The 57,671-nt window shown below is 69.6% G+C and carries 44 protein-coding genes and 3 tRNA genes (1 of these 47 running past the window's edge); 39 read left to right on the top strand and 8 right to left on the bottom strand.

Translation table 11 applies throughout. The features are described from left to right. Together QWY76_RS16515 and QWY76_RS16510 are read right to left on the bottom strand one after the other, a co-directional pair. Window positions 1-22, bottom strand: the 5' end (the start) of a protein-coding gene (locus tag QWY76_RS16515; protein WP_290312423.1) for a DUF481 domain-containing protein. Its footprint begins 722 nt before the window's first position; only the first 22 of its 744 coding nucleotides appear in the window; it begins with the start codon at window positions 20-22; the stop codon falls past the left edge of the window. 86 nt (window positions 23-108) lie between these two features. After that, window positions 109-2,634 carry a penicillin-binding protein 1A gene (locus QWY76_RS16510; protein WP_290312422.1) on the bottom strand — a complete coding sequence of 842 codons (2,526 nt, stop codon included), beginning with the start codon at window positions 2,632-2,634 and terminating at the stop codon, window positions 109-111. Between the two features lie 256 nt (window positions 2,635-2,890). On the opposite strand from QWY76_RS16510, the gene pilM reads away from it, so the two are divergent. The 12 genes from pilM to eno all read left to right on the top strand — a co-directional run bounded on the left by pilM (window position 2,891) and on the right by eno (window position 19,885). Then, on the top strand, window positions 2,891-3,949 hold the full coding sequence (pilM, locus tag QWY76_RS16505) for a type IV pilus assembly protein PilM (protein WP_290312421.1): 1,059 nt from the start codon (window positions 2,891-2,893) through the stop codon (window positions 3,947-3,949). Then, complete coding sequence (locus tag QWY76_RS16500) at window positions 3,949-4,509, top strand: PilN domain-containing protein (protein ID WP_290312420.1); 561 nt, start codon at window positions 3,949-3,951, stop codon at window positions 4,507-4,509. The genes pilM and QWY76_RS16500 overlap by 1 nt, the downstream gene beginning before the upstream one ends. After that, window positions 4,506-5,135, top strand: coding sequence for a type IV pilus inner membrane component PilO (locus QWY76_RS16495; protein WP_290312419.1), 630 nt, complete (start codon window positions 4,506-4,508; stop codon window positions 5,133-5,135). The genes QWY76_RS16500 and QWY76_RS16495 overlap by 4 nt, the downstream gene beginning before the upstream one ends. Next, on the top strand, window positions 5,132-5,656 hold the full coding sequence (locus QWY76_RS16490; protein WP_290312418.1) for a pilus assembly protein PilP: 525 nt from the start codon (window positions 5,132-5,134) through the stop codon (window positions 5,654-5,656). The genes QWY76_RS16495 and QWY76_RS16490 overlap by 4 nt, the downstream gene beginning before the upstream one ends. Window positions 5,657-5,727: 71 nt before the next feature. Further along, complete coding sequence (locus tag QWY76_RS16485; protein WP_435388994.1) at window positions 5,728-7,773, top strand: type IV pilus secretin PilQ; 2,046 nt, start codon at window positions 5,728-5,730, stop codon at window positions 7,771-7,773. Continuing rightward, window positions 7,773-8,315 carry a shikimate kinase AroK gene (aroK, locus tag QWY76_RS16480; protein ID WP_290312417.1) on the top strand — a complete coding sequence of 181 codons (543 nt, stop codon included), beginning with the start codon at window positions 7,773-7,775 and terminating at the stop codon, window positions 8,313-8,315. The genes QWY76_RS16485 and aroK overlap by 1 nt, the downstream gene beginning before the upstream one ends. Before the next feature lie 5 nt (window positions 8,316-8,320). Further along, the gene (gene aroB, locus QWY76_RS16475) at window positions 8,321-9,427 is read left to right on the top strand and encodes a 3-dehydroquinate synthase (protein ID WP_290312415.1); all 1,107 of its coding nucleotides are present in this window, start codon (window positions 8,321-8,323) and stop codon (window positions 9,425-9,427) included. A gap of 435 nt (window positions 9,428-9,862) precedes the next feature. Further along, on the top strand, window positions 9,863-14,311 hold the full coding sequence (gltB, locus tag QWY76_RS16470) for a glutamate synthase large subunit (RefSeq protein WP_290312413.1): 4,449 nt from the start codon (window positions 9,863-9,865) through the stop codon (window positions 14,309-14,311). 24 nt (window positions 14,312-14,335) lie between these two features. Next, window positions 14,336-15,754 carry an FAD-dependent oxidoreductase gene (locus tag QWY76_RS16465; RefSeq protein ID WP_290312412.1) on the top strand — a complete coding sequence of 473 codons (1,419 nt, stop codon included), beginning with the start codon at window positions 14,336-14,338 and terminating at the stop codon, window positions 15,752-15,754. Between the two features lie 290 nt (window positions 15,755-16,044). Continuing rightward, window positions 16,045-17,700 (top strand): CTP synthase, encoded by a 1,656-nt coding sequence (gene pyrG / locus QWY76_RS16460; protein ID WP_290312411.1) that lies wholly within the window; start codon window positions 16,045-16,047, stop codon window positions 17,698-17,700. A gap of 5 nt (window positions 17,701-17,705) precedes the next feature. After that, on the top strand, window positions 17,706-18,557 hold the full coding sequence (gene kdsA, locus QWY76_RS16455) for a 3-deoxy-8-phosphooctulonate synthase (RefSeq protein ID WP_290312410.1): 852 nt from the start codon (window positions 17,706-17,708) through the stop codon (window positions 18,555-18,557). Between the two features lie 35 nt (window positions 18,558-18,592). Continuing rightward, window positions 18,593-19,885 (top strand): phosphopyruvate hydratase, encoded by a 1,293-nt coding sequence (gene eno / locus QWY76_RS16450; protein WP_290312408.1) that lies wholly within the window; start codon window positions 18,593-18,595, stop codon window positions 19,883-19,885. A gap of 484 nt (window positions 19,886-20,369) precedes the next feature. On the opposite strand, the gene fdxA is transcribed toward eno, so the two are convergent. Continuing rightward, entirely contained in the window at window positions 20,370-20,693 is a 324-nt protein-coding gene (gene fdxA, locus QWY76_RS16445) for a ferredoxin FdxA (RefSeq protein ID WP_290312407.1), read from the bottom strand. Window positions 20,694-20,849: 156 nt separating this feature from the next. After that, on the bottom strand, window positions 20,850-23,426 hold the full coding sequence (gene mutS / locus QWY76_RS16440; RefSeq protein ID WP_290312406.1) for a DNA mismatch repair protein MutS: 2,577 nt from the start codon (window positions 23,424-23,426) through the stop codon (window positions 20,850-20,852). Window positions 23,427-23,592: 166 nt separating this feature from the next. On the opposite strand from mutS, the gene QWY76_RS16435 reads away from it, so the two are divergent. The 10 genes from QWY76_RS16435 to QWY76_RS16390 all read left to right on the top strand — a co-directional run bounded on the left by QWY76_RS16435 (window position 23,593) and on the right by QWY76_RS16390 (window position 33,855). Then, window positions 23,593-26,490, top strand: coding sequence for an AsmA family protein (locus tag QWY76_RS16435; RefSeq protein WP_290312405.1), 2,898 nt, complete (start codon window positions 23,593-23,595; stop codon window positions 26,488-26,490). Between the two features lie 63 nt (window positions 26,491-26,553). Next, a complete protein-coding gene (locus QWY76_RS16430; protein ID WP_290312404.1) occupies window positions 26,554-27,087 on the top strand; it encodes a CinA family protein in 534 nt (177 codons plus the stop codon). 135 nt (window positions 27,088-27,222) lie between these two features. After that, the gene (gene recA / locus QWY76_RS16425) at window positions 27,223-28,284 is read left to right on the top strand and encodes a recombinase RecA (protein WP_290312403.1); all 1,062 of its coding nucleotides are present in this window, start codon (window positions 27,223-27,225) and stop codon (window positions 28,282-28,284) included. A 3-nt stretch (window positions 28,285-28,287) separates the two neighbouring features. Continuing rightward, window positions 28,288-28,758 (top strand): regulatory protein RecX, encoded by a 471-nt coding sequence (locus tag QWY76_RS16420; RefSeq protein ID WP_290312402.1) that lies wholly within the window; start codon window positions 28,288-28,290, stop codon window positions 28,756-28,758. Window positions 28,759-29,044: 286 nt separating this feature from the next. Beyond that, on the top strand, window positions 29,045-31,651 hold the full coding sequence (gene alaS, locus QWY76_RS16415; RefSeq protein WP_290312401.1) for an alanine--tRNA ligase: 2,607 nt from the start codon (window positions 29,045-29,047) through the stop codon (window positions 31,649-31,651). 107 nt (window positions 31,652-31,758) lie between these two features. After that, entirely contained in the window at window positions 31,759-33,009 is a 1,251-nt protein-coding gene (locus QWY76_RS16410; protein WP_290312400.1) for an aspartate kinase, read from the top strand. A 198-nt stretch (window positions 33,010-33,207) separates the two neighbouring features. Continuing rightward, window positions 33,208-33,411, top strand: coding sequence for a carbon storage regulator CsrA (gene csrA / locus QWY76_RS16405; RefSeq protein ID WP_263591187.1), 204 nt, complete (start codon window positions 33,208-33,210; stop codon window positions 33,409-33,411). A 90-nt stretch (window positions 33,412-33,501) separates the two neighbouring features. After that, a tRNA-Ser gene (locus tag QWY76_RS16400) sits at window positions 33,502-33,594 on the top strand. A 35-nt stretch (window positions 33,595-33,629) separates the two neighbouring features. Further along, a tRNA-Arg gene (locus QWY76_RS16395) sits at window positions 33,630-33,706 on the top strand. Between the two features lie 72 nt (window positions 33,707-33,778). Beyond that, a tRNA-Arg gene (locus QWY76_RS16390) sits at window positions 33,779-33,855 on the top strand. A 172-nt stretch (window positions 33,856-34,027) separates the two neighbouring features. Here QWY76_RS16390 and QWY76_RS16385 read toward each other — a convergent pair. Continuing rightward, window positions 34,028-34,987, bottom strand: coding sequence for a tRNA dihydrouridine synthase (locus QWY76_RS16385; protein WP_290312398.1), 960 nt, complete (start codon window positions 34,985-34,987; stop codon window positions 34,028-34,030). A gap of 173 nt (window positions 34,988-35,160) precedes the next feature. Here QWY76_RS16385 and QWY76_RS16380 point away from each other — a divergent pair, with 173 nt between their 5' ends. From QWY76_RS16380 to olsF, 4 genes are all read left to right on the top strand, one after another. Next, window positions 35,161-35,409 (top strand): OadG family protein, encoded by a 249-nt coding sequence (locus QWY76_RS16380; protein ID WP_290312397.1) that lies wholly within the window; start codon window positions 35,161-35,163, stop codon window positions 35,407-35,409. A gap of 54 nt (window positions 35,410-35,463) precedes the next feature. Next, window positions 35,464-37,272, top strand: coding sequence for a sodium-extruding oxaloacetate decarboxylase subunit alpha (gene oadA, locus QWY76_RS16375; RefSeq protein ID WP_290312395.1), 1,809 nt, complete (start codon window positions 35,464-35,466; stop codon window positions 37,270-37,272). A 10-nt stretch (window positions 37,273-37,282) separates the two neighbouring features. Continuing rightward, window positions 37,283-38,608, top strand: coding sequence for a sodium ion-translocating decarboxylase subunit beta (locus QWY76_RS16370; RefSeq protein ID WP_290312394.1), 1,326 nt, complete (start codon window positions 37,283-37,285; stop codon window positions 38,606-38,608). Window positions 38,609-38,741: 133 nt separating this feature from the next. Continuing rightward, window positions 38,742-40,556 (top strand): bifunctional ornithine lipid synthase OlsF, encoded by a 1,815-nt coding sequence (gene olsF, locus QWY76_RS16365; RefSeq protein WP_290312393.1) that lies wholly within the window; start codon window positions 38,742-38,744, stop codon window positions 40,554-40,556. Here the strand turns inward: olsF and QWY76_RS16360 are convergent. Then, window positions 40,533-41,159 (bottom strand): IMPACT family protein, encoded by a 627-nt coding sequence (locus QWY76_RS16360; RefSeq protein WP_290312392.1) that lies wholly within the window; start codon window positions 41,157-41,159, stop codon window positions 40,533-40,535. The two genes, olsF and QWY76_RS16360, sit on opposite strands and share 24 nt — an antisense overlap. After that, entirely contained in the window at window positions 41,159-41,629 is a 471-nt protein-coding gene (gene lexA, locus QWY76_RS16355) for a transcriptional repressor LexA (RefSeq protein ID WP_290312391.1), read from the bottom strand. The genes QWY76_RS16360 and lexA overlap by 1 nt, the downstream gene beginning before the upstream one ends. A gap of 205 nt (window positions 41,630-41,834) precedes the next feature. Between lexA and ccmA the strand changes: the two genes are divergently transcribed. The 13 genes from ccmA to QWY76_RS16290 all read left to right on the top strand — a co-directional run bounded on the left by ccmA (window position 41,835) and on the right by QWY76_RS16290 (window position 56,521). Beyond that, complete coding sequence (gene ccmA / locus QWY76_RS16350; RefSeq protein WP_290312390.1) at window positions 41,835-42,479, top strand: cytochrome c biogenesis heme-transporting ATPase CcmA; 645 nt, start codon at window positions 41,835-41,837, stop codon at window positions 42,477-42,479. A 61-nt stretch (window positions 42,480-42,540) separates the two neighbouring features. Then, window positions 42,541-43,209, top strand: a complete 669-nt coding sequence (gene ccmB, locus QWY76_RS16345; RefSeq protein ID WP_290312524.1) for a heme exporter protein CcmB — start codon at window positions 42,541-42,543, stop codon at window positions 43,207-43,209. Window positions 43,210-43,223: 14 nt separating this feature from the next. Next, on the top strand, window positions 43,224-43,964 hold the full coding sequence (locus tag QWY76_RS16340; RefSeq protein ID WP_290312389.1) for a heme ABC transporter permease: 741 nt from the start codon (window positions 43,224-43,226) through the stop codon (window positions 43,962-43,964). Further along, entirely contained in the window at window positions 43,964-44,188 is a 225-nt protein-coding gene (ccmD, locus tag QWY76_RS16335; protein ID WP_290312388.1) for a heme exporter protein CcmD, read from the top strand. Before QWY76_RS16340 ends, ccmD begins: the two co-directional genes overlap by 1 nt. Beyond that, the gene (ccmE, locus tag QWY76_RS16330) at window positions 44,178-44,684 is read left to right on the top strand and encodes a cytochrome c maturation protein CcmE (protein WP_290312387.1); all 507 of its coding nucleotides are present in this window, start codon (window positions 44,178-44,180) and stop codon (window positions 44,682-44,684) included. Before ccmD ends, ccmE begins: the two co-directional genes overlap by 11 nt. Window positions 44,685-44,696: 12 nt before the next feature. Then, window positions 44,697-46,700: a heme lyase CcmF/NrfE family subunit gene (locus QWY76_RS16325; RefSeq protein ID WP_290312386.1), complete on the top strand. Its 2,004-nt coding sequence runs from the start codon at window positions 44,697-44,699 to the stop codon at window positions 46,698-46,700. Further along, window positions 46,697-47,227, top strand: coding sequence for a DsbE family thiol:disulfide interchange protein (locus QWY76_RS16320; RefSeq protein WP_290312385.1), 531 nt, complete (start codon window positions 46,697-46,699; stop codon window positions 47,225-47,227). The genes QWY76_RS16325 and QWY76_RS16320 overlap by 4 nt, the downstream gene beginning before the upstream one ends. Continuing rightward, a complete protein-coding gene (locus QWY76_RS16315) occupies window positions 47,215-47,685 on the top strand; it encodes a cytochrome c-type biogenesis protein (RefSeq protein WP_290312384.1) in 471 nt (156 codons plus the stop codon). Before QWY76_RS16320 ends, QWY76_RS16315 begins: the two co-directional genes overlap by 13 nt. Next, window positions 47,682-48,926, top strand: coding sequence for a c-type cytochrome biogenesis protein CcmI (gene ccmI, locus QWY76_RS16310; RefSeq protein ID WP_290312383.1), 1,245 nt, complete (start codon window positions 47,682-47,684; stop codon window positions 48,924-48,926). Before QWY76_RS16315 ends, ccmI begins: the two co-directional genes overlap by 4 nt. After that, window positions 48,927-52,421 (top strand): chromosome segregation protein SMC, encoded by a 3,495-nt coding sequence (smc, locus tag QWY76_RS16305; protein ID WP_290312381.1) that lies wholly within the window; start codon window positions 48,927-48,929, stop codon window positions 52,419-52,421. It abuts the gene before it with no gap. A 224-nt stretch (window positions 52,422-52,645) separates the two neighbouring features. Beyond that, complete coding sequence (zipA, locus tag QWY76_RS16300; protein WP_290312380.1) at window positions 52,646-54,025, top strand: cell division protein ZipA; 1,380 nt, start codon at window positions 52,646-52,648, stop codon at window positions 54,023-54,025. A 185-nt stretch (window positions 54,026-54,210) separates the two neighbouring features. Continuing rightward, window positions 54,211-56,259, top strand: a complete 2,049-nt coding sequence (gene ligA, locus QWY76_RS16295) for an NAD-dependent DNA ligase LigA (RefSeq protein ID WP_290312379.1) — start codon at window positions 54,211-54,213, stop codon at window positions 56,257-56,259. Next, window positions 56,252-56,521, top strand: a complete 270-nt coding sequence (locus QWY76_RS16290) for a YheU family protein (RefSeq protein WP_290312378.1) — start codon at window positions 56,252-56,254, stop codon at window positions 56,519-56,521. The genes ligA and QWY76_RS16290 overlap by 8 nt, the downstream gene beginning before the upstream one ends. Here the strand turns inward: QWY76_RS16290 and mnmC1 are convergent. Further along, window positions 56,518-57,671: FAD-dependent 5-carboxymethylaminomethyl-2-thiouridine(34) oxidoreductase MnmC1 (mnmC1, locus tag QWY76_RS16285; RefSeq protein ID WP_290312377.1), on the bottom strand; the 1,154-nt coding region annotated here is incomplete at its 5' end. The genes QWY76_RS16290 and mnmC1 overlap by 4 nt on opposite strands.

Below are 57,671 nucleotides of genomic sequence, written 5' to 3'. Positions count from 1 at the left end.
CGGAAAGGCGCCTGAGACGCATGGCTGTGTCTCGCTTTCGTTCGGGATGTCGGCGAACCGGTTGGCGGACGAGGCGATCCATCATTGGCCTCGTCCGCCGGGGCCGGTTCAGAAGATGGCTTCGTAGGCGGCGGTCCCCTGGGAGCCGCTTTCCTGTTCCACCGCCTGGTCGACCCGCCGTGGCTGGAAGTCGGGGAGGTGGTCGGCGCGGAACAGCTCCTCGATGCCGCCGGGCTGGTCGTCATGCAGCAGGCGACCGGTGTCCGGATCGACCCGGCGGCTGACGACGTTCTCCGGGCGCTCGGGGAACGCCTCGGGGCGGCCCTCCAGCGCGCGGCCCATGAAGTCGACCCAGATCGGCAGGGCGGCCTGGGAGCCGTACTCGGCGGTGGAGGTGTTGTCGTCCATGCCGACCCAGACGGTGGTCGCCAGGTCGGTGTTGAAGCCGGCGAACCAGGCGTCGCGCTGGTCGTTGGTGGTGCCGGTCTTGCCGACGATGTCGGCGCGCTCCAGCGCCAGCGCACGGCGTGCGGTGCCGTGCTCGACCACATCGCGCAGCATGTCGCGCAGCAGGTAGACCGCGGCCGGCTCGGCCACTCGGGGGGCGACCCGGTAGGTCTCGCCGTCGCGGTCCACGCGGGTCTGGCCCTCGCGGCACTCCCGGCAGGCCACCATGGGGTCGGCCTCTTCCACCAGGGTCTGCTCCTCGCCGCGGGTCACCCGCTGGATCAGCCAGGGCTCGATGGCGAAGCCGCCGTTGGCCAGCACCGCATAACCGCGGGTCATTTCCAGCGGGGTCAGGCTGGTGCTGCCCAAGGCCAGTGCCAGGCCGTGGGGCAGGCGTTCCGGATGAAAGCCGAAGTTCTCGAGGAAGCCGATGGTGCGCTCCAGGCCCAGGGTCTGGAGCAGGCGAATGGTCACCAGGTTGCGCGACCGGGCCAGGCCGACGCGCAGACGGGTCGGACCGAGGAAGTCGCCGCTGGAGTTGTTGGGGCGCCACAGCTCGTTGCTGCCATCCTCCATCACCACCGGGGCGTCGTTGACCACGCTGGCCGGGTTGATTTCGCCGCTGTCCAGGCCGGCCAGGTAGATGAAGGGCTTGAAGATGGAGCCGGCCTGGCGGCGCGCCTGGGTCGCGCGGTTGAACTTGCTGGCGTCGAAGTCGAAGCCGGCCTGCAGGGCCAGCACGGCCCCGGTCTCGGGGTCCATCACCACCAGCGAGCCCTGGACCTGGGGTTGCTGCGAGAGGCGCCAGCTGCCGTCCTCGCGCTGCAGGATGCGCACCAGGTCGCCGGGGCTGGCGATCTCGGCGGCGGTGTCCGGTGCCGCTCCCCGGCTGCGCGCGCTGCGGTAGGGGCGAGCCCACTCCAGCCCCTCCCAGTCCAGGGTCCTGACCTCGCCGCCGCGGGACAGCACGCGCATCTCGCGCCCCTCGCTCTCCACCACGATGGCCGGCTCCAGGGGGCCGAGCACCGGGGTGCGTTCCAGTACCTGCAGCCAGTTGCTGACGTCGCCGTCGATGCCTTCGACCTCGCTCTGGCTGCGCTCGGCGGCGCGTCGTGCGGTGGCCATCACCTCGGGGGACTCGGCGAGCTCCTCCTCGAGTCCCTCGCGGTCGGTGCGTTCCTGGGCCTCGGCCAGACTGCGGGGAGTGTCGGTCTGTTCCGGTCCGCGCCAGCCGTGGCGGGCGTCATAGGCGATCAGGCCCTCGGCCAAGGCACGCCGTGCCTGCGGCTGCAGTTCGCTGTCCAGGGTGGTGTAGATGTGATAGCCGCCGGTGTAGGCGTCGTCGAAACGCTCGACGGCGAACTGGCGGGCCATCTCGGCCACGTAGTCGGCCTGGACCTCGGCCTGGGTGATGTGACGACGCGCGGTGATCGGGGCCTGGACCGCCTCGTCGTAGGCCGGCTGGTCGATGAAGCCGAGCTCGCGCATGCGGAACAGGATCCAGTTGCGGCGTATCAGCGCGCGCTCGGCGTTGGCCAGCGGGTTGAAGGCGGAGGGGGCCTTGGGCAGGCCGGCGATCATCGCCTGCTCGGCCAGGCTCAGCTCGTCCAGCGGACGGTCGTAGTAGACCTCGGCGGCGGCGGCGATGCCGTAGGCGCGATGACCCAGGAAGATCTTGTTGACGTAGAGCTCGAGGATCTCCTCCTTGCTGAGGATCTGTTCCATCTGCAGCGCCAGCAGGATCTCGCGGACCTTGCGGGTGTAGGTGCGGTCCAGCGTCAGCAGGTAGTTGCGCGCCACCTGCATGGTGATGGTCGAGCCGCCCGACTGGATGTCGCCGCCGCTGGCCGCCAGCTCCACGGCGGCACGGGCCAGGCCCTTGGGATCGACGCCATGGTGATCGAAATAGCCGGCGTCCTCGGCCGCGAGCAGGGCCTGCACCATCTCCTCGGGAATCTCGTCGAATTCGACCGGCAGGCGGCGCTCATCACCGAACTCGCCGATCAGCTTGCCGTCCTGGGTGAAGATGCGCAGCGGCGTCTGCAGCTCGAAGTCCTGCAGCTGGCGGACATCCGGCAATCCCGGGGCGAAATAGAGGGCGGCGCCGATCACGGCCAGCAGCGTGGCGGCGGAGAGCGATGCCAGCAGCCACAGGGCCGAGAGGGCCAGTTTTCTGATGAACGTCATGAAAAGGCGGTATCCATGCTGAGAACGGGAACGATGACGGGTCGAGGAGCGGGACTCGGGACGCGCCGGCCATTATAGGAACCCGGCTCGACGACCACCAGCGTTGACACTTGGCGACACTCGGGTCGTGTGAGATTTAGAAATTTCATGTAACCTCGGATTACAGGCCCTGGTCCGCTGGTACCTTCATCCAGGGGCAAAGTAGTACATTATAACGAGCGGCTCGCCGCCAGGTTCAGTCGGGGGCATTATCTAGATGCGAATCGGGGCATCCGGTAAAGGGCTGATCGGGGTCGATATCACCTCGGCCACCGTCAAGCTCATCGAACTCAAGCGCGTCGGGGCCGGTTATCAGGTCGAGAGTTATGCCGTCCGCCCGCTGCGGGAGGGGGCCGTCGTCGAGCGGCGGGTCCGCGACATGGGCGAGGTGGTCGATGCCCTCAAGCGTGCGGTGGAGCATGCCCGGCCCTCCAGCACCCGGGCGTCGGTGGCGGTGCCGGCCAGCGCCGCGATCACCAAGACCCTCACCTTACCCGCCTCCCTCGCCGATGACGAGATCGAGGCGCGGATCCAGCTCGACTCCGACAAGCATATTCCCTTCCCGTTCAGCGAGGTGGCCTTCGATTTCCAGCGCCTGGGGCTCAATTCCCGCTATGGCGACCAGCAGGACGTGCTGCTGGTCGCCTGTCGCAACCAGGACGTCGGTCAACTGACCGAGGCGTTGCGCCAGGCCGGCCTGACGCCGGCCGCCGTGGACGTGGAGACCTTCGCCATGGAGCGGGCCGTCACCGAGCTGGGCGCACAGCTGCCGCCGGCGGCTGGCCAGGAGGACTGTGTGGCCCTGGTGGATATCGGCGCCAACATGAATGCCTTCCATGTGCTGCGCAACGGGCGCATCACCTACAGCCGCGACACCGTCTTCGGTGGCCGGGCCCTCACCGAGGAGATCCGCGACCGCTACGGCCTGAGCCTGGAAGAGGCCGGGCTGGCCAAGAAGCGCGGCGGCCTGCCGGAGGACTACCAGCGCAGCGTCCTGGATCCCTTTCTCGATACCCTGGTACAACAGGTCGGTCGCTCGCTGCAGCTCTACTATACCGCCGGACGCAAGCACGAGGTGCGCCGCATGATCCTGGCAGGGGGGACCGGCGTGCTGCCCGGCCTGGCGGATCGCCTCGCCGAGGAGAGCGGCATGGAGGTGGTGATCGCCAACCCCTTCCGGCGCATGAAGGTGAATCCGCGGATCGACGTCCAGACCCTGGCCGGTGATGCCCCGGCCATGCTGACGGCCTGCGGCCTGGCGATGAGGGTGCGCTGATGACCATCGAGATCAACCTGCTGCCCTGGCGCGAGGAACGGCGCCAGACGCGCAGCAAGCGATTCTACATGGCGCTGCTGCTGGTCGGCCTGGCGGGGCTGGGGGGCGGCTACGGCATGACCTGGCACTACGAGCAGCAGCTGGCGGGCCAGCGGGAACGCCATGCGCTGATCAGTGAACGGACCGTGGCGCTGGATCGTGATATCCGCACGGTCAGCGAGTACGAGCAGCAGGTCGCCACCCTCAAGCGCCGCATCGAGGTCTTCCAGCGGCTCCAGGCCGAGCGGCCGCAGACCGTGCGTGTCTTCAATGCGCTGGCCGAGAGCCTCGCGCCGGGGGTCCACTACGCGAGCCTCGCCCGCCAGGGCGATTCGCTGCGGCTCAGCGGCCTGGCGGAGGACAACCGGCGGGTCTCCGACCAGCTGCGCGCGCTCGAGGCGTCGCCGGTCTTCGATGTGCCGGTGCTCTCCGAGGTGGAGTCCGTCGAGGACAAGCGACGTTTCAACCTGAGCGTCAACCAGCACATGCCGGGGGCGGCGGTGAAGGAGGTGGCGCAATGAACCTGTCCACGGAATTCCGGCGCCTGCGCGACCTCGACTGGGGCGAACTGGACATCAAGGAGTCCGGCGGCTGGCCCTTCCTGCTGCAGCTGATCAGCTGCGTGCTGGTGCTGGGCCTGACCTTCGCCGGCATGTACTGGTACCTGGCGGCGCCCAAGGCCGAAGAGCTCAAGCAGGCGCGGCAGCAGGAGCGGCAGCTGCTGCGGGACTTTCGCAGCAAGGCGGCCCAGGCGGCGAACCTGCCGCCCCTGCGCGAGCAGGTCGAGGAGCTCGATGGCCGCCTGGCGACCCTGGTGGCGATGCTGCCCGGCGGGCCGGAGATCCCGTCGCTGATCGATGCTATCAGCGAGACGGCCATCGACAACCAGCTGACCATCGACTTCATCCGGCTGCGCAGTCCGGTACGCCAGGCGTTCTATGTCGAGCGGCCCTTCGACATCCGCGTGCGCGGCGACTATCACCGCATCGGCTCCTTCATCGCGGGTGTCGCGGACCTGCCACGCCTCGTCACGCAGCACGACTTCCAGCTCGAGCCGACGGACAACAACCGGCTGGAGCTGTCGATGCTGGCCCGGACCTACAGCTATCAGCCGCCGGAGGCGTCGCCCGAGGAGGGGTCGCCATGAGCAACTGGTTGCGCAGGGGGGGCGTGCTGCCCCTGGCGGTCGTCCTGAGTGCCTGCAGCGATCCCGATCTCATCGGGCTCGAGCGCGAACTCGCCGCGCTGAGCGTTGCCCCGGGGGCGCTGACCCTCGAGCCGCTGCCGCCGCTGCCGGTCTATCGTTCGGTGGACTATCGCTTCGCCGACGCCCGTAGTCCCTTCCAGGCACGCCTGCCCGAGAGCCGCGAGCTGCCGGCCGCGGATGTCGACCTGGCGCCGGACTCGTCGCGTCCCCGAGACCCCCTCGAGGCCTACAGTCTCGACGACCTGGCCCTGGTGGGGACGCTGATGGTGGGCGGGCAGCCCTCCGCCCTGGTCCGGGCACCGAACGGCAACGTGCATCGCCTGAGGGTCGGGGATCACCTGGGCTCGGATTTCGGGCGCATCGTGGGGATCACTCAGGCCTCGGTGCAGTTGGTGGAGATCGTGCCCACCGGCCGGGGTGGATGGATCGAACGCAGCACGCTGCTGACGCTGGATGGCTAGATGCGCGCAGACAAAGACGCGCCGCCCCGACAGGGACGGATGAGCGGTACGCAGCAGGGGAGAAGGGAACCATGAAAGCGATGACACGCGCGCTCGCGGCGCTGGCCATGCTGGCGATCTCCGCCGCCGCCATGGCCGCATCCACGCTTACCAACCTGGATTTCCGTCAGGGGGCCGGCGGTGCCCTCGAAGTGGATCTCGACTTCAGCGGGCCGGTGCCCGAGGTGCGTGGCTACCGCCTCGACGATCCTCCTCGACTGACCATCGACCTGATGGAGACGTCCAGTGGCCTGGAACGTCGTCGCCAGGAGCTGGGGATCGGCGGCGTCGAACGGGTCACCGCCCTGGAGGCCGGCTCCCGGACCCGGCTGGTCTTCGATCTCGCCGGGCCGCTGCCCTACGATACCGCCCAGCTCGGCAACCGCCTGCGGCTGTCCATCGGCGGTGGCGTCGCCGCGGCGGCTCCGGCGAGTTCCTCTGCCACGGCGTCCGCGCCCCCCCCCGCGGTGGCCGGACCGAGCATCCAGGACATCGATTTCCGACGCGGCGACGAGGGCGCGGGGCGTCTGGTGGTCACCTTCGACCGGGCCGGCGTGGATGCCCGGGTCCGCGAGAGCGGCCGCTCCGGTATCATGGCGCGCCTGCCGGGCGTGAGCCTGCCGGCCTCCCTGAACCAGGTCTATGACGTCAGCGACTTCGGCACCCCCCTGAAGCGGATCACGCCTCGCGTCGGCCGCGATGGCGTCACCCTGGAGATCGAGGGCAGCGGTGACTTCGCCATGCTCTCCACCCAGACCGGGCGTCAACTGACCATCTCGGCCCAGCCGGTCACCCCGACGCAGCGCGAGCAGCAGGTGCGCGAGCAGTTCCCCTACACCGGCGAGCGCATCACCCTCAACTTCCAGGACATCGAAGTGCGCTCGGTGCTGGCGATCATCGCCGACTTCACCGGGCTCAATCTGGTCGCCAGCGACAGCGTCACCGGCCGGGTCACCCTCAACCTCGAGGATGTGCCCTGGGACCAGGCCCTCGATCTGGTGCTGAAGAGCCATGGCCTGGCCAGCCGCCAGGAGGGCAACGTCATCGTGGTGGCGCCGGCCGCGGAGCTGGCCCAGCTCGAGCGTCAGGAGCTGGAGGCCCAGGAGCAGCTCGAGACCCTGGCGCCGCTCGAGACCGAGTATATCCAGGTCAAGTACGCCAAGGCCGGCGACCTGGCGGCACTGCTGCGCAGCGATACCGGCTTCGGGCTGCTCACCGAGCGGGGGCGGGTCGCCGTGGACGTGCGCACCAACACCCTGCTGGTGCAGGACACCGCCGAGCAGATCGATGCCATCCTCCAGACCCTGGAGCAGTTGGACGTGGCGGTGCGCCAGGTGCAGATCGAGGCGCGGATCGTCATCGCCCGGGATAGCGCCACCCGCGAGCTGGGGGTGAACTGGGGGCTGTCTGCTGCGGACACCCCCGCCATTCATCAGGGAGGCAGTGACATCGACCTGGGCGGGGCGGCGACGGGCCGGGTGCCCGACGGCGGGCTGTCCGTGGATCTGGGCAGCAGCGTCAATCCGTCCACCGCCTTCAGCTTCGGTTACCTGTCCGGCGATGTGCTGCTCGACCTGGAGCTGCGGGCGCTGGAGAGCGAGGGCAAGAGCCAGACCATCTCCCAGCCGCGGGTGATCACCGCCAACCAGAGTACGGCGCTGATCAAGCAGGGCACCGAGATCCCCTACCAGGAGTCGACCTCCAGCGGCGCGACCAACATCGAGTTCAAGGAGGCCGTGCTGTCCCTGGAGGTGACGCCGCAGATCACCCCGGACAACCGCATCATCATGGACCTGGTGATCAACAACGACACGGTGGCCGATCAGACCTTCGGCGGGGCGCCCGCCATCGACACCAACGAGATCACCACCCAGGTGCTGGTGGACAACGGCGAAACCGTGGTGCTGGGCGGGATTCTCACCACCGAGCAGGTGCGCAGCCTGTTCAAGACGCCCTTCCTGGGCGACCTGCCGGTACTCGGAAATCTCTTCCGCTATACCGAGGACACCAACGATAAGGTAGAGTTGCTGGTATTCATCACGCCCCGAATACTGGATGACAACCTGGCGATTCGCTGATGCCGGCACTACCCAACCTGATATTGATCGGCCCCATGGGGGCCGGAAAGAGCACCATCGGCCGCCTCCTGGCGGCCGAGCTGTCACGTGAGTTCCTCGACAGCGACCACGAGATCCAGGCCCGCTGCGGCGCCGATATCCCGTGGATCTTCGACGTCGAGGGCGAGGCAGGCTTCCGCGATCGCGAGACGCAGATGATCCGCGAGCTGGCCGGGCTCGACAACGTGGTGATCGCCACCGGCGGCGGTGCCGTGCTGCGCGAGGAGAATCGGCGCGTGCTGCGCGACTGCGGTACCGTCGTCTACCTCTACACCACCGTGGAGCAGCAGTTGCGGCGCACCGCCAAGGATCGCAACCGCCCGCTGCTGCAGCGCGATGACCGCGAGCAGGTGCTGCGCGAGATGTTCGTCAAGCGCGACCCGCTGTATCGGGCCACGGCCGATATCATCGTGCGCACCGACCGCCGCGGCCCCCGGGCCGTGGTCAACGAGATCGTGCGCCGCGTGCAGCGGCTGATCGACCCCCTCCAGTGCAAGGCCTGAGACCCATGACACGACCGGACGATGCCCTGAGCACCCTGCGGGTGGCCCTGGGCGAGCGCAGCTATCCCATCCACATCGGCCCGGGGCTGCTCGGCGATCCCCGTTGGCTGACGCCCCACCTGGCCGGCCGGCAGGTGATGGTGGTGACCAACGAGACCGTGGCGCCCCTCTACCTGTCGCGCCTCCGGCAGGGGCTCGGCGACGGCCTCGAGGTGCGCGAACTGGTGCTGCCGGACGGCGAGGCCACCAAGACCCTGGCCAGCGTCGAGCGCATCTGGGATGCCCTGCTCGAGGCGGGCTTCAATCGCCGCTGCACCCTGGTGGCGCTGGGCGGCGGGGTGATCGGCGACATGGTCGGCTTCGCCGCGGCCTGCTACCAGCGCGGCGTGGCCTTCGTCCAGGTGCCGACCACCCTGCTGTCCCAGGTGGACTCCTCGGTGGGCGGCAAGACCGGGGTCAACCACCCGCGGGGCAAGAACATGATCGGCGCCTTCTGGCAGCCCCGGGCGGTGCTGATCGACACCGAGACCCTGACGACGCTGCCGTCCCGGGAGTTGTCCGCCGGCCTCGCCGAGGTGATCAAGTATGGCCTGATCCGCGACGCTGGCTTCCTGGGCTGGCTGGAGGCGCACATGGCGGAACTGCGCGGGCTCGAGGCCGCGGCGCTGACCCGGGCGATCGAGCGCAGCTGCAGCCTCAAGGCCGAGATCGTCGCCGAGGACGAGACCGAGCAGGGGGTGAGGGCGCTGCTCAACCTGGGGCACACCTTCGGCCACGCCATCGAGACGCACCAGGGCTATGGACGCTGGCTGCATGGCGAGGCCGTCGGCACCGGCATGCTGATGGCCGCCGAGCTGTCGCAGCGGCTGGGATGGCTCGATGGTGCGGATGTGGCGCGGACCCGCGCTATCCTCGCGGCGGCGGACCTGCCCCTGGCGGCGCCCGCCGACATGACCCCGGAGGACTTCCTGGCGATCATGCGCCTCGACAAGAAGAACCTCGACGACCGCCTGCGGCTGATTCTGCTCACGCGTCTGGGCGAGGCCTGTGTCCACGACCGGACGCCGCCCGAGTGCCTGACCTCGCTGCTCGAGGCCTTTCCCCGCCGCTGACCCGTCACCCCTGTCCCGCATCGACGCCCGCCATTCCAGCGGGCGTCGTCGTTTTCGGGCCCGGCCCGGCCGCTGCGGGGGCTGGCTTAATCAATTCGCATGCCTTATGCAGTATCGGTATGGGGTCGAGGCGCCATATTAGACTAAAGTCTAGTATATGCCTGCGGGGCATGAAACGCCCGTTTTGATATTGTGCAACTCGTTGAGTTGGCGGGTTTTTTTTCTTTTTGTCGATCGCAAGTCACGGATTTGTCGATGGTTTTTGGGCGCAGGGCAGGGAAGAGGCGTTGCGTGGTGGGGGCCTGGCTGGCTATGCTGTTCAGCCTTTTGTCGTGCAGTCTTGATGCCTCGAGATCGGCATCGTGAAAAAAGAAAAACCCCATAAAATATCACATGAAACTGCAGAAAAACACCTTTATCAGCTGAGGCACGCCCATGAACAGAGGTCTCCATCAACCCGGCGAGTTTCGTGACAACTGCGGGTTCGGCCTGATCGCCCACATGGAGGGGCAGGCCAGCCACGATCTGCTGCAGACCGCCATCGAGTCCCTGACCTGCATGACCCACCGCGGGGGCATCGCCGCCGACGGCAAGACCGGCGACGGCTGCGGCCTATTGCTGAAGATGCCCGACGGCTTCATGCGTGAGATCGCCAGGGAATCCCTCGGGGTCGAGCTCGGCGATCGTTTCGCCGTGGGTACCATCTTCCTGCCCGACGACGATGCTCGGGAAGCGCGCGGCCGCGAGACCCTCGAGAGCGAGATCGCGGCCCGCGGCCTGACGGTGCTGGGCTGGCGTGAGGTGCCGGTGGATGCCAGCGTCTGCGGTCCCATGGCGCTGGACTGCCTGCCGCGGATCCGCCAGCTGTTCGTCGCGCCCGGTGAGGCGGCGAGCGATACCTTCGACGTCGACCTGTTCATGGCGCGCCGCCGCGCCGAGCAGACCATGCGCGACGACGAGGACTTCTACGTCTGCTCGCTGTCGACCGAGGTCGTCTCCTACAAGGGCCTGGTGATGCCGGTGGACCTGCCGGCCTTCTACCGGGACCTGGGCGATGCCCGTCTGGAGACCGCGATCTGCGTCTTCCACCAGCGCTTCTCCACCAACACCGCGCCGCGCTGGCCACTGGCCCAGCCATTCCGCCTGCTGGCCCATAACGGCGAGATCAACACCATCGAGGCCAACCGGGGGTGGGCGAACTCGCGCAAGGAGAACTTCGTCAGTGAGCGGCTGCCCGACATCGCCGAGCTCGACGAGATCGTCAATACCACCGGCTCCGACTCCTCGAGCATGGACAACATGCTGGAAGTCCTGCTCACCGGCGGCATGGACCTGCATCGCGCGGTACGCATGATGGTGCCGCCGGCCTGGCAGAACGTCGAGATCATGGACGGCGACCTGCGCGCCTTCTACGAGTACAACTCGATGCACATGGAGCCCTGGGACGGCCCGGCCGGGGTGGTCATGACCGACGGTCGTCAGGCGGTGTGCATGCTCGACCGCAACGGCCTGCGCCCGGCGCGCTGGGTGATCACCAGGAACGGCTACATCACCCTGGCCTCGGAGATCGGCACCTACGACTACAAGCCCGAGGACGTGGTCGCCAAGGGGCGGGTCGGCCCCGGCCAGATCCTCGCCGTGGACACCGAGACCGGCGAGGTGCTGCATACCTCCGATATCGACGAGCGGCTCAAGTCCGCCTACCCCTACAAGCGCTGGCTCAAGCAGGAAGCCAACTACCTCGAGTCGGCACTCACCGAGCTGGCGCGCTTCCAGAACATGGAGGCCGAGCCGCTGGCCGTGCAGCAGAAGATGTTCCAGGTCAGCTTCGAGGAGCGCGACCAGGTGCTGCGTCCGCTGGCCGAGAGCGGCCAGGAGGCGGTGGGCTCGATGGGCGACGACACGCCCATGGCGGTACTCTCCGGCAAGCACCGGCTGCTGACCGACTACTTCCGCCAGAAGTTCGCTCAGGTCACCAACCCGGCGATCGATCCGCTGCGCGAGGCGATCGTGATGTCGCTGGAGGCGTGTATCGGCGCCGAGCGCAATGTCTTCAAGGCGACCCCGGAGCATGCCCATCGCATCATCCTGACCACGCCGGTGCTGTCGCCGCGCAAGTTCACCGCCCTGGTCACCCAGGACGACCCGGCCTTCGCCAGCCACACCCTGTCGCTGGGCTATGATCCCGAATCGGTCGGCCTCAAGGGTGCCCTCCAGGCGCTGTGTCGTCAGGCCGAGCAGGCCGCCGGCGACGGCAAGGTGATCCTGGTGCTCTCCGACGCCGAGCTGCACAAGGGACAGCTGCCGATCCACGCCGCCCTGGCCGTGGGGGCCGTGCACCATCACCTGGGGCGCCTGGCCCTGCGCCCGCGGGTCAATATCGTGGTGGAGACCGGCTATGCCCGCGATGCCCACCAGATGGCAGTACTGTTCGGCGTGGGCGCCACCGCGGTCTATCCCTGGCTGGCCTACCAGGTCATGGCCGACATGCACCGCACCGGCGAACTGGTCGGCAATCCGGCCGATGCCCGGGAGAACTACCGCAAGGGGCTGCAGAAGGGGCTGTTCAAGATCCTCTCCAAGATGGGCATCTCCACCCTGGCCTCCTACCGTGGCTCGCAGCTGTTCGAGGCCGTGGGGCTGGCCTCCGAAGTCATGGAGCTGTGCTTCACCGGCATGGCCTCGCGCATCGAGGGCACCGGCTTCGCCGAGCTGCAGCTGCAGCAGGAGCTGCTGGCCAAGGATGCCTGGAAGCCGCGCAAGAGCATCTCCCATGGCGGCCTGATGAAGTACGTGCACGGCCACGAGTACCACGCCTACAACCCGGATGTGGTCAAGGCCCTGCAGGAGGCCGTGCAGGAGGGCGACTACGCCAAGTGGAAGACCTTCGCGGCGCTGGTCAATGACCGCGACCCGGCGACCATTCGCGACCTGCTCAGGCTCAAGCCGGCCGAGACGCCGCTGCCGATGGACGAGATCGAGCCGGTCGAGGACCTGCTGCCGCGCTTCGACAGCGCCGGCATGTCGCTGGGCGCGCTGTCGCCGGAGGCTCACGAGGCCCTGGCCCAGGCCATGAACGAGGCCGGCGGGCGCTCGAACTCCGGCGAGGGCGGCGAGGATCCGGCCCGCTACGGCACCATTCGCAGCTCCAAGATCAAGCAGATCGCCTCCGGCCGCTTCGGCGTCACCCCGGCCTACCTGGCCAACGCCGAGGTGCTGCAGATCAAGGTGGCTCAGGGCGCCAAGCCCGGCGAGGGCGGCCAGCTGCCCGGCGGCAAGGTCAATGAGCTGATCGCCCGGCTGCGCTACTCGGTGCCCGGCGTGACCCTGATCTCGCCGCCGCCGCACCACGACATCTATTCCATCGAGGACCTGGCCCAGCTGATCTTCGACCTCAAGCAGGTCAACCCGGACGCCCAGGTCTCGGTGAAGCTGGTCTCCGAGCCCGGCATCGGCACCATCGCCACCGGCGTGGCCAAGGCCTATGCCGACCTGATCACCGTCTCGGGCTACGACGGCGGCACCGCGGCCAGCCCGCTGACCTCGATCAAGCATGCCGGCAGCCCCTGGGAGCTGGGCCTGCCCGAGGTCCACCAGGCGCTGCGCATCAACGGCCTGCGCGACAAGATCCGCCTGCAGACCGACGGCGGCCTGAAGACCGGCCTCGACGTGATCAAGGCGGCGATCCTCGGTGCCGAGAGTTTCGGTTTCGGCACCGCGCCGATGGTCGCGCTGGGCTGCAAGTACCTGCGCATCTGCCACCTCAACAACTGCGCCACCGGCGTGGCCACCCAGCATCAGTACCTGCGCGACGAGCATTTCCGCGGCACCGTGGACATGGTCAAGCACTACTTCCGCTTCATCGCCGAGGAGGTGCGTGAGCTGATGGCCATGCTCGGCGTGCGCCAGCTGACCGAGCTGATCGGGCGTACCGACCTGCTCGAGGCGATCGAGGGGGTGACGTCCTCCCAGCGCCGGCTCGACCTGTCGCCGCTGATGACCAACGACTTCGTGCCGGCCGAGGCACCGCAGTTCTGCCGCGTCAGCCGCAACGTGCCCCATGACCCGGGGGCCAAGAACCAGGAGGTGCTGGAGGCGCTCGAGGCCGCCATCGAGGACCGCTCCGGCGGCGAGTTCGACTTCGCCATCACCAACTGCGACCGCTCGGTGGGCGCGCTGGCCTCCGGCGTGATCGCCAAGCGCTATGGCGAGGCCGGCCTCGAGGAGGCGCCGGTCACCGCCCGCTTCCGTGGCGTGGCCGGCCAGAGCTTCGGCGTGTGGAACGCCCGCGGCCTGCAGCTCTACCTCGAGGGCGATGCCAACGACTACGTCGGCAAGGGCATGAACGGCGGCAAGGTGGTGATCGTGCCGCCCCGCGAGAGCGCCTTCGAGAGCCACAAGACGGCGATCATCGGCAACACCTGCCTGTACGGCGCCACCGGCGGCAAGCTGTTCGCCGCCGGCACCGCCGGCGAGCGCTTCGGGGTGCGCAACTCCGGCGCCCATGCGGTGATCGAGGGGGCCGGGGACCACTGCTGCGAGTACATGACCGGCGGCCTGATCACGGCACTCGGCGAGACCGGCGTCAACTTCGGCGCCGGCATGACCGGCGGTTTCGCCTACGTGCTCGACGAGGACCGTACCTTCGTCGACAAGTACAACCATGAACTGGTGGAGATCCACCGCATCAACACCGAGGCCATGGAGGCCCATCGGCGACACCTGAGGGAGGTGATCGAGGAATTCGTCGCGGAGACCGGCTCGCAGCGCGGCCGCGACATCCTCGAGGACTTCAGCGACTTCGTCCGCCATTTCTGGCTGGTGAAGCCCAAGGCGGCGAGCCTCGCCAGCCTGCTGGAAGAATCCCGTCGGCGTCCCGAGTAAGCCCGGAGCATAGGAGCACAGAACATGGCCAACCGTTTGAGCAATGATTTCCAGTTCATCGACGTGGGTCGCCAGGACCCCGAGAAGAGGCCGGCCCGCACCCGGGCCCGGCAATTCGCCGAGATCTACGAGCCGTTCAAGCCCCAGGAGGCGGCCAGTCAGGCGCACCGCTGCCTGCACTGCGGCAACCCCTACTGCGAGTGGAAGTGCCCGGTCCACAACTACATCCCCAACTGGCTGCAGCTGGTCAGCGAGGGCAACATCCTGGAGGCCGCCGAGCTCTCCCACCGCACCAACTCGCTGCCCGAGGTGTGCGGTCGGGTCTGCCCCCAGGACCGTCTCTGCGAGGGCGACTGCACCCTCAATGACGGCTTCGGCGCGGTGACCATCGGCTCGGTGGAGAAGTACATCACCGACACCGCCTTCGCCATGGGCTGGCGTCCGGACATGTCCAGCGTTACCTGGACCGACAAGCGCGTGGCGATCATCGGCGCCGGCCCGGCGGGGCTCGGCTGCGCCGACATCCTGGTGCGCAACGGCGTCAAGCCGGTGGTGTTCGACAAGTACCCCGAGATCGGCGGCCTGCTGACCTTCGGCATCCCCGAGTTCAAGCTCGAGAAGACCGTGATGGAGCGGCGCCGGGCGGTGTTCGAGGAGATGGGCGTGGAGTTCTGCCTGGGCGTGGAGATCGGCCGCGACATGTCCTTCGATACGCTGCTCGAGGAATACGATGCCGTCTTCCTCGGCATGGGCACCTACAAGTACATGGAAGGGGGCTTCCCCGGCGAGGACCTGCCCGGCGTGCACAAGGCGCTCGACTACCTGATCGCCAACGTCAACCATTGCCTGGGCTTCGAGAAGGACCCGGCGGACTATGTCTCGCTGGAAGGCCAGAAGGTCGTGGTGCTGGGCGGCGGTGACACCGCCATGGACTGCAACCGCACCGCCATCCGCCAGGGCGCCGCGGCGGTGACCTGCGCCTACCGGCGCGACGAGGAGAACATGCCCGGGTCGCGCAAGGAAGTGGCCAACGCCCGCGAGGAGGGCGTCGAGTTCCTGTTCAACCGCCAGCCGGTGGCGGTGGTCGGCGAGGGCGCCGTCGAGGGGGTCAAGGTGGTGCGCACGCGCCTCGGCGAGCCCGACGAGAACGGCCGCCAGCGTCCCGAGGTGGTGCCCGGCTCCGAGGAGGTGGTGCCCGCCGATGCCGTGGTCATCGCCTTCGGCTTCCAGCCGAGCCCGGCCCCCTGGTTCGAGACCGTGGGCATCGAGGTCGACGAGCGCGGTCGGGTCAAGGCCCCGGAACACGCCACTCACGCCTTCCAGACCACCAACGAGAAGGTCTTCGCCGGCGGCGACATGGTGCGCGGCTCCGACCTGGTGGTCACCGCGGTCTACGAGGGGCGCCAGGCCGGAGAGGGCATCCTCGACTACCTGGAGGTGTAAGCCACGGGCGACGGGCCTCGGGCCGGGGGGAGGGAACATCCGGCTCTAGGCTCGAAGCGAGCGGCGCCGGGGACAGGCCGGAGAGGAGGTCCTATGCCATGGATGGCGTCGGTAGCGCCCAGGGAGGGGTTCACAGCGCCTCCTCGCAGGCCTGTCGCCGGGATGCCGCGGCCTTTGACTCCGGGCGCTCGGCGCTCAAATTGAGCCAATGGTCGTATTCTGCTACGCTGTCGTCCCATCCTGGCGCGGCTTCCTGCCGGGCCTACCGATCACGTTTCGACAGGTTCTCCATGACACGATATATCTTCGTGACCGGCGGCGTTGTGTCCTCTCTCGGCAAGGGCATCGCGTCGGCATCGCTGGCGGCGATTCTCGAGGCCCGCGGCCTCAAGGTCACCATGCTCAAGCTCGATCCCTACATCAACGTGGATCCGGGCACCATGAGCCCCTTCCAGCACGGCGAGGTATTCGTCACCGAGGATGGGGCCGAGACCGACCTGGACCTCGGGCACTACGAGCGCTTCATCCGCACGAAGATGACCCAGGCCAACAACTTCACCACCGGCCGGGTCTACGAGCACGTGCTGCGCAAGGAGCGCCGCGGCGACTACCTGGGCGGCACCGTGCAGGTGATCCCGCACATCACCGACGAGATCAAGCGCCGCGTCTACGAGGGCGGCAAGGGGGCCGACGTGGCCCTGGTCGAGATCGGCGGCACGGTGGGCGATATCGAGTCGCTGCCCTTCCTCGAGTCGATCCGCCAGATCCGCAGCGAGCTGGGGGCCAGCCGGGCGATCTTCATGCACCTGACCCTGGTGCCCTACATCAAGACCGCCGGCGAGACCAAGACCAAGCCGACCCAGCACAGCGTCAAGGAGCTGCGCTCCATCGGCATCCAGCCGGACATCCTGATCTGCCGCAGCGAGGTCGAGCTGGAGGAGACCGAGCGGCGCAAGATCGCCCTGTTCACCAATGTCGAGGAACGCGCGGTCATCCCGCTGCAGGACGCCGACACCATCTACCGCATCCCGCTGATGCTCCACGAGCACGGCCTGGACGAGATCGTCTGCGACAAGCTGCGCCTGGAGGCCGGCGAGGCCGACCTGACCGAGTGGATCCGCGTCCTCGATGCCAAGCTCAACCCGCTCAAGTCGATCAACATCGCCATGGTCGGCAAGTACATGGAGCTGCTCGACGCCTACAAGTCGCTCAACGAGGCGCTGGTGCACGCCGGCATCCAGAGTCGGGTGAAGGTCAACATCGACTACATCGACTCCGAGGACATCGAGCGTCATGGCCCGGAGCGCCTGGCCGGCAAGGACGCCATCCTGGTGCCCGGCGGCTTCGGCGAGCGTGGCGTGGAGGGCAAGATCGCCACGGCCCGCTTCGCCCGGGAGAACAAGATCCCCTACCTGGGCATCTGCCTGGGCATGCAGGTGGCGGTGATCGAGTTCGCCCGCCACCAGGCCGGCTGGAGCGACGCCAACTCCACCGAGTTCACCCATGACACCCAGCACCCGGTGGTCGGCCTGATCACCGAGTGGATCAACCCGGAAGGCAAGATCGAGCTGCGCGACGAGGCCTCCGACCTCGGCGGCACCATGCGCCTGGGCGGCCAGGTCTGTCGCCTGGCGCCGGGCTCGAAGGCCCGCGAGGCCTACGGCGACGAGGAGATCGTCGAGCGCCACCGCCATCGCTTCGAGGTCAACAACCAGTTCGTCGAGGCCCTCGAGAAGGCCGGCCTGGTGGTCTCCGGGCGCAGCGTCGACAACTCCCTGGTGGAGATGGTCGAGCTGGCCGACCACCCCTGGTACGTGGCCTGCCAGTTCCACCCGGAATTCACCTCGACCCCCCGTGACGGCCATCCGCTGTTCACCGGCTTCGTCAACGCGGCCCTGGAGCACAAGGCGGTACGCAGCCGCGCCCAGACCGCCCCGCAGGAGTGAGCACGATGACCGCCCCCGATCGCCATATCGACGTCGCCGGCCTGGCGGTCGGCAATGCCCTGCCGCTGACCCTGTTCGGCGGCATGAACGTGCTGGAATCCCGGGAGCTGGCCCTCGAGGTCGCCGAGGCCTATGTCGAGGTCAGCGGGCGCCTGGGCATGCCCTATGTGTTCAAGGCCAGCTTCGACAAGGCCAACCGCAGCTCCATCCACTCCTTCCGCGGGCCGGGCCTCGACAAGGGCCTGGCGATCCTCGCCGAGGTCAAGGAACGCTTCGGCGTGCCGATCATCACCGATGTCCACGAGCCCTGGCAGGCCAAGCCCGTCGCCGAGGTGGCCGACGTCATCCAGCTGCCGGCCTTCCTCGCCCGCCAGACCGACCTGGTGGTGGCCATGGCCGCCACCGGGGCGGTGATCAACATCAAGAAGCCGCAGTTCCTGGCGCCCCATGAGATGCGCCATATCCTGCGCAAGTGCGAGGAGGCCGGCAACGACCGGCTGATCCTCTGCGAGCGCGGCACCAGCTTCGGCTACAACAACCTGATCGTGGACATGCTCGGCTTCGGTGACATGAAGCAGACCGGCTACCCGCTGCTGTTCGACGTCACCCATGCCCTGCAGCGCCCGGGTGGCCGGGCCGACAGCGCCGACGGGCGTCGCGCCCAGGTCGCCGAGCTGGCCCGGGCGGGGGTCGCCGTGGGGCTGGCTGGCCTCTTCCTGGAGGCGCACCCGGACCCGGACAACGCCAAGTGCGACGGCCCCTGTGCGCTGCCGCTGGACAAGCTCGAGCCCTTCCTGGCCCAGCTCAAGGCCCTGGACGACCTGGTGAAGGGGTTCTCCCCGCTCGAGATTGCCTGATTTCCCTCAACGCTGACTCGCTAAGGACGACCAACATGACCAAGATCGTCGATATTCGCGCCCTCGAGGTGCTCGACTCCCGCGGCAACCCCACCGTACAGGCCGAGGTGCGCCTGGAGAGCGGCGCCATCGGCGTGGCCTGCGCCCCGAGCGGGGCCTCCACCGGTTCCCGCGAGGCCCTCGAGCTGCGCGATGGCGACAAGTCCCGCTACCTGGGCAAGGGCGTGTCGAAGGCCGTCGACGCCGTCAACGGGAGCATCCGCGAGCGCCTGGTCGGCATGGATGCCCGCGACCAGCGTGGCCTGGATAACGCCATGCTCGAACTCGACGGCACCGACAACAAGGCCACCCTCGGCGCCAACGCCATCCTCGCCGTGTCCCTGGCCGCCGCCAAGGCCGCCGCCGCGGCCAAGGGCGTGCCGCTCTACGCGCATATCGCCGAGCTCTACGGCCAGCCGGGCCAGTACCGCATGCCGGTGCCGATGATGAACATCCTCAACGGCGGCGAGCATGCCGACAACAACGTCGACATCCAGGAGTTCATGATCCAGCCGGTGGGCGCGCCCAGCTTCCGCGAGGGGCTGCGCATGGGCGCCGAGATCTTCCACGCCCTGAAGAAGGTGCTCTCCGCACGCGGGCTGTCCACCTCGGTGGGCGACGAGGGCGGTTTCGCGCCCAACCTGGCGTCCAACGCCGAGGCCCTGGCGGTGATCAAGCAGGCGGTGTCCGATGCCGGCTACACGCTCGGCTCCGACATCACCCTGGCGCTGGACTGCGCCTCCTCCGAGTTCTACCAGGATGGCCGGTACAATCTGGCCGGCGAGGGCCAGTCCTTCGACGCCGGCGGCTTCGCCGACTACCTGGTCGAGCTGTGCGACCAGTACCCGATCGTCTCCATCGAGGATGGCATGGACGAGTCCGACTGGGACGGCTGGAAGGCCCTCACCGACAAGCTCGGCGATCGCGTGCAGCTGGTCGGCGACGACCTCTTCGTCACCAACACCCGGATCCTCCAGCGCGGCATCGATGAGCAGATCGGCAATTCCATCCTGATCAAGTTCAACCAGATCGGCTCGCTCTCCGAGACCCTGGACGCGATCCGCATGGCCCAGGACGCCGGCTTCACCGCGGTGATCTCCCATCGCTCCGGCGAGACCGAGGACACCACCATCGCCGACCTGGCGGTGGGCACCGCCGCCGGCCAGATCAAGACCGGCTCGCTGTGCCGCTCCGACCGCGTCGCCAAGTACAACCGCCTGCTGGTGATCGAGCAGGACCTCGGTGACCGGGTGGACTACCCGGGGCGCGCCGCGATCAAGGGCCAGTAAGCGAACACTGTTGTCTTTGTCGGCGTGAGGTGTAGGAAATCGCCTACATGGCGACGACGATATCGACCACAGTTAGCCTGGGAAAGACCGACGCTTGGGTGTCGGTCTTTTTTTATCTTATTGATTATAAATTGTTTTTTTCGATGGCCGCGGAGATCGCGTCGGCGAGTGGGCGGCTGGGGAGGGTTGAGAAGTCGTCAATCCCTGCCACAATGAACGCGGGATCAGGGAGAGCGGAGTCTCTCCCGGCAGGATGCCACGGGATGCTGTTTCGAGTGCGCACGGTGCGACAGGACGTCGCCTCCGCGCAGGGAAGTCACTCAGGGAGAGCGAGCGGAAGGAGCCGCTCAAGGACGGCTTGGAGCGGGCGGCCTGCAGGGTCGCCCTTTTTTTTCGGTGTTCTCCTCCGCAGGCAGGGCAAGACGACGACGCCGAATGTCGAGAGACATTCGGCGTCGTCGTGTCTGACCGGAGAGTCCGGGGCTTAGCGCTCCAGTTGCTCCAGCTTGCCGGGCTTGCCGTCCCAGTCCTCGGCGTCGGCCGGCGGGTCCTTCTTCTCGGCAATGTTCGGCCACACCTCCGAGAGCTCGGCATTGATCTCGATGAACTGCTCCTGGCCCTCGGGCAACTCGTCCTCGGAGTAGATCGCCTCGGCCGGGCACTCGGGCTCGCACAGCGCGCAATCGATGCACTCGTCGGGGTGGATCACCAGGAAGTTGGGCCCCTCGTAGAAGCAGTCCACCGGGCAGACCTCGACACAGTCGGTGTACTTGCACTTGATGCAGTTTTCGGTGACGACGAATGTCATGTCAGTCTCCCTTCCTCGGGGCCGGGGCGCGCCACGGCCGATCGGTCTTGAATGTTGAATTTTAGGTTATAAAAACGGTTGCTTTTATAATATGTAGAACTGGGTCGAACCATTCTAGTCGGCCAGCCCCGCCTCCCGCAAGCGAACCCCGCGCGGTCACAGGCTTTCCTGCCAGCGGTAGAGCCACTCCAGCGCCTGGCGCGGGGTCAGCTCGTCCAGTTGCAGCCCCGAGAGGCTCTCGACCACCGGATGCGGGGCGCTGGCGAAGAGGTCGGCCTGCTGGGGCGGGGCGGCGCCGTCCAGCGAGGCGCCGTCGAGGCGCTGGCCTTGATCGACCTCCTGCTGCTCCAGGTGGGTGAGCTTCTGCCGGGCCCGGCTGATCACCCCCTGAGGCACGCCGGCGAGCTGGGCGACCTGAAGACCATAGCTCTGACTGGCCGGGCCATCCTCCACCCGGTGCATGAAGACGATGCCGTCGCGGTGCTCCGCCGCCGTCAGGTGGACGTTGGCCACCCCCGGCAGCTGATCCGCCAGCGCCGTCATCTCGAAGTAGTGGGTGGCGAACAGCGTGAAGGCGCGGCTGCGGGTCAGGTGCTCGGCGCTGGCCCAGGCCAGCGACAGGCCATCGAAGGTCGAGGTGCCCCGGCCGATCTCGTCCATCAGCACCAGGCTGTGGTCGGTGGCGTTGTGCAGGATGTTGGCGGTCTCGGTCATCTCCACCATGAAGGTGGAGCGCCCGCCGGCCAGGTCGTCCGAGGAGCCGATGCGGGTGAAGATGCGATCCACCGGGCCGATCACCGCCTCGTCGGCGGGCACGAAGCTGCCGGTATGGGCGAGCAGGGTGATCAGCGCCGCCTGGCGCATGTAGGTCGACTTGCCGCCCATGTTGGGGCCGGTGATCACCAGCATGCGGCGCTCGTCGTCCAGCTGCAGGTCGTTGGGCACGAAGGGCGCGTCGCTGACCCGCTCGACCACCGGGTGGCGGCCGCCGCGGATGGCCAGGCCGGGGGCCTCGGGCAGCGTCGGGCGCACCAGGTCCAGGGCCCGGGAGCGCTCGGCGAACGCGGCCAGTACGTCCAGGGCGGCCAGGGCGCGAGCGCTGGCCTGCAGGGCGCCGAGCTCGGCATTGAGCTCGTCCAGCAGGCTCTCGTAGAGCAGCTTTTCGCGGGCCAGGGCCCGGGACTTGGCCGACAGGGCCTTGTCCTCGAACTCCTTGAGCTCGGGGATGATGAAGCGTTCGGCGTTCTTGAGGGTCTGGCGGCGGATGTAGTCCACCGGGGCATCGCGGGCCTGGGCGCGGGGAATCTCGATGTAGTAGCCGTGGACCCGATTGTAGCCCACCTTGAGCCCGGGCAGGCCGGTGCGCTCGCGCTCCCGGGTCTCCAGTTGCACCAGATAGTCGCCGGCATGCTCGGCCAGCCCACGGTGCTCGTCGAGCTCGGCGTCGAAGCCCTCGGCGATCACCCCGCCGTCGCGGATCACCACCGGCGGGTTCTCCACCAGCGCCCGGGCCAGGGTGTCGGCGAGAGTCGGGTAGGGGCGGATATGGCGCTTCAGCTCGTCCAGGGCGGTGCCGTCCGGGTAATCGGCCAACTCGCCCTGCAGCTCGGGCAGGGCGGCCAGGGCATCGCGCAGGCGCGCCAGGTCACGGGGCCGGGCACTGTAGAGGGCGACCCGGGCGAGAATGCGCTCCACGTCGCCGATGGCCTTGAGCGCGTCGCGCAGCGGCGCGAAGCCGTCCCGGTCGAGCAGGGCGGCCACCGCCGCCTGGCGACCGCCCACCTGGGCGCGGTCGCGCAGCGGGCGATTCAGCCAGCGCTTGAGCAGCCGCGAGCCCATGGCGGTGGCGGTGGTGTCGAGCACGCTGGCCAGGGTGTTGTCAGTGCCGCCGCCGAGGTTGATGTCGATCTCCAGGTTGCGCCGGCTGGCGGCATCGATCACCACGGCGTCATCGCGGCTCTCCACGCCGATGGCGGTGACGTGGGGCAGGCGCGAGCGCTGGGTGTCCCGGGCATAGTCGATCAGCACCCCGGCGGCGGTGAGGGCCGCCTCCAGGTGGGCGCAGCCGAAGCCGCGCAGGTCCTGGACCGCAAACTGGTCGCACAGGGTGCGGGTGGCGGACTCGAGGTCGAACAGCCAGTCGCTCTGGCGGCGCAGGCCGCGGCGCTCCTCGAGGCCGGGGGGCAGGGCGAGGCTCTCGGGGAGCAGCAGCTCGGCCGGGTCCAGGCGGGTCAGCTCGGCAAGCATCTCGGCCTCGCCCTCGACCTCCAGCACGCTGAAGCGCCCGCTGGACAGCTCCAGCCAGGCCAGGCCCCAGCGTTCGCCGGCGGGGTGGACCGCCACCACCAGGTTGTCGCGGCGCGCGTCGAGCAGGGCCTCGTCGTAGAGGGTGCCGGGGGTGACGATGCGCACCACCTGGCGCTCCACCGGGCCCTTGCTGGTCGCCGGGTCGCCCATCTGCTCGCAGATGGCCACCGACTCGCCGGCCTGGACCAGTCGGGCGAGGTAGCCTTCGGCACTGTGGTAGGGCACGCCGGCCATGGGAATCGGCTGGCCCGCCGACTGGCCGCGCTGGGTCAAAGTGATGTCGAGCAGGGCGGCGGCGCGCTTGGCATCCTCGAAGAACAGCTCGTAGAAGTCGCCCATGCGGTAGAACAGCAGCACTTCCGGATGCTCGCGCTTGATCTTCAGGTACTGCGCCATCATCGGCGTGTGTTGGGGAGCTGACTGCATCGTCACGCCTTACGGGGTTGATTGTGTCGGGGCATTTGCGAGCGGCAATTCTAGCGCAGACCGCCGCTGCCATGACAGCTCGGCGGCCAGCCTCGGCTATCCTCAAGGGGAGGCTCGGCCAGCCCCGGGGCGGGGCAGGGCGGGGGCCGGGCGACGGGAGGCGGACGTGGCCAAGGCGGTTCGGCGCGGGTTGGCGGCCCTCCTGGGGCTGGGGCTCGTGGGGGTGGTGTCGGCGATGCTGCTGCTGGAGTCCCCCTGGGCACGGCATTGGCTGGAGGACCAGGTCAGTCAGCGCCTGAACGGGCGGGCGGTAACGATCGGTGCCCTGGAGATCGACTGGGGCTGGCCGCTGACGGTGCGCCTCGAGGACGTCGGCGTCGACAATCCCGCCTGGGCGCGTCAGCCGCACTTGCTGCACCTGGCGTCGCTGAGCGTCGCCCTGGACACCACCCGCCTGCTGCAGGGTCGCGTGGAGCTGGTGAGCCTCGCCCTGGTGCGTCCCGAGCTTCACTTGAGGCGACACCCGGACGGCCGCCGCAACTGGACCGGTCTGGTGGGCAAGCGGGCGGCAGCCGGGGACGGCTCGGGGCTGCGCCCCGGGCGCGTCAGTGTGGCGCGGGGGCGGCTGACCTATCGAGACCCGGCCCGGGAGATCGACCTGAGCGTCGCCCTGGACACCGACCGGGATGGCGACCCGTCGGCCGGGCTGACCATCGCCGCCCGCGGGGCCGTTCGCGGCCAGCCACTGCGGGCCAGCGGGCGAGGCGCCCCCCTGGCGGGCCTGATGGCCTCCCGAGCCGACTACCCGCTGGCCGTCGGGGCGCGCCTGGGGCATGTCCGGGCCCGACTCGACGGCCGCCTGGACGGGGCGCATCTCGTCGGGCGGATCGAGCTGGTCGCACCGGAGGAGGCCGACCTGGCCGGGCTGGTGGGCCGGCCGGGCCTGGACCTGCCGGCGCTGGATCTCGCTGGACGCCTGGACTATATGCCCTCGCGCTGGGCGCTGGACGACTTCGACGGTCACCTGGGGGAGAGCCATGTGGCCGGGACGCTGGTCTTCGCCCCGGGCGGGCGGCCCCGCCTCGAGGCGCGGCTCAAGGCCGATCGCCTGAGCCTGGAGCGCTGGGGCATCACCCGGCTCCGCCGGCCCGAGGAGCGCCGCGAGGCCGAGCGCGAGATCGAGGAGACGCTCGAGGACATCACCTGGAATCGGCGCTGGGCGCAGCGCCTGGCGCCGCTGCGTCGCCTCGACGCCGAGCTGGCGCTGGAAGTGGGTCGGCTGGGCTACGGCGACACGGTGCTCGACGATGTCGCCGTCGACGGCCGGCTCGAGGCGAATCGCCTGGACCTGGCGCGACTGCATGTCGCCCGGGGCCAGAGTGCGCTGACCACCCGGGGCTGGCTCGAGGTCGGCGCCGGGACCCTCGCCGGCGATCTCGACACCCGGGTGACGCGCCTCGAGCTGGGAGAGGTCCTGGCACCGCTGGGCTATCCCGAGGCAGGCACCCTCGATGGGCGCCTGCGGGTGCGGATCACCGAGGCGACCCTGGCCTTCGACGACACCTCGCTCGACTATCGCGCCCCGGCGCAGTCGCTGGCGCTGGCGCTGAACGCCGAGACCGCCCCGGTCGAGGGGAGCGCGGTCCCCGGCGTACTCCTGCGGGGGCGCGGGCGCTACCGCGACGAGCCCTTCGCCTATGACCTGACGGTCGGGCCGCTGCTGGACCTGAACGTGCCCGACCGGCCCTATCCGGTACGGGGCCTGATCACCTCGCGGGAGACCCGGCTGCGGGTGGATGGCAGCATCCAGCAGCCGCTGCAGCTCGCCGCGGTGACCGGTCGCTTCCAGCTGTCGGGACCCAGTCCGTCCCGGCTCACTCCCCTCCTCGGCCTGCCCCTGCCGGAGCTGCCGCCCTACGAGTTGAGCGGCGAGCTGCGGCTGCAGGAGGATCGGGTCCGCCTGCGCGACGCCCGAGGGCGGGTGGGAGACAGCGACCTCGCCGGCGAGCTCAGCCTGCACCTCGGCGAGCGCCACCGCTTGCAGGCCCGCCTGACGTCGCGACGCCTCGATCTCGACGACCTCGGGCCGCTGGTCGGCCTGGCGCCCGACACCGGGCCGGGGGAGGAGGCCTCGCCGGAGCAGCGGCGTCTTGCCCGGCAGCAGGCGCGACGCCCCGGCGTCTTCCCTGACCGTCGTTGGAACCTGGCCGGGTTGCGCCGCATGGACGCCGAGGTGACGTATCGGGCGGCCAGCGTGAACGCCCGGCATGTGCCGCTGTCCGACGTGGCCGTCGACCTCGCCCTGGAACGCGGGCAGCTCACCCTGGCGCCGCTGCGCATCGGCCTCGGTGGCGGTGAGGTGACGGGGCGGACGCGCCTCGACGCGCGGGGTGAGGTCCTGCAGGGCGATCTCGATATCGCCCTGCGCGGGGTCAACCTCAAGCCGTTGCTGCGGCGCGCCGGGTTGCCCGAGGTCGCCCGGGACTCCGCCGGAACGCTCGGCGGCGAGGGCGCGCTGCGCTTCCGCGGTCGCTCGCTCGACGAGAGCATGGCGAGTCTCGACGGCACCCTGGAGCTGGCCATGGCCGGGGGGCGCCTGGATATGCTGCTGATCGAGGCCATCGGGCTCGACGTCGGCGAGGCCCTGCTGGCCGCGCTGAGCGGGTCCCAGCAGGTGGCCATGCGCTGTGCCTACGCCCGCCTCGACAGCGACCGCGGGCGGGCGGCCTTGACGCAGCTGTTCATCGACACGGACGACTCCAACCTGACCGGTGGCGGGGCCATCGACCTGGATGCCGAGCGCCTCGAGCTGGTCTTCGAGGCACACCCCAAGGACGTCAGCCTGCCTGCCTCGAACTCCCCGGTGACCCTCCGCGGGCCGCTGGAGAGTCCGCGGGTCGATGTGGTGTCGCGGGAACTGGTGGCGCGCGGGATCCTCTCGATGCTGGGGGCCCTGATCGCGCCACCGCTGGCGATCCTGCCATGGATCGAGCCGGGCACCGGTGAATCGGTCGGGCCGGGCTGTCGTCGGGTGCTCGAGGACTTTCCGGCCGGCGAGTCATGACGTCGCCGGGCCCTTGTCTGCTAAGCTGTCGACCGACTCAGGCCGGTAGACGAGGAGGCGGGGGTGAGCAACGCGACAAGGCAGGCGGGGGAGGGACACGCCCTGGCCGAGCGACTGGGCGAGCTCTGCCGGGGACGAGGCGTCAGCGTCACCGCCGCGGAGTCCTGTACCGGTGGCGGGGTGGCCAGCGCCATCACCGCGGTGGCCGGCAGCTCCGATTACTTCGAGACCGGCTACGTGACCTATGCCAACGGCGCCAAGTCCCGCCTGCTGGGGGTGCCGGCGTCGTTGCTCGAAGCCCGCGGCGCGGTCAGCCGCGAGGTGGTCGAGGCCATGGTGGCCGGCGCTTGCCGGGAGAGCGGTGCCGACCTGGCCGTGGCCGTCAGCGGCGTGGCCGGTCCCGGCGGGGGCAGCCCCGACAAGCCGGTGGGTACGGTCTGGCTGGCCTGGGGAAGCGCCGACGGCGTCCTCGCCGAGTGCCGGCACTTCCCCGGCGACCGCCAGGCGGTGCGCGAGCAGGCCGTGGAGGCCGCCCTGGCCGGGCTGATCCGGGCCCTGGCGGGTGACCGCGCCGATGCGCTCGGCGACACCAGATGAGGCTGGCCGAGCGCCGCATTTTTCGTCATACTACTGTGCAGTCATACAGTGCTTTCGACAGGGGCCGCGAGCCCGTCGCCGCCATTACCGCTTTCGTCATGCCGTCCTCGACGGCGACCGCTTAGGAGATCCTTCATGGCTCAGGACGACAACCGTTCCAAGGCGCTGAACGCCGCGCTTTCCCAGATCGAGCGCCAGTTCGGCAAGGGCACCGTGATGCGCCTGGGCGACACCCCGCGCGTGGTGATGCCCTCGGTGTCCACCGGCTCGCTGGGCCTGGATATCGCGCTGGGCATCGGCGGCCTGCCCTATGGTCGCGTGGTGGAGATCTTCGGCCCCGAGTCCTCGGGCAAGACCACCCTGACCCTGTCGGTGATCGCCGAGGCGCAGAAACAGGGCAAGACCTGCGCCTTCATCGACGCCGAGCACGCCCTGGACCCGAGCTATGCCGAGAAGCTCGGCGTCAACCTCGACGACCTGCTGGTCTCCCAGCCGGATACCGGCGAGCAGGCGCTCGAGATCTGCGACATGCTGGTGCGCTCCGGCGGCGTCGACGTGATCATCATCGATTCCGTGGCCGCGCTGACCCCGCGGGCCGAGATCGAGGGCGAGATGGGCGACTCCCACGTCGGCCTGCAGGCGCGCCTGATGTCCCAGGCCCTGCGCAAGATCACCGGCCACATCAAGAACGCCAACTGCATGGTGGTGTTCATCAACCAGATCCGCATGAAGATCGGCGTGATGTTCGGCAGCCCCGAGACCACCACCGGCGGCAACGCCCTGAAGTTCTACTCCAGCGTGCGCCTCGACATCCGCCGTACCGGCTCGGTGAAGCAGGGCGACGAGGTCACCGGCAACGAGACCCGGGTCAAGGTGGTCAAGAACAAGGTGGCGCCGCCGTTCCGCCAGGCCGAGTTCCAGATCCTCTACGGCAAGGGCATCTACCACGCCGGCGAGGTGGTCGACCTCGGCGTGCAGTGCGGCCTGGTCGACAAGGCCGGCGCCTGGTACAGCTACCAGGGCAGCAAGATCGGTCAGGGCAAGGCCAACGCCGCCCAGTTCCTCGAGGACAACCCCGCGGTGATGGAGGAGATCGAGAGCCAGATCCGCGCCCAGCTGCTGGCCACGCCCGAGCCCAAGGAGGAGGCGGTCGAGGCCACCGCCGACGCCGGCGAGCGCGACGACGACCTGCTCTAGGCCATGCGCGAGCGCCTCGCCGCCGACGCCACGCCCCGGGAGGACGCCATCCGCCTGCTGGCCCGGCGCGAGTATGCCCGGGGCGAGCTGCGCGAGCGCCTCGCCGCCCGGGGCCACGCGGCCGGCGAGGTCGAGGCCTGCCTCGACGCCCTGGTCGAGCAGGGGCTGCAGAGCGATGCGCGCTTCGCCGAGAGCTTCCTGCGGTCCCGGGTGGCCCGCGGCCAGGGCCCGGTGAGGATCCGTGCCGAGCTGGGGCGGCGGGGCATCGACGACGACACCGCGCGGACGGCCTTCCGTGAGGCCGACGACGAGGTCGACTGGTTCGCGCTGGCCGCCGAGGTCCTGGCGCGACGCTTTCCCGGCCCCGGCGAGGGGCCTCGAGAGCGCGCCCGCCGCGAGCGCTTCCTGGCCGGTCGCGGCTTCGACTTCGACCAGCTCAGGCACGCCCTCGCGCACGCCTGGGACGACGCCTGATCCCTCCCGACGGCCTTCCTCCCTTTAGTCGCTTGACGGCTGCGCTATAATGGCTCCCTTTGCGGAGGAAACACTGTCTAAATGTCTGCGCGGCTCAATCACTGCGTTACGCGGTGCTCGCAATCCTCACCTATAGCCCATAGGCTCCGGTTGCTGTGCTCCGCGCGCCTTGTGCTTGAGCGCGCTCGCCAATTTATACAGTGCTTCCTAGTGCCCAGGGTGGCAGCTCGATGACGGCTGCACTGCCCGCCCGGCGGGCCACCATGCTTATCGCCACGGATACCCCATGAAAAGCGCAGACATCAGACAGGCCTTTCTGAAGTACTTCGAGGAGCAGGGGCACACCATCGTGCCGTCCAGCTCCCTGGTGCCGGGCAACGACCCGACGCTGCTGTTCACCAATGCCGGCATGGTGCCGTTCAAGGATGTCTTCCTCGGGCGCGACCCGCGGCCCTATGTCCGCGCCACCTCGGCGCAGCGCTGCGTGCGTGCCGGCGGCAAGCACAACGACCTGGACAACGTCGGCTATACCGCGCGCCACCATACCTTCTTCGAGATGCTGGGCAACTTCAGCTTCGGTGACTACTTCAAGCGGGATGCCATCCGCTTCGCCTGGACCTTCCTCACCGAGGTGCTGGGGCTGCCCAGTGAGAAGCTGTGGGTCACCGTCCATATCAGCGACGACGAGGCCGAGCGCATCTGGAAGGACGAGATCGGCGTCGACCCCGAGCGCTTCTCCAGGCTCGACGAGGACAACTTCTGGCAGATGGGCGACACCGGCCCCTGCGGCCCGAGCTCCGAGATCTTCTTCGATCACGGCCCCGAGGTGTGGGGGGGGCCTCCCGGCAGCCCCGAGGAGGACGGTGACCGCTACATCGAGATCTGGAACCTGGTGTTCATGCAGTTCGACCGGGACGCCGGCGGCGAGATGCACCCGTTGCCCAAGCCGTCCATCGATACCGGCATGGGCCTCGAGCGGATCGCCGCGGTGATGCAGGGCGTCCACTCCAACTACGAGATCGACCTCTTCCAGTACCTGCTCGAGGCCGCGGCCCGGGCCACCGGCCACGCCGATACCACCACGCCCTCGCTGCGCGTGATCGCCGACCATATCCGTTCCTGCGCCTTCCTGATCGCCGACGGCGTGCTGCCCTCCAACGAGGGGCGCGGCTACGTGCTGCGCCGGATCATCCGCCGGGCGGTGCGCCATGGCCACAAGCTGGGCGCCAAGGGCAACTTCTTCCACAAGCTGGTCGGGGCGCTGGATGTCGTGATGGGCGACGCCTATCCCGAGCTGCGCGAGGCGCGCCACCAGATCGAGCGTGTGCTGCTCAAGGAGGAGGAGCAGTTCGCCCGCACCCTGGAGCACGGCATGGGCCTGCTCGAGGACGCCCTGGGCGAGCTCGAGGGCGAGGTGCTGGCCGGCGAGACGGTGTTCAAGCTCTACGACACCTACGGCTTCCCCTATGACCTGACCGCCGACGTCTGCCGCGAGCGCGGCGTCAGCCTCGACGAGGCCGGCTTCGAGCGCGAGCTGGAGGCCCAGCGCGAGCGCGCCCGGGCGGCCAGCCAGTTCGACGCCGACTACGGCGCGGCGCTGGACCTCGAGGGCGAGACCGCCTTCACCGGCTATGACCGGCTGGAGGATAGTGCCACCGTCACAGCCCTGGTCGACCGCGAGGGCAACCCGCTGGCCAAGCTGACGGCGGAGCAGCGCGGCGTGGTGGTGCTGGACCGCACTCCCTTCTACGGCGAGTCCGGCGGCCAGGTGGGCGACACCGGCTACCTGACGCTCGAGGGCGGCCGCTTCCTGGTCACCGATACCCAGAAGCAGGCCGGCCACCACCTGCATCACGGCGTGCTGCTCGAGGGCGAGCTGGTGGTCGGCGCCCGGGTGACGCCCCGGGTCGACCCGGCCCTGCGCGCCGCCACGGTGCGCAACCACTCCGCCACCCACCTGCTGCACCAGGCGCTGCGCATGGTGCTGGGCGATCACGTCCAGCAGAAGGGCTCGCTGGTGACGCCGGAACGGCTGCGCTTCGACTTCAGCCACTTCGAGCCGATGACCGCCGAGCAGCTGGCCGAGGTGGAGCGCCTGGTCAACGAGCAGGTGCTGGCCAATGCCGACACCCACATCGAGCACATGACCCTCGACGAGGCCAAGGCGAGAGGCGCGGCGGCGCTGTTCGAGGCCAAGTACGCCGAGGACGTGCGGGTGCTGACCATCGGCGCCGACGGCTTCTCCGTGGAGCTGTGCGGCGGCACCCACGTGGCGCGCAGCGGTGACATCGGCTGCTGCCATGTGGTCAGCGAGGCGGGCATCGCCAGCGGCGTGCGACGCATCGAGGCGATCACCGGCGAGGGCGCGCTGGCCTACTTCCGTGAGCAGGAGGCTCGGGTGGGTCGCCTCGCCGAGCGCCTCAAGGCCAAGCCCGAGCAGCTCGAGGAGCGGGTCGACGCGCTGGTCGAGCGCAACCGCGGCCTGGAGAAGGAGCTCGAGCGGCTCAAGGGCAAGCTGGCCAGCGCCGCCGGCAACGACATGCTCGGCGAGGCCCGCGAGGTCAAGGGCGTCAAGGTGCTGGCCAAGCGCCTGGAGGGCGTGTCCGGCAAGGAGCTGCGCGGCATGCTCGACCAGCTCAAGAACAAGCTGGGCTCCGGCATCGTGGTGCTGGGCGTGGCCGACGAGAGCGCCGGCAAGGTCAGCCTGATCGCCGGGGTCACCGACGACCTCACCGCCCGCGTCAAGGCCGGCGAGCTGGTCAACCACGTGGCCTCCCAGGTCGGTGGCAAGGGCGGCGGGCGCCCCGACATGGCCCAGGCCGGCGGCAGTGATGTCGCGTCCCTGCCGGGGGCGCTGGAGAGCGTCCCGGTGTGGCTCGAGGACCGGCTCTAGTCCTTCCGGGGGGGCCGGAGGCAGCGATGCCTCCGGCCCCCGGTCTTTACGGCCTCCATCACCCTTCACTCATTCGAACGCTAACTCGAAACGAGGGATAACGACACATGGCATTATACGTACAGAAGTTCGGCGGCACCTCGGTGGGCTCCGTGGAGCGCATCAAGGCCGTGGCCGAGAAGGTCAAGGGCTTCCGTGACGCCGGCCATCAGGTCGTGGTCGTGGTCTCGGCCATGAGCGGCGAGACCAACCGCCTGATCGGCCTGGCCAACGACATCAACGACGACCCGACCCCGCGCGAGATGGACATGCTGGTCTCCACCGGCGAACAGGTCACCATCTCGCTGCTGACCATGGCCCTGCACAAGCTGGGCGTGCCGGCCACCTCCTACACCGGCTCCCAGGTCGGCATCATGACCGACAGCGCCCACACCAAGGCGCGCATCCAGCGCATCGAGACCGAGGACATGCGCCAGGACCTGGACGACGGCCAGGTGGCCGTGGTCGCCGGCTTCCAGGGCGTCGACGAGGAGGGCAACATCACCACCCTCGGTCGCGGCGGCTCTGACACCACCGGGGTGGCCCTGGCCGCGGCGCTGGGCGCCGACGAGTGCCAGATCTACACCGACGTCGATGGCGTCTACACCACCGACCCGCGGGTCTGCTCCCGGGCCCAGCGCCTGGACTCCATCACCGTGGAGGAGATGCTCGAGCTGGCGAGCCTCGGCTCCAAGGTGCTGCAGATTCGCGCCGTCGAGTTCGCCGGCAAGTACAACGTTCCGCTGCGTGTGCTGTCCAGCTTCGAGGACGGCCCCGGCACCCTGATCGTCGCAGACACCGACCAAGACGAGGACTCCATGGAAGAACCGCTGATCTCCGGTATCGCCTTCACCGCCAACGAGGCCAAGCTGACCCTGCTCAATACTCCGGATGTGCCCGGCGTGGCCTCGCGCATCCTGGGGCCGATCGCCGATGCCAACATCGAGGTCGACATGATCGTGCAGAACGTGGCCCCGGCCGGCGACTACACCGACTTCACCTTCACCGTCGCCAAGGGCGACTACAAGCAGACCCTCAGGATCCTCGAGGAGCAGGTGCTGCCCGAGTTGGGCGAGGGCGAGGTCAAGGGCGACGACAAGATCGCCAAGGTCTCCCTGGTCGGCGTGGGCATGCGCTCCCACGCCGGCGTGGCCTCCAAGATGTTCCGCGTGCTGGCCGAGGAGAACATCAACATCCGCATGGTCTCCACCTCCGAGATCAAGATCTCGGTGGTGGTCGACGAGAAGCACATGGAGCTGGCGGTGCGCGCCCTGCACCAGGCCTTCGGTCTCGACAAGGACGATATCGAAAGCGAATAAGGCGTCGCAGTTCGTCTACAGCTTCTACGCTTGTAGGGAAGTCCGGGGCTTGACCGTGACAGGGCTTCCTTTCAACGAGCCCATTGGGTGTCATGGTCGACGCCAGTGGCCAGGGACGACGCCGCGGCCCTCATCGCGACGTCGTCGCCTGTCGAAGACGAGCATCCCGTAGTCAGTAGTCTGAGAAGGAGATCAGTCATGCTCATCCTGACTCGCCGTGTCGGCGAAACCCTGATGATCGGTGACGACATCACCGTCACCGTGCTTGGCGTCAAGGGCAACCAGGTCCGCATCGGCGTCAACGCCCCCAAGGATGTCGCCGTCCATCGTGAAGAGATCTATCAACGCATTCAGCGCGAGAAGACGGATGGGGATGCCGATGACGGGGCTGGCGGGGCCTGAGGGACGGGGTCGCAGGGAGGTGCGCAGAAAAATCCCTGAGGCTCTGGACAATGGCCTTTCAAATCGGTAGGATACGCACCTGTCGATGAGGGAGAGGTGGCCGAGTGGCTGAAGGCGCTCCCCTGCTAAGGGAGTATGGGGTTTATAGCCTCATCGAGGGTTCGAATCCCTCCCTCTCCGCCACGTTCGTCATGAACGTCTCGACACGGTGAAGATCAGCGCCCGTAGCTCAGCTGGATAGAGTACCTGACTACGAATCAGGTGGTCGGAGGTTCGAATCCTCCCGGGCGCGCCATCTTTACCCCCGATGACCCGTGTCGCCGCGAGCCGGATCATCGTCCCGCGACGAGCCCGCTTGTCGCCAAAAGCGCCCGTAGCTCAGCTGGATAGAGTACCTGACTACGAATCAGGTGGTCGGAGGTTCGAATCCTCCCGGGCGCGCCAGATCTCGACCCGTCCTCCTCGCGAGGGCGGGTCTTCTGCTTTTCTGTCAGTGGATTCTCGCTAGCCGGACCGGTCGTGCCCACAGAGGGGCCCTGGCTCCGCGATCGTTTGGGGCGCCGTCGCTTAGCGACGAGCGCCCTTTTTTTGTGCATCCCGCCCGGCCATATCCGCTTCAGGCCGGCGCGGCCCGTCGCGCGTCCCGGGGGGCTCCGAGGCCGCCCAGGAAGGCATCGAGCTCGGTGAGCCGGCGCAGTGCCTGGAAGCGGCGGGCGGCCTCGGCATCCCGGCCGCGCATCAGGTTCAACCATTGCTTGAGGAGCGACACCACGATCTTCCCCGGCAGTGCGCTACGCTGCGCTGCAGCATAGTCGCTCAGCACCCGGGCCCTTTCGGCCCAGGGCGTCGCCGGCAGGCACTCGCCGGTGGCCTGCCAGTGGCGGATGCGCGGGGCCAGGCCGGGGTCGGCCAGGGCGCCGCGGCCGAGCATGACGTCGCGACAACCGGACAGGGTGCGCGCCTTCCAGTAGTCTTCCAGGGTCCAGATATCGCCATTGGCGACCACCGGGATGGTCAGGTGCCGGCGGATGCGGTCGATCCACTCCCAGTGAGCCGGTGGACGGTAGCCCTCGTTGCGGGTGCGGCCGTGCACCACCAGGCGTCGGGCGCCGCCGTCCTCGGCGGCCCGGGCGCAGGCCAGTGCCAGTCGGCGGTCGGCGAAGCCCAGGCGGATCTTGGCGGTCACCGGCAGGGTGTCGCCCACGGCGGCGTGCACGGCGCTCACGGCGGCGTGCAGTCGCCGCGGATCGCGCAGCATAGAGGCACCACCATCATGCCGGTTGACCAGCTTGGCGGGGCAGCCGAAGTTGAGGTCCAGGCTCGCGGCGCCCAGGCGCAGGGCCTGCCGGGCGTTGGCCGCCAGGGCGGCCGGATCCGAGCCCAGCAGCTGCAGATGGACGGGCACCCCGCTGGGGGTCGCGGGGGCGTCGCCGCCGGCCAGTTCCGGACAGTGGCGAAGGAAGACGCGGGGCGGCAGGCGGGTGTCCACCACCCGCACGAACTCGGTCACCGTCCAGTCGAAGCCGGCGCGGCGCGTCAGCAGCTCGCGGGTCACCGCATCGATCACCCCCTCCATGGGGGCTAGGCCGATACGACCCTCATGTAGTAAATTAACAACGTTGACTTCCACCATGGCGCCATTGCAATCCGTCGGGAGTCTGGCAGGTTATACGATCAGAATTCATGCGCAAGTCATCCTGATCTCGTGTTTTTCGCGCAAGGTGACTGCATTGGCGAGGAGATTTCCGCATGCAGGACATGCAGCTATTGAACGAGGGCTTTGCCCTGATGGGGCTCGGCATGGGCTTCGTGTTTGTTTTTCTTACCGTGCTAGTGATCGTCACGACCCTGATGTCCAAGGTCATCGGCCGCTTCTTCCCCGAGCCGGCACCCGCCGCCCCGTCCCGGCCCGGGCGCGCCGCGCCGGCCACGGACGATGACCTCATGGCCGTGATCAGTGCCGCGGTGCATCGCTATCGCGAGCGCCACCGCCGCTGAGGCCCGCCCGCTTCCCCTGACCCTTCCCACCCCTATAACGACAAGGAATTTCTCATGAGTGAGAATGCCCGCCCGCTCGGCATCACCGACGTGGTCCTGCGCGACGCCCATCAGTCGCTGTTCGCCACCCGCATGCGCCTGGACGACATGCTGCCCATCGCCGAGAAGCTCGACCAGGTCGGCTTCTGGTCGCTGGAGTCCTGGGGCGGTGCCACCTTCGACGCCTGTATCCGCTACCTCGGCGAGGACCCGTGGGAGCGGATACGGGCGCTGAAGGCGGCCATGCCCAACACCCGCCAGCAGATGCTGCTGCGCGGGCAGAACCTGCTCGGCTACCGCCACTACGCCGACGACGTGGTCGACCGTTTCGTCGAACGCGCCAGGACCAACGGGGTCGATGTCTTCCGCGTCTTCGACGCCATGAACGACCCGCGCAACCTGGAGCGGGCGATCCAGGCGGTGCGCGCCAACGAGGGGCACGCCCAGGGTACCATCTCCTACACCCTGAGCCCCGTGCACACCCTGGACAGCTGGGTCGAGCTGGCCAAGTCCATCGCCGCCATGGGCGCCGACTCCCTGGCCATCAAGGACATGGCCGGTCTGCTCACCCCCTACGACGCCTTCGAGCTGGTGTCGCGGCTCAAGAAGGCGCTGGATATCCCCATCCACATGCAGTGCCACGCCACCACCGGGCTGTCCAGCGCCACCGCCCTCAAGGCGGTGGAAGCGGGGATCGACAACGTCGACACCGCCATCTCCTCGATGTCCATGACCTACGGCCACAGCCCCACCGAGTCGCTGGTGGCCATGCTCAAGGGCACCGAGCGCGATACCGGCCTGGACCTGGAGGCGCTCGAGGACATCGCCACCTACTTCCGCGAGGTGCGCAAGAAGTACGCCGCCTTCGAGGGGTCATTGAAGGGCATCGACGGCCGCATCCTGGTCGCCCAGGTGCCGGGCGGCATGCTCACCAACATGGAGAGCCAGCTCAAGGAGCAGGGCGCCGGCGACCGTCTCGACGAGGTGCTCAAGGAGATTCCCCGCGTCCGCGAGGACCTGGGCTACATCCCGCTGGTCACCCCGACCTCGCAGATCGTCGGTACCCAGGCGGTGATGAACGTGATGATGGGCAGCCGCTACAAGTCCATCTCCAAGGAGGTCCAGGCGCTGTTGCGCGGCGAGTACGGCGCGGCCCCGGCCCCCTTCGACAAGGCGCTGCAGGCCCGGGTGCTGGAAGGCGCCGAGCCGATCACCTGCCGCCCGGCGGACCGGCTCCAGCCGGAGATGGACCGGCTGACCGCCGAGCTCAAGGAGAAGGCCAAGGGCGAGGGCGTCCGCCTGGCCGAGAGCGAGCGCGAGGTCGACGACGTCCTGACCTATGCGCTGTTCCCGCAGATCGGCCTGAAGTTCCTCAAGAACCGCGACAACCCCGAGGCCTTCGAGCCGGCTCCCCAGGCGCCGGGCAGCGAGACCGCGTCGGCGTCGACGGCGGCCAAGGCCGCGGCCCCGGCCGGCGATCCCGAGACCTACACCATCAAGGTCAACGGCAAGGCCTACGTGGTCGAGGTCGCCGAGGGCGGCGAGATCAGCCAGGTCCAGGAGCAGGGCGCCGCCCCCGCCCCGGCGGCACCGGCCGCCCCGGCCGACTCATCGGGCGAGACCATCGCCGCGCCGCTCGCCGGCAACATCTTCAAGGTCAACGTCAGCGTCGGTGATGCGGTCGCCGAGGGCGACGTGGTGATCATCCTCGAGGCCATGAAGATGGAGACCGAGGTGCGTGCCGCCTCGGCGGGCACCGTCTCGGCGGTCAAAGTCAGCGAAGGCGACAGCGTGGCCGTGGGCGACGCCCTCGTCGTGCTCTAAGGAAGGGATCATGACCGAGAAGATACTGACGCTCTGGACCGGCTCGGGGCTCTACAACCTGAGCCTCGGCCAGGCGGTGATGCTGGCCGTCGGCCTGCTGCTGCTGTGGCTGGCCATGGCCAAGAAGTTCGAGCCGCTGCTGCTGGTGCCGATCGGCTTCGGCGGCATCCTGGCCAACATCCCGGAGGCGGGGCTGGCGCTGTCGGCCGCCGAGCAGGCGGCGCACCTGGCCAGGCCCGAGCTGCTCGAACAGATGGCGGCGTCCCTGCAGCTGACCCTGGAGCCCGGTGCCGGCCTCGAGGCCTGGCGCCACACCCTCACCGAGGTGCTGCACGGCGACACCCCGCCCGAGCTGGTCCGCGCCGCCAACGACGTGGCCAAGGGCGCCGGCTATGCCCCCGGCATGCTCTACCAGTTCTACAGCGTGGCGATCGCCTCCGGCATCGCGCCGCTGGTGATCTTCATGGGCGTGGGTGCGATGACCGACTTCGGTCCGCTGCTCGCCAACCCGCGCACGCTGTTCCTGGGGGCGGCCGCCCAGTTCGGCATCTTCGCCACCCTGCTCGGGGCGGTGGGCATGTCGGCCATGGGCTGGATGGACTTCACGCTCAACCAGGCCGCCGCCATCGGCATCATCGGCGGCGCCGACGGACCGACCTCGATCTACGTGTCGAGCATCCTGGCCCCGGAGCTGCTGGGGGCCATCGCCGTGGCGTCCTACTCCTACATGGCGCTGGTGCCGCTGATCCAGCCGCCGATCATGCGCGCCCTGACCACCAAGCACGAGCGCGAGATCACCATGACCCAGCTGCGGCCGGTGTCGAAGCTGGAGAAGATCGTCTTCCCGATCAGCCTGCTGATCCTGGTGGTGCTCTTCCTGCCGGATGCCGCGCCGCTGCTGGGGATGTTCTGCTTCGGCAACCTGATGCGCGAGTGCGGGGTGGTCGAGCGGCTGTCCGACACCGCCCAGAACGCCCTGATCAACATCGTGACCATCTTCCTCGGGCTGTCGGTGGGCTCCAAGCTGATGGCCGACCGCTTCCTGGCGGTGGAGACCCTGGGCATCCTCGGGCTCGGCATGGTGGCCTTCGCCATCGGCACCGCCTGCGGCGTGCTGATGGCCAAGCTGCTCAACAGCGTCAGCAGGATGCCGATCAACCCGCTGATCGGCTCCGCCGGTGTCTCGGCGGTGCCCATGGCGGCGCGGGTGTCGAACAAGGTGGGGCTGGAGTCCAATCCCCACAACTTCCTGCTGATGCACGCCATGGGGCCCAACGTGGCCGGCGTGATCGGCTCGGCGGTGGCCGCCGGGGTGATGATCAAGTACCTCGGCTGACGGCACCGCCAGTGCCCGTCCGCGAACGGCGCCCCTCGGGGCGCCGTTTCGCGTTGGGGGCGCCATCTTCCTGTCACCTGCCGGTTCTAGCCTGGCCCCATCGGCGCCTCGGCGCCCCTGGGGAGAGACCGGCATGATCGATATCGAGCGGGCCCTGCGCGACAGGGCACCACGGCTGGCGGCCTGGCCATCCTGGGTCTCCCGGCCGCTGGCCGCCGGGCTGCGGCGCCTGGTCCACGAGCGCGAGATCAACGACTTCCTGGCGCGTCACGGGCGGCTCGGCTGGCTCGCCTTCATCGACCAGGTCTTCGAGCACTTCCGCTTCGGCTATACGCTGTCGTCCCGGGACCGCGACCATATTCCCGATACGGGGCGGGTGGTGATCGTGGCCAACCATCCGCTGGGGGCGCTGGACGGCCTGGCCCTGGTGCGCATGGTGGCGGAGGTGCGCCCGGACGTCTGCATCCTCGCCAATGACCTGCTGCTGCAGCTCGGGCCCCTGGCCGACGTCCTGCTGCCGGTGGACAACCTCTCGCGGCGCGGTGTGCGCCGCAGCCTGGGGCGGGTGATCGAGGCGCTGGAGGCGGACCGCGCGGTGATCGTCTTCCCGGCCGGCGAGGTGTCCCGGGCCGGCCCCGCCGGGGTGCGCGACGGCAAGTGGCACCCGGGCTTCCTGCATGCCGCCCGGCGCACCAATGCGCCGCTGTTGCCGGTGCACGTGAGTGGCCGCAATTCCTCCCGCTTCTATGGGCTGGCCTCGCTGCATGCCGCCCTGGGGACCCTGCTGCTGCCGGGGGAGATGTTTCGCCAGCGCGACCGGCAGATCCCCCTGCGCATCGGCGGGCCGATCCCCCTGGCGCGCTTCGATCGCGACGACCTCGCCACCCCGGTCAAGCTCAAGCTGCTGCGCAAGCATGTCTACTGCCTGGGGCGGGGCCGCAAGGGCGTGTTCGTCAGTGAGACCGGCATTGCCCGCCCGGAACCCCGGCAGCGCCTGCGCGAGGAACTGCGCGAGGCCCAGGTCCTGGGCGAGACCGCCGACGGCAAGCGCATCCTGCTGTTCGATGCCCATCCCGACTCGGCGGTGATGCGCGAGATCGGCCGCCTGCGCGAGATCGCCTTTCGCCGGGTCGGCGAGGGCACCGGCCGCCGGCGCGACCTGGACGACTTCGATGCCTACTATCGCCATCTCGTCCTGTGGGACGACCGGGACCTGGAGATCGCCGGTGCCTACCGGCTCGGCGAGGTCGGCCCCATCCTCGAGCGTCACGGCGTCGAGGGCCTCTACGCCTCGACCATCTTCCACCTCGAGCAGGCGCCCTGGGCGGCCTGGCGCCATGGTCTGGAGCTCGGGCGCAGTTTCGTCCAGCCCCGCTACTGGGGGCGGCGCAGCCTCGACTACCTGTGGATCGGCCTGGGGGCCTACCTGCGCGCCCATCCCGGGGTGCGCTGGCTGTTCGGCCCGGTGACCATTCCCAACCACATGCCGCCGCTGGCCAAGGAGCTGCTGGTGAGCTACTACCGGCACTATCACGGCGAGGGGGACAGCCCGGTCGGTCCCCGGGCCCCCTGTCGGCTGTCCCGGGCGGGACAGCTCGAGGCCGAGCGGCTGTTCCGCGGCGACGATGCCCAGGAGGACTTCCGCCGCCTGCGCCATGGCCTGCAGGCCATGGGGGCGGGGGTGCCGGCCCTCTACAAGCAGTACGTGGAGGTGAGCGAGCCGGGCGGCACCCGCTTCCTGGCCTTCGGCGTGGACACCGGCTTCGGCTACTGCATCGATGGCCTGGTGGTGGTGGACCTGCAGCGCCTGAAGCCCGAGAAGCGGGCCCGCTACCTCGGCGGCGCGGCCTGGCCGGACGGCCGTGAGGCAGGCGGCGCGGGGGCGTCGCCGACTCATGGCGTGGCGCCCGGGCGCCCGCTCGGATCAGGCCGCGTCGGGGTCGAGTAGCTCGAGGCGGCCCTTGAGGCGGGCCGTCAGGGAGGCGAGGTCCCGGGCGGTGTCCCGGGGCCAGCCCAGGGTGAGGACCACGCCATCGGCCTGGTAGTCGGCGGCGTCCACGGGGATGTCGTGCTCGGCGCACCAGGCCCGCGCCTGGGCCTCGCCGGCGAACTCGACCTTCAGGTGCAGGGCGTCGCGCTCGGTGGCCTCGCGGCAGGGCAGCGAGGCCAGGGCGTCGCTCACCGCCTGGCCATAGGCCCGGGCCAGGCCGCCGGTGCCGAGCTTGGTGCCGCCGAAGTAGCGGGTCACCACGCAGCCCACCTGGCCGAGCCCGGCGCCTTCCAGCACCTGGTACATCGGTCGTCCGGCGGTACCGCCGGGCTCGCCGTCGTCGGAGAAGCCGATGGCCTGCTGCTCGCCGGGCGGTCCGGCGATGAAGGCGCTGCAATGGTGGCTGGCATTGGGATGGGCCTGCCGCGCCGCCGCCAGCAGCGCCTCGAAGGCCGCGACGTCGGGGGCATGGCAGACCCAGGCGAGGAAGCGGCTCTTCTCCACCTCCAGCGCGCTCTCGTGCCACTCGCCGGGGGCGAGGTCGGGTACGGCGTAGCGCATCAGGCCGCCAGGTCCGGCTGGCGGACCACGCCCATCACCAGGCCCAGCACCTGGATGTCGCTGTTCTTCAGGAAGATGGCGGGCATGGCCTCGTTGGCCGGCTGCAGGCGCACGCCGGACCTCTCGATATACAGCTTCTTCAGGGTGACCTCCTGGTCGTTGATCATCACCACGGCGGTCTCGCCGTTCTCGGCGCTCTCGCGGCGCTCGATGATGATCACATCCCCGTCGAAGATGTTGCAATCGATCATGGAATTGCCGCAGACCTTGAGCGCATAGGTGTTGCGCCGGACCATGCGGGTCGGCACCTCGATGCTGCCGGCGTCGAGGCAGGCCTCGATGGGCATGCCGGCCGCGACCCGCCCGAGCAGGGGGATCGCGACCAGGTCGTCGGCAGCGATGGGCGCCCAGGCCTCGGCCAGGGGCAGATTGGGCTGGCGGAACAGGTACTGTGGCGTGAGGCTGGGCATGGCGCGGCGTCCCCTTGTCGGCAATGACTGTCGATACATACAGTACATGGCCAGCATAGCAGGGCCCTGCCATCTGGCAAGGGGGGGACCCCTCGCGGGCTTGATGCAGGGCAAGCGTCATGCGACCTGCGGCCGCCCGCGACTGGCGATGAAAACCCTTTCCGTGTACAGTGCCGAGCCAGATTCCCCATGTCCGGAGAGTGCCTTGAGCCTGCGCCTGCAAGCCCGAAAGCTGGCCTGTGAGCGGGATGACCGTTGGTTGTTTCACGACCTCGACCTGGACCTCTGCGCCGGCGAGATCGTGCGTGTCGAGGGCCCCAACGGCAGCGGCAAGACCACCCTGCTCAAGATCCTGTCGGGCCAGCTGGCGGACTATCGGGGCGAGCTGTTCTGGAGGGGCGCGCCGATGCGCCGCGTGCGCCGCGACTTCCTGGCCAACCTGCTCTATCTCGGCCATGCGCCGGGGGTCAAGGCGGCGCTGACGGCGCTGGAGAACCTCGCCTGGTACCAGGCGCTGGCCGGGGCGTCCGGTGACGAGGACGACCGCCTGGCGGCCCTCGAGACGGTGGGCCTGGCCGGCTTCGAGGACCTGCCGACGGGCCAGCTGTCCGCCGGGCAGCAGCGCCGCGTGGCGCTGGCGCGACTCGAGCTGATGCCGCGACCGCTGTGGGTGCTGGACGAGCCCTTCACCGCCATCGACCGGGAGGGCGTGGCCGCCCTGGAGGCACGGCTCGAGGCCCATACCCGGCGCGGCGGTTGCGTGCTGGTGACCACCCACCATGCGCTGCGCGCCTCCTCGGCACTGCGCAGCGTGCGCCTGGGCGAAGGAGGTGCCGGTGTCGAGCGCTGAGTCCGGCCCCGCCCGCCGCGACGGCCCGCTGCCGCTGGCCGGGGAACCCGAGGGCGGCGCCATGGTCGCAATTCGGGCGACCCTGAAACGTGATCTCGTGCTGATGCTGCGCCGGCGCAGCGAGGTGCTCAATCCGCTGGTGTTCTTCGCCCTGGTGATCACCCTGTTCCCGATCGGCATCTCGCCGGATCCGGAACTGCTGGCGACCATCGCCCCGGGGCTGCTCTGGGTGGCGGCGCTGCTGGCGGCGCTGCTGTCGCTGGACGGGCTGTTCCGCAGCGACTACGAGGACGGCTCCCTGGAGCAGCTGCTGCTGTCGCCCCAGCCGCTGGCGGCCCTGGCGCTGGCCAAGGTGGCGGTGCACTGGCTGCTGACCGGCCTGCCGCTGGCGCTGATGGCCCCGGTGCTCGGCATCATGCTGTCGCTGCCGGCGGGCAGCTACGGGGTGCTGGCAGTGTCCCTGGCGCTGGGCAGTGCCAGCCTGAGCCTGATCGGCGCCATCGGCGCGGCACTGACCGTCGGGCTGTCGCGGGGCGGGGTGCTGATCTCGCTGCTGGTGCTGCCGCTGTACATCCCGGTGCTGATCTTCGGTGCTGGGGCCGTCCAGGCGGCCATCCTGGGCGCCGGGGTCTCGGCCCACCTGGCCATCCTCGGCGCGCTGCTGGCGGTGGCGCTGATCTTCGCGCCCTGGGCCATCGCGGCGTCATTGCGCATCAGTATCAACGGTTGAGGAAGCGACACGTCATGTGGGCGTTCATACACAAGCTCGGCTCCCCCAAGTGGTTCTACGGCATCAGCGCCCGGCTCTCGCCCTGGTGCTGGGGGGTGGCGGTGGCGCTGATCCTGGTCGGCGGCGTCTGGGGCCTGGCCTTCGCCCCGGCCGACTACCAGCAGGGCCACAGCTTTCGCATCATCTATGTCCACGTGCCCGCGGCCTTCCTGGCCCAGTCGATCTTCGTCGCCATGGCCGCGGCCGGCTTCATCTTCATGGTCTGGAAGATCAAGCTGGCCGATATGGCCGCGACGGTGATGGCGCCGCTGGGCGCCGGCATGACCTTCGTGGCGCTGTTCTCCGGGGCCGTCTGGGGCGTGCCCACCTGGGGCACCTGGTGGCAGTGGGATGCCCGCCTGACCTCGATGCTGATCCTGTTCTTCCTCTATATCGGCGTGATCGCCCTGCGCGGCGCCTTCACCAGCCGCGACAGTGCCTCCCGGGCGGCCTCGGTGCTGGCCATGGTCGGCGTGATCAACATCCCGATCATCAAGTACTCGGTGGAGTGGTGGTATACCCTGCACCAGCCGGCCACCTTCTCGGTCACCTCGCGGCCGGCGATGCCCACCGAGATGTGGGCGCCGCTGCTGATCATGGTGCTGGGCTTCTACAGCTTCTTCATCGCCGTGACCCTGATGCGCACGCGCAGCGAGATCCTGCGCCGCGAGGCCTCCAAGCGCTGGGTCCGCGAGCTGCTCGGGGAGGGCGGCTGATGGCCTTCGACTCGCTTTCCGCCTTCCTCGCCATGGGCGGCCATGGCCCCTACGTATGGGCGGCCTACGGCGCCACCGTCGCGCTGCTGCTGGGGGTGACGCTGCATGCCCGGGCCGAGCGCCGGCAGGTGCTGCGCGACCTGCGCCGGCGGCTGCGGCGCGAACGGCGCCAGGCCGAGTCGGCCCCGGTTTCCCCTGACGAGAGGCATGCCCGTGAGAGCTAAACGCAAGCAGAAACTGTTCGTGATCCTGGGCCTGGTCACCCTCGCCACCATCGCCGTGGGCCTGACCCTCTACGCCCTGCGCAGCAACATCAACCTGTTCTTCAGCCCGGTGCAGATCGTCGACGGCGAGGCGCCCCTCGAGCGCCAGATCCGCGCCGGCGGCATGGTCAAGGAAGGCTCGGTGGCCCGCGACCCGGAGAGCCTCGACGTCACGTTCACCGTGACCGACTACGTGGAGGACGTGCGGGTGCGCTACAGCGGCATCCTGCCCGACCTGTTCCGCGAGGGACAGGGCGTGGTGGTGGTGGGCCAGCTGCAGCCCGAGGGCTGGCTGCGAGCCGACCAGGTGCTGGCCAAGCACGACGAGAACTACATGCCTCCCGAGGTGGCCCAGGCCCTGGAGGACGCCGGCTATTCGCCGGAGGACTACCAGGCCAAGGCCGCCGAAGTGGCGGAGCGGCTGGACGCCCAGGCGGCCCCCGCCCGCCAGGACTGACCCGGAGCCACCATGCTGATCCAGATGATCCCAGAGCTCGGCCACTTCGCCCTGATCCTCGCCCTGCTGATGGCGCTGGTGCAGGCGGTCATGCCGCTGGCGGGGGCGGCGACCCGGCGCCCGCTGTGGATGGCCTATGCGCGGCCCATGGCCACCGGCCAGTTCCTGTTCCTGGTCATCGCCTACCTGTGCCTGACGGCCAGCTACCTGCTGGACGACTTCAGCGTGGCCAACGTCGCCGACAACTCCAACTCGATGCTGCCCTGGTACTACAAGGCCAGCGCCGTGTGGGGCAACCACGAGGGCTCGGTGCTGCTGTGGAGCCTGATCCTCGGCGCCTGGACCTTCGCCGTCAGCCGCTTCTCCCGGGAGCTTCCCCGGGACATGCTGGCCCGGGTGCTGGGCGTGATGGGCCTGGTCAGCGTGGGCTTTCTGGCCTTCGTGCTGATCACCTCCAATCCCTTCGCGCGGCTGCTGCCCAACGTGCCGGCCGACGGCGCCGACCTCAATCCGCTGCTCCAGGACTTCGGCCTGATCATCCACCCGCCGATGCTCTACATGGGCTACGTCGGCTTCTCGGTGGTCTTCGCCTTCGCCATCGCCGCGCTGCTGGGCGGCCGCCTGGACGCCGCCTGGACCCGCTGGGCGCGGCCCTGGACCAATGTCGCCTGGGCCTTCCTCACGGTGGGCATCGCGCTGGGCAGCTGGTGGGCCTACTACGAGCTGGGCTGGGGCGGCTGGTGGTTCTGGGACCCGGTGGAAAACGCCTCCCTGCTGCCCTGGCTGGCCGGCACCGCGCTGATCCACTCCCTGGCGGTGACCGAGAAGCGCGGTTCCTTCAAGAGCTGGACCGTGTTGCTGGCCATCTCCACCTTCTCGCTGTCGCTGATGGGCACCTTCCTGGTGCGCTCCGGGGTGCTCACCTCGGTGCATGCCTTCGCCAACGACCCGGCCCGGGGGCTGTTCATCCTGGTGCTGCTGGGCATCACCGTGGGGCTGTCGCTGCTGCTGTTCGCGCTCCGCGCGCCCCGCGTCAGCCACCGGGTGGGCTTCAACTGGCTGTCCCGCGATGCGCTGCTGCTGGTCAACAACATCCTGCTGGTGATCATGACGGTCACGGTGCTGCTCGGCACCGTCTACCCGCTGCTGCTCGATGCCATGGACCTGGGCAAGATCAGCGTGGGCCCGCCCTACTTCAATGCGCTGTTCGTGCCCCTGACGGTGGTGCTCTGCCTGTTCATGGGGTTGGGGCCGCTGGCACACTGGAAGCGCATGGAGGGTCGCGAGCTGGCGCGCCGTGCCTGGCTGTCCGGCGCCGTGGCGCTGGCCATCGGGGCCGTCGCCCCGCTGCTGTATGGCGGCGAGTGGAACCTCAGGGTCTCGCTGGGCCTGGTGGCGGCGCTGTGGGTCGTGCTGCCGCTGGTGCGTGACCTCTGGGACAAGAGCCGCAACGCCGACTCGCGCCTGGCCGGCCTCAAGCGGCTGTCGCTCGCCCACTGGGGCATGATCCTCGGTCACCTGGGCCTGGCGGTCACCATCGTCGGTGTCACCGTGGTGTCGAACTACGCCGTCGACCGCAACGTGCGCATGGCAGTGGGCGACAGCGCCGAACTGGCCGGCTACACCTTCACCATGACCGAACTCGGCAGCCGTCGCGGCCCCAACTACGTCGCCGATGCGGCGCGCATCGAGGTACGCCGCGGCGACAGCCAGCGCCACTTCGTGATGACCCCGGAGAAGCGCCTGTATATCGCCCGCGGCATGCCGATGACCGACGTCGCCCTGCGCCCTGGCCTGTTCCGTGACCTCTATGTCGCCATGGGCGAGGACCTCGAGGACGGCAGCTGGGCCATGCGCCTCCAGTACAAGCCCTTCGTGCGCTGGCTGTGGCTGGGGGCGCTGCTGATGGCGGCCGGCGGCATCCTGGCGGTGATCGACCGTCGCTACCGGCGCGCGGCCACCGCCCGGGATCCCGAACGGGCCGCCGCGGCCGCCCGCAAGGAGGCCACCGCATGACGCGTCGCCTCTTGCTGCTGCTGCCGCTGGTCGGCTTCCTGGTGCTGGGCGGCTTCCTCTACCAGGGGCTGTCGATGAACCCCTTCGAGCGGGACTCGGCGCTGATGGCCCGGGAGTTCCCGGCCTTCGAGCTGACCACCCTGGCCGACCCCGAGCGCACCGTCGACGCCTCGCTGCTCGAGGGGCAGGTGACCCTGGTCAACGTCTGGGGCGAGTGGTGCCCGACCTGCAAGCAGGAGATGCCCCAGCTTCTGGATCTCGCCGACCGCGGCGTGCGCCTGGTCGGCGTCGACTACAAGGACACCCGGGAGAAGGGCCGCGAGTTCCTGGCCGAGTTCGGCAACCCCTTCGAGGTCAACATCTTCGACCCCGAGGGCACCCTGGGCTTCGACCTGGGCGTCTACGGGGCCCCGGAAACCTTCCTGGTCGATGCCGAGGGGGTGATCCGCTACCACCACACCGGCTACATCAAGCCGGAGGACGTTCGCGAGGTGATCGTGCCGGAGGTGGAAAGATGGCGCGAGTGATCCGCGTTGTGCTGGCCGCCCTGATCCTGCTGCCGCTGCTGGCCCAGTCCGCCAGCATCGAGATCCGCCAGTTCGATGATCCCGTCACCGAACGGCGCTACCAGGAGCTCACCGCGACCCTGCGCTGCCCGAAGTGCGAGAACCAGGCGATCGGCGACTCCGACTCGCCGATCGCCGGCGACATGCGCGACCGGGTCTACGAGCAGCTCCAGGACGGCCGCTCGGACAAGGAGATCCTCGATTTCATGGTGCGCCGCTTCGGCGACTACGTGCTCTACAATCCGCGCCTCGAGGGCCGTACCCTGCTGCTATGGGGGCTGCCCGCGGCCCTGGTGCTGATCGGCGCCCTGGTGGTGGTGCTGATGGTGCGTTCCCGTCGGCAGGCCTCGGCCCGTCGCCTGAGCGACGCCGAGCGCGCCCGGCTGGACGCCCTGCTCAACCGTGAGAGGAACGAATGACCCTGCTTTGGCTCGCCTTCGCCGTGCTGCTGCTGCCGGCCCTGTGGCTGATGGTGGCCCCCCTGCGCCGGGCCGCGGCCCTGCGCGCCGCCCAGCGCGACTTCGAGACCCAGGATCGCACCGCCGAGCAGAACGTGGCCATCTACCAGCGTCGCCTGGCCTCCCTGGAGGCGGCCCGCGACCGCGGCGACATCGATGCGGCGCGCTTCGAGGAAGACCGCCTGGAACTGGAGCGCAGCCTGCTCGACGACACCGCGGCCCTCGAACGCCCGCCGCTCAAGGCGGCCGCCGCCGGCAAGCTGCTGGTGCCGGTGCTGATGGTGGCCCTGGTGGCGGCGAGCGTGCTCTGGTATCGCCTGGAGGGCGCCGAGGGCGACCTGGCGCTGTACCGGGTCCAGCAGCAGGTCGCCGAGGATCCCGAGGCCTCGCTGCCGATGCTGGTACAGCGCCTCGAGGAGCAGGCCGCCCGCCAGCCCGACAACCCCAACGTCTGGCGCGCGCTGTTCCCGCTCTACCGCGACAGCGGGCGGGTCGCCGAGGCCGATGCCGCCCTCGCCCGGCTGCTCGAACTCGAGGGGCGCCGGCCCTGGCTGCTCGCCGAGCTGGCCCAGCTGCGCTACTTCGCCGCCGACCGCGAGCTGACCGAGGGCGTCCAGGCGCTGGTCGACGAGTCCCTGGCCGCCGATCCGGGGCAGCCCACGGTGCTCGGCATGCTGGGCATCGAGGCCTTCGAGAACGGCGACTACCAGGCCGCCATCGACCGCTGGCGGCGGGCCATCGCCGGCATGGACGATCCCGCCTCCGCCGAGGCCCTGCGCCAGGGGATCCGGGTCGCCCAGCAGCGCCTCGGCCAGCCCGGCGAGGCGGCCGGCCCGGCCGGTGACGCAGGCCCCGGCATCCGCGTGCGGGTCAGCCTGGCGCCGGAACTGGCCGACCGGGTCGCCGACGACACCGCCGTCTTCGTGGTCGCCCGGGACCTCGCCGGCGAGCTGCCGCCGCTGGCAGTGGCGCGGACCACCGTCGGCGAGCTGCCGCTGACCCTGACCCTCGACGACGGCGATGCCATGGCGCCCATGGCGCGGCTCTCCCAGGTCGAGCGGGCCCGGCTGGTGGTGCGGGTCTCCGAGAGCGGCCAGGCCGGTCCCCGGCCCGGCGACCTGTTCGGCCGGCATGACGCGGTGGCGGTCGGCGCCACCGACGGCGAGCCCGTCGAGGTGGTGGTCGACGGGGTCGTCGAATAAATGCGCTTGAAATCGATCCGCCTGGTGGGCTTCAAGTCCTTCGTCGATCCGATCAGCGTGCCCTTCGACGGCAACATGACCGCCATCGTCGGGCCCAACGGCTGCGGCAAGTCCAACATCATCGACGCCGTGCGCTGGGTCATGGGGGAGTCCTCCGCCAAGACCCTGCGCGGCGAGTCGATGACCGACGTCATCTTCAACGGCTCCACCGGCCGCAAGCCGGTGGGCCAGGCCTCCATCGAGCTGCTCTTCGACAATCGCGACGGCACCATGGGCGGGCCCTATGCCCAGTACGCCGAGATCTCGGTGAAGCGCCAGGTCACCCGCGAGGCCCAGTCGAGCTACTTCTTCAACGGCCAGAAGTGCCGGCGCCGCGATATCGCCGACCTCTTCCTGGGCACCGGGCTGGGCCCGCGCTCCTACGCCATCATCGGCCAGGGCATGATCTCGCGGCTGATCGAGTCGCGCCCCGAGGAGCTGCGCGGCACCCTCGAGGAGGCCGCCGGCATCTCCAAGTACAAGGAGCGCCGCCGCGAGACCGAGAACCGCATGCGCCGCACCCAGGAGAACCTGGAGCGCCTGGAGGACATCCGCGAGGAACTCGACAAGCAACTCGAGCGCCTCAAGCGCCAGGCCGATGCGGCACGCCGCTACCAGACCCTCAAGCAGGAGGAATATCGGCTCAAGGGCGAGCTGGCCCTGCTGCGCGCGCGCGCCCTGCGGGCCAGCCAGGCCGAGGAGGAAGGCCGGGTCCGCGAGCTGGAGACCGCCGTGGAACGCGAGGTGCTGGGCCTGCGCCAGTGCGAGAGTCGCCTCGAGGAGGCCCGCGCCGAGCACGACCGGCTGGCCTCCGAGCTCGAGGGCTACCAGAGCCGCTTCCACGAGACCACCACCGCCATCGCGCGGCTCGAGCAGGACCTCGAGCATACCCGCTCGCGGGATCAGCAGCTGGCCCGGGACCTGGAGGCGGCCCGCCAGGAGCTGGCCGACCTGGCGCGCCTCGGCGAGGACGACGGCGAGCGCCTGATGCGCCTCGACGAGCGCCTCGAGACCCTCGGACCCGAGCAGGAGGAGGTCGCCGAGCGCCTCGCCGAGCTGGAGGCCGCCCTCGAGGAGGCCGAGCCCCTGGCCGAGGAAGCCGATGCCGACTGGGAGGCCTTCGGCGAGACCTGGCAGACCGACAGCCGCGAGGCCGAACGCTCCCAGGACCGCCTGCGCGAGCAGGAGGCGCGCCTCGAGCGGATCGAGGCCGATGCGCGAAAGCGCCACCAGCAGCGCGAGGAGCTGCCGGACATCGCCGGGCTCGCGGCCCAGCGCGACGAGGTGGTGGAGCGCCTGGCGGCCCTCGAAGAGCAGCTGGCGGCGAGCGAGGAGCGACGCGAGGCCTGGCAGGCCAGCCGCGACGCCGCCCGCGAGGCGGTCCGCGAGGCCGAGGCGGCCCGCGAGGACGACCGCCAGCAGCGCAGCACCCTGCAGGGCGAGCTCGCCTCCCTGGAGGCGCTGATCCAGGCGGCGCTGGCCGACCACGACGAGACCCTCGACGACCACCTGGCCGCCCACGGCCTGGCCGAGGCCCCGCGCCTCGGCGAGTGCCTGGCGGTGACGCCGGGCTGGGAGGACGTCGCCGCCTGGGTGCTGGCGCCCTGGCTGCGGGCCCGCCTGGCGCCCCTCGACCAGGCCGCACAGGCCCTCGCCCCGGGGCTCGCCGCCGAGCTCGGCCTGCTCGAGGCCGAGGAGCGCGAGGCGCCCGCCGACAGCCTGGCGGCCAGGGTCCAGGGGGCGGGGGCGGCCGCCCAGTGGCTGACCCGGGTGCGCTGCGTCGACTCCCGGGCGCAGGCCTGGGCCGAGCGCGATACCCTGGGCCCCGGCGAGAGCCTGATCAGCGCCTGCGGCCTGTGGCTGGGCGACGGCTGGGCGCGACACCGGGGGCAGGACGAGGGGCCGGATACCCTGCTGGTCAGCCGCCGCCGCGAGGGCGAGGTGCGCGAGGCGCTCGCCGCGGTGGAGGCGCGTCTCGAGGCCCAGGAGGCCCGCCTGGCCGAGGCCGCCGAGCGCGTCGAGCAGGCCGAGGAGGGCCTCGAGGCGGTGCGCCTCGAGGAGCGCGACCTCGAGCAGCAGCGCCAGCAGCTGGCGGTGCAGGACAGCGGCCTGGCCAGCCGCCTCGAGCATCTCCAGGGGCGGGCCGGCGAACTCGCCGAGGAGCTCGAGGGCCTGGCCGAGTCCGCCGAGGAGACGCGCCTGGCCATCGAGGAGACCCGAGAGCACTGGCAGGCCGCCATGGCGCGGCTTGAGGAGGGCGCCGAGACCCGCGAGCGGCTGGAGCGTGCCCGTCAGCAGGCCCGCGAGCGGCTGACCCAGCTGCGCGCCCAGCAGCGGCCGTTGGCCGAGCAGTCCCAGCGCCTGGCCCTGGAGCACCAGCGGCTGACCACCGAGCGGGCCGGCCTGGCCGAGCAGCAGGGACGCGCCGGCGAGGCCCGGGAGCGTCTCGAGCAGCGCTGCGCCGAGCTCGAGGAGGCCCGCGAGGGCCTGCACGAGCCCGACGAGGAGCGCCGCGAGCGCCTCGAGGAACTGCTCCATCGCCGCGAGCGGGAAGAGCGCGAGCTCAACGAGGCCCGCTCCCGCGCCGCCGGCCTGGTCGAGCGGCTGCGCGAGGACGAGCAGGCCCGCCAGGGCCACGAGCGCCAGCTCGAGGGCATCCGCGAACGCCTGCAGGAAGCGCGCATGCAGGTCCAGGCGCTGACCCTCAAGGCCGAGACCCAGGACGAGCAGCTACGGGAGCTCGGCCACGACACCCAGGCCCTGGCCGAGGCGCTGGACCCCAACGCCACCGAATCGGCCTGGCAGACCCGCCTCGAGGAGGTCGGCGAGCGCATCCGCCGGCTGGGCGCGATCAACCTGGCGGCGATCGAGGAGTACGACCAGCAGGCCGAGCGGCGCGACTACCTCGAGGCCCAGCATGCCGAGCTGAGCGAGGCCCTGGAGACCCTCGATCGGGCGATCCGGCGCATCGATCAGGAAACCCGCAGCCGATTCCGCGATACCTTCGAGCGAGTCAACGCTGGCCTGCAGACACTTTTCCCCAAGGTCTTCGGCGGGGGGACCGCATGGTTGACCCTGACCGGCGAGGATTTGCTGGAGACGGGTGTCGCCATCATGGCACGCCCCCCGGGCAAGAAGAACAGCACCATTCATCTGCTCTCGGGGGGCGAAAAGGCACTGACGGCCCTGTCGATGGTCTTCGCCATCTTCCAGCTCAATCCGGCCCCGTTCTGCATGCTCGACGAGGTCGACGCCCCGCTGGATGATGCCAACGTGGGACGCTATGCCAAGCTGGTTAAGGAGATGTCGGACTCGGTCCAGTTCATCTATATCACTCATAACAAGATCGCCATGGAAGCATCGGAACGTCTCATGGGGGTGACCATGCAGGAACCTGGCGTCTCCCGGCTGGTCTCTGTAGGCGTCGAGGAGGCCGCGGCCCTCGCGGAGGCCTGAAGGCTTGAACGGAATCGGCAAACGGGTTAACAAGGATGCAATGTTGCTGCATTGCACGTACGCAAAGGGATTCACGAAGGGCGATTGCACAGGGCACGGTCAAGAGCCGAAATGCTATTTTCGGTCTTGACAATCAAAAAATGTGGTCCTTTTTTGGGCAATCGCGCTATGCTGTTCACGGACAACCATTAGGCATGGCGCCTTAGCAAAAGGCATGACGACCCATGGAACTAAGAGAGTGGCTGATCATTCTGGGACTGGCGCTGGTGACCCTCATCGTCATCGACGGCGTGCGTCGCCTGCAGCGTCAGCGTCGTGTCCCCCGGCTGGATGCAGCTGGACACGATGCCGGAGACGAAACGTCGGGCTCCATCGAGGATCCCGAAGCGGCGGCCCGTGAGGCCGAGCTCAACTGGGAGTTGCCCAACGGAGGAGCGCGAGTCGTCAGGCCCGCGGCCGAGGGCGACGTGCAACCCAAGCCCAAGCTGCAGCGACAGGAGCATCCCGGCCCCTCGCGGGTGCTGTCGGAATTCCGTCGCCAGCAGGGTGACGAGCGCCCGGAGGGCTCTGCGGTGTCCCGCCCGGCGCCGGTCGAGGCCCCGCGGGCCGAGTCCCCCGCGCCGGCTTCCCGCTCCGCCGAGGCAGAGGAACGGCCGGCGGCAGAGGAACGGCCGGCGGCCCGGCAGCGGGCCGAGGCGCCCCGATACCCGGCCGGCGAGGCGGCCGGTCACGCCGAGCCCCTGGTGGCCGACCCCGCCGATCACGACGGCTACGGCGAGGAGGACGACTATCGCCTGGTCGACCTGGAAGGCATGGGCGATTCCCTGAAGAGCGGTTCGAAGCGGGTCGGTTCCTCCGTGCAGCGCTTCGGCGCCTCCCTGCAGAAGACCCTCAACGAGCGTCGCGACCACAAGCGTCAGGAACGTGCGCGGCGTGAGCAGGAGAAGGCCGAACAGGCCGCTCGCGAGGAGGCCCGGCGTCGCCAGCAGGCCGAGGAACAGGCCACCCGCGAGGCCGAGCGCCGCGAACGGGAGGCCGCCGAGGCCGAGCCCGCCGCCGAGATGCCGCGCGAGGAGGGTGTGGTGCGTGCCCATCCGGTGCTCGAGAAGGCGCTGCGCCACGATGTCGCCGCCGAGCATGCCCGGGAGACCCTCGGCCAGGCCGAGGAGATCATCGTCATCAGCGTGATGTCCCGGGACGAGGAAGGCTTCTCCGGCACGGCCCTGCTCGACCTGATGCTGGCCTGCGGGCTGCGTTACGGTCGCGACATGGGCATCTTCCATCGCTTCGAGACCGAGGATCCCGAGAGCCGCCTGCAGTTCTCCATGGTCAACGTGGTCAAGCCGGGCACCTTCCCCATCCAGTCCATGGGCGACTTCCGCACCCCGGGGGTCACCCTGCTGATGCCGCTGCCCGGCGCCACCGATACCTCGGCGGCCTTCGAGGCGATGGTCGAGACCGCCATGGTCGTGGTGCGCCACCTCGGCGGCGAGCTGAAGGACGAGCACCTCAGCGTGATGACCGCCCAGACCGTGGAATTCGCGCGACAGCGCGTGCAGGAGTTCGAGCGTCGCAACCGTCTGAATCGGTATCAGGTGAACTAGCGACAAGCCTTAAGCCGTAAGCTGGAAGCGCAACCCCCGTGAGGTCACCCCACGGGGGTTGCTGCTTTGGTAAGCTAGGCGATCATGCCGGCTTCGAGCTTCGAGCTTCGAGCTTCGAGCTTCGAGCTTCGAGCTTCGAGCTTCGAGCTTCGAGGCCTTCGCTACAGACCGAGAACCAGGACGCAATGACCCAGCCCGACCAGGAACTTCGCGACGAGGCGGCGCGCCTGCGCGCCGAGCTCGAGGACGCCAACTACCGCTACTACGTGCTGGACGAGCCGCGCATGAGCGACGCCGACTACGACCGTCGGCTGCGCCGCCTGCAGGAGATCGAGGCCGAGCATCCCGAGCTGGAGACCCCCGACTCGCCCACCCAGCGGGTCGGCGCCGCGCCCGCCGAGGGATTTCCCGAGCTGGCGCATGCGGTGCCCATGCTGTCGCTGGACAACGCCTTCGACGAGGAGGAGCTGGCGGCCTTCGCCAAGCGCGTCGCCGACCGCCTGGAGGCGGACCCCGAGGACATCGCCTTCTGCTGCGAGCCCAAGCTCGACGGGGCCGCCGTCTCGCTGGTCTACGAGGGGGGCGAGCTGGTCGCCGGCGTCACCCGCGGCGACGGCCGCACCGGTGAGGGCATCACCTCCAACCTCAAGACCTTGAAGTCGATCCCGCTCAAGCTGCGCGGCAAGCAGTGGCCGGAGCGGCTGGAGGTGCGCGGCGAGGTGATCATGAGCCACGAGGGCTTCGAGGCCCTCAATGAGCGGGCCCGGGAGGAGGGCAACAAGGTGTTCGCCAACCCGCGCAACGCCGCCGCCGGCAGCCTGCGCCAGCTCGACCCGCGCATCACCGCCACCCGGCCACTGGAATTCAGCGCCTATCAGGTGGCGCGCATCGAGCCCGACGCGGGAGACGCCTGCCACAGTGCGCTGATGGCGCGTCTCGGGGGGCTCGGCTTCCGTACCAGCGCCGAGCTCGAGGTGGTAACCGGCGCCCGTGGGGTGATCGACTACTGCCGCACCCTCGGCGAGAAGCGCGACGCGCTCGGCTACGACATCGACGGGGTGGTGGTCAAGGTCGACGACCTGCGCCTGCAGCGCGAGCTCGGCTTCGTGGCCCGGGCGCCGCGCTGGGCCATCGCCTTCAAGTTCCCCGCCCAGGAGCAGACCACTCGGCTCAACGACGTAGAGTTCCAGGTCGGCCGCACCGGGGCGATCACCCCGGTGGCCCGCCTCGAGCCGGTCTCGGTGGCCGGCGTCACGGTCTCCAACGCCACCCTGCACAACGCCGACGAGATCGCCCGGCTCGGGGTGATGATCGGCGACACCGTGGCCATCCGTCGGGCCGGCGACGTGATTCCCCAGGTGGTGCGCGTCCAGGAGGAGGAGCGGCCCGATGATGCCCGGGAGATCGTCTTCCCGGAGCGCTGCCCGGTGTGCGACTCCCAGATCGAGCGCCTCGAGGGCGAGGTGGTCGCGCGCTGCTCGGGAGGGCTCTACTGCGCCGCCCAGCGCAAGGAGGCCCTGAAGCACTTCGCCGGCCGCCGGGCGCTGGACATCGACGGCCTGGGCGAGAAGCTGATCGATGCGCTGGTCGAGCGCGACTGGGTGAAGACTCCCGCGGACCTCTTCGGCCTCGAGGCCGAGCGCCTCGCCGAACTCCCCCGCATGGGCAAGAAGTCCTCGGAGAACCTGGTGGCGGCCCTGGACGAGGCGAAGGCGACGACGCTGGCCCGCTTCATCTTCGCCCTGGGCATCCGCGAGGTGGGCGAGGCCACCGCGGCCAACCTGGCCCGCCACTTCGGCACCCTCGGGGCGCTGATGGAGGCCGACCGGGAGGCCTTGGAGGCGGTGGAGGACGTGGGGCCCATCGTCGCCGCCCATGTGCATACCTTCTTCCGCCAGCCCCACAACCGCGAGACGATCCAGGCGCTGCGCGACGCCGGGCTGCACTGGGAGGAGGCCGAGGTGGAGAGCGGGCCGACGCCGCTGGAAGGCCAGACCTGGGTGCTCACCGGGACCCTGGAGAGCATGACCCGGGACGAGGGCAAGGCGCGCCTGCAGGCGCTGGGCGCCAAGGTCGCCGGCAGCGTGTCGAAGAAGACCGCCTGCCTGGTGGCCGGGGAGGCCGCCGGCAGCAAGTTGACCAAGGCCGAGCAGCTCGACGTCGAGGTGATCGACGAGGCCGCCTTCCTCGAGCGGCTGGCCGACTGGGAACAGGGAGACCGCGACCATGGGTGAGCGCTTCATCGAGATACCCTATCGCATGCTGCCGGGGGAGACCCTGGACGGCCTGCTCGAGGCCTTCGTCACCCGCCAGGGCTACGACACCACCGATACCGGCGCGGGCATGGCCGGCTGGGTCGCCGAGCTCAAGCGCCAGCTGGAACGCAGCGAGCTGATCATCGCCCACGACCTCGAGACCGAGACCACCGAGGTGATGACCCTGGCCCAGTGGCGGGCCTTCGGCCGCGACCTGGCCGACGACGAGGAAGAGGGCTAACGTCCTCCGTCAGCGCCGAACCTGCCCTGTACCAGGTCGCGGATCAGCCGGCGCCCCGGGTGCAGGTGGTCGGCCAGGGGGGCCTCCAGGGGCAGCGGCTCGTCGCAGATCATCGAGGCGATCAGCTCGGCGGCCAGCGGCGCGCTGGCCAGGCCCCGGGAGCCGTGGGCCGCGCTGATCCACAGCCCGGGATGATGACGGCCGGCGAGCGCCGGCACCCGGCTGGCGTCCTTGGCCAGCACCGCATAGTCGGCCTGCCAGGCCGCGGCGTCGGGCACCGGTCCGGCGTAGGGGGTCTTGTCGGGGCTGGCGGCCCTTACCGCGGCGCGGCCCGCCAGGCGCTGCGGGGAGAGGTCCACGCCCGCCGCCGCCAGGGCGGCCGGATAGCCGGGCAGGGTCCGCGCCAGTTCCTCGAGGTTGGCGGCGTGATCCGCCTCGCGCACCGCGCCGTCGGCCTCGTTGGGCACGAAGGTCGCGCCGAAGGTCAGCCAGCCGTCGAGCGGCGGGGCGACGTAGCCGCCGGCGCACACCACCCGCTGCGGCGCGGGAGCGCCCTCGGGCAGAGCCAGGCGCGACACCTGGCCGCGCACCGGCTGCAGCGGCAGGGCGCGGGTCTGGGCGAAGCGGTTGGCCAGGGCCGCCGTGGCGATGACCACCTGGTCGACCTCGAGCGCGGCCTCACCGGGAAGCGACAGCCGCCAGCCGCCGGCAGTGGGGACCAGCGCCTGCACCTCGCCCTGCCGGAACGTCACCCCGGGCGTGGCCGCCAGGCGCCGGCACAGGACGTCCGGGCGCACCCAGCCGGCCTGGGGGTAGAAGAGGCCGCCGCGATCGATCGCCACCCCGGCCAGTGCGCTGGCCTGCGCCGCCGACACGCCCTGCACCACGCTCGCCGGCAGCGGGTGGTGGTCGAGGAAGCGCGCCTGGCGGCGGGCCTCGCGGTCGTGGGGGGCCAGCTGGAGCACGCCGCCGGGGGTGAACAGCGTGCCCTCGGGGTCGAGGGTCGCGAGCCAGCGACGGCTGTGCAGCAGGCCGGCCAGGTAGCAGCGGCTCTGCAGGTTGGTCTCGGCGGCGAGCTTGACGTAGAGCGCGCCCTGGGCGTTGCCGGAGGCCCCCGCGCCGGGGCCTTCGCGGTCGATCAGGGTCACCG

Origin of the sequence: Halomonas maura (genome assembly GCF_030409305.1) — a bacterium.
Classification (GTDB): domain Bacteria; phylum Pseudomonadota; class Gammaproteobacteria; order Pseudomonadales; family Halomonadaceae; genus Halomonas; species Halomonas maura.
This window is presented reverse-complemented; position numbering and strand designations above follow the sequence as displayed.

Bases quoted from the DNA above. Each gene is read 5' to 3' on its own strand.
- QWY76_RS16510 (WP_290312422.1), bottom strand. From the start codon at position 2,634: ATGACGTTCATCAGAAAACTGGCCCTCTCGGCCCTGTGGCTGCTGGCA.
- pilM (WP_290312421.1), top strand. From the start codon at position 2,891: ATGCGAATCGGGGCATCCGGTAAAGGGCTGATCGGGGTCGATATCACC.
- QWY76_RS16500 (WP_290312420.1), top strand. From the start codon at position 3,949: ATGACCATCGAGATCAACCTGCTGCCCTGGCGCGAGGAACGGCGCCAG.
- QWY76_RS16495 (WP_290312419.1), top strand. From the start codon at position 4,506: ATGAACCTGTCCACGGAATTCCGGCGCCTGCGCGACCTCGACTGGGGC.
- QWY76_RS16490 (WP_290312418.1), top strand. From the start codon at position 5,132: ATGAGCAACTGGTTGCGCAGGGGGGGCGTGCTGCCCCTGGCGGTCGTC.
- QWY76_RS16485 (WP_435388994.1), top strand. From the start codon at position 5,728: ATGAAAGCGATGACACGCGCGCTCGCGGCGCTGGCCATGCTGGCGATC.
- aroK (WP_290312417.1), top strand. From the start codon at position 7,773: ATGCCGGCACTACCCAACCTGATATTGATCGGCCCCATGGGGGCCGGA.
- aroB (WP_290312415.1), top strand. From the start codon at position 8,321: ATGACACGACCGGACGATGCCCTGAGCACCCTGCGGGTGGCCCTGGGC.
- gltB (WP_290312413.1), top strand. From the start codon at position 9,863: ATGAACAGAGGTCTCCATCAACCCGGCGAGTTTCGTGACAACTGCGGG.
- QWY76_RS16465 (WP_290312412.1), top strand. From the start codon at position 14,336: ATGGCCAACCGTTTGAGCAATGATTTCCAGTTCATCGACGTGGGTCGC.
- pyrG (WP_290312411.1), top strand. From the start codon at position 16,045: ATGACACGATATATCTTCGTGACCGGCGGCGTTGTGTCCTCTCTCGGC.
- kdsA (WP_290312410.1), top strand. From the start codon at position 17,706: ATGACCGCCCCCGATCGCCATATCGACGTCGCCGGCCTGGCGGTCGGC.
- eno (WP_290312408.1), top strand. From the start codon at position 18,593: ATGACCAAGATCGTCGATATTCGCGCCCTCGAGGTGCTCGACTCCCGC.
- fdxA (WP_290312407.1), bottom strand. From the start codon at position 20,693: ATGACATTCGTCGTCACCGAAAACTGCATCAAGTGCAAGTACACCGAC.
- mutS (WP_290312406.1), bottom strand. From the start codon at position 23,426: ATGCAGTCAGCTCCCCAACACACGCCGATGATGGCGCAGTACCTGAAG.
- recA (WP_290312403.1), top strand. From the start codon at position 27,223: ATGGCTCAGGACGACAACCGTTCCAAGGCGCTGAACGCCGCGCTTTCC.
- QWY76_RS16420 (WP_290312402.1), top strand. From the start codon at position 28,288: ATGCGCGAGCGCCTCGCCGCCGACGCCACGCCCCGGGAGGACGCCATC.
- alaS (WP_290312401.1), top strand. From the start codon at position 29,045: ATGAAAAGCGCAGACATCAGACAGGCCTTTCTGAAGTACTTCGAGGAG.
- QWY76_RS16410 (WP_290312400.1), top strand. From the start codon at position 31,759: ATGGCATTATACGTACAGAAGTTCGGCGGCACCTCGGTGGGCTCCGTG.
- csrA (WP_263591187.1), top strand. From the start codon at position 33,208: ATGCTCATCCTGACTCGCCGTGTCGGCGAAACCCTGATGATCGGTGAC.
- QWY76_RS16385 (WP_290312398.1), bottom strand. From the start codon at position 34,987: ATGGAGGGGGTGATCGATGCGGTGACCCGCGAGCTGCTGACGCGCCGC.
- QWY76_RS16380 (WP_290312397.1), top strand. From the start codon at position 35,161: ATGCAGGACATGCAGCTATTGAACGAGGGCTTTGCCCTGATGGGGCTC.
- oadA (WP_290312395.1), top strand. From the start codon at position 35,464: ATGAGTGAGAATGCCCGCCCGCTCGGCATCACCGACGTGGTCCTGCGC.
- QWY76_RS16370 (WP_290312394.1), top strand. From the start codon at position 37,283: ATGACCGAGAAGATACTGACGCTCTGGACCGGCTCGGGGCTCTACAAC.
- olsF (WP_290312393.1), top strand. From the start codon at position 38,742: ATGATCGATATCGAGCGGGCCCTGCGCGACAGGGCACCACGGCTGGCG.
- QWY76_RS16360 (WP_290312392.1), bottom strand. From the start codon at position 41,159: ATGCGCTACGCCGTACCCGACCTCGCCCCCGGCGAGTGGCACGAGAGC.
- lexA (WP_290312391.1), bottom strand. From the start codon at position 41,629: ATGCCCAGCCTCACGCCACAGTACCTGTTCCGCCAGCCCAATCTGCCC.
- ccmB (WP_290312524.1), top strand. From the start codon at position 42,541: ATGGTCGCAATTCGGGCGACCCTGAAACGTGATCTCGTGCTGATGCTG.
- QWY76_RS16340 (WP_290312389.1), top strand. From the start codon at position 43,224: ATGTGGGCGTTCATACACAAGCTCGGCTCCCCCAAGTGGTTCTACGGC.
- ccmD (WP_290312388.1), top strand. From the start codon at position 43,964: ATGGCCTTCGACTCGCTTTCCGCCTTCCTCGCCATGGGCGGCCATGGC.
- QWY76_RS16325 (WP_290312386.1), top strand. From the start codon at position 44,697: ATGCTGATCCAGATGATCCCAGAGCTCGGCCACTTCGCCCTGATCCTC.
- QWY76_RS16320 (WP_290312385.1), top strand. From the start codon at position 46,697: ATGACGCGTCGCCTCTTGCTGCTGCTGCCGCTGGTCGGCTTCCTGGTG.
- QWY76_RS16315 (WP_290312384.1), top strand. From the start codon at position 47,215: ATGGCGCGAGTGATCCGCGTTGTGCTGGCCGCCCTGATCCTGCTGCCG.
- ccmI (WP_290312383.1), top strand. From the start codon at position 47,682: ATGACCCTGCTTTGGCTCGCCTTCGCCGTGCTGCTGCTGCCGGCCCTG.
- smc (WP_290312381.1), top strand. From the start codon at position 48,927: ATGCGCTTGAAATCGATCCGCCTGGTGGGCTTCAAGTCCTTCGTCGAT.
- zipA (WP_290312380.1), top strand. From the start codon at position 52,646: ATGGAACTAAGAGAGTGGCTGATCATTCTGGGACTGGCGCTGGTGACC.
- ligA (WP_290312379.1), top strand. From the start codon at position 54,211: ATGACCCAGCCCGACCAGGAACTTCGCGACGAGGCGGCGCGCCTGCGC.
- QWY76_RS16290 (WP_290312378.1), top strand. From the start codon at position 56,252: ATGGGTGAGCGCTTCATCGAGATACCCTATCGCATGCTGCCGGGGGAG.